A 57,671-nucleotide genomic window follows, 5' to 3' on the forward strand; every position below is an offset into this window, starting at 1 on the left:
TTTTACGCCGATCAGCGGCAATCTTTTTTTCATTTCCCCTCTTCTCAGCCAGTCGCGCCTGGATTACAAATAGCGCCGCGGGCGCTCGCCCCGATAACAACAACCTCCCTCCCTGGTCATCATGTCCGAACAGAACCCTTGCCTGACCTGCGGCGCCTGCTGCGGCTACTTTCGTGTGTCTTTCTTCTGGGGTGAATGCCAATCGGCCGGAGGCCTGGTGCCCGACGACCTGGTGGTGCAGATCAACCCGACCCGCGTCGCCATGATCGGCACCGACGCCAAGCCCTGCCGTTGTACCAGCCTGGGGGGCGAGATCGGCAAGCAGGTCGCCTGCGGCATCTACGAGAACCGCTCGAGCCCCTGCCGTGAATTCGAAGCCTCCTGGGAGCACGGCGTGCACAACCCGAGCTGCGACGACGCCCGTGCGGCCTACGGCCTGCCCCCCCTGACCCCGCCTGGCGCCAACGAGCCGCATTGGCCGGACGACGGCGCCGAGGTTGCCTGAGGCGCAAGCGAAACGCTGAAGCGGTCACATTCTGGCGATTGGCCATGACCGCTTGTCGGATGGATCCAATCGCCACTGCGCTGCAACCCGCGTAGTTCGCACTGCCTCGAAATAGTATTAACACCATTTGACCGCCCCGAACGGCGTGCTGTCCGTGCTTGAGCGGCTACACATTTCCACAAAGGAACTTGTAGCCAGGGTCAGGCGTTTCGGCCGGCGTATGTCGCGCTCTTGCATCACCGCGATACACGTATTCAAGGACTGAATGACCTGATCCACGAAGGAGCTCTCCGTGGACAGAAGTGTCGCCGCCCGTTTTCCTGCTCGTCTCTAGCAATTGTCCCTGGCCGTCAGCCTGGTCGTCGGGGGCATGGCCCTTTCCCTCAACAGTGAACAGGCGCTGGCCGCCTGTAGCGCGGCGGGGTCCATCATCACCTGCAATGGCGCGGCCAACCCGCTGGCGCCGAGCTATACCAACGGCGGCAGTAGCCTCACGGTCAACGTCAATACCGGCGCCACCCTGGGGACGCTGCTGGGCGTGGGCGGCACCTCGTTGTCGCTGGCCGGCAACAACAACACCTTGAACAACTCCGGCACCATCGACCCGACCTTGCTGGGCTTGCTGAGCATTCAGTCCAGTGCCGTGCTGATCGGCAACACCGGCACCGGCAGCACCCTCTCCATCAACAACAACGGCACGGGCGTGATCAAGGGCACGGGTGCCTTGCTTGGCGCGAGCCTGCTCAACCTCACGGGCATGGCGCTGGACGCGCGCAACGGTGCAGGTGGCACCACCACCATTACCAACGCCGGCAGCATCGGCTCCTCGGCGCTGGCCAGCCTGACCCTGGTGAGCGAGGACACCCCGGTGATCGCCGTGACTGGCGGCAGTACGGTGAACTTCACCAACACCGGCACCATCCTAGGCCGTGCAGCCTTCGAGGCCTCCGCGACAGGTAATACCTTCACCAACGCCGGCACCCTCACCGGCAGCCTGGCGATGGGCGCCAACAGCACCAACCGCTTCAACGCCATCACCGGTTCCAGTGTCGGCGCGGGGCTGGGCGTCGGCGTGGCCCTGCTGGTCACCAGCAACCCCAACCTCGCCTTCGCGGCGGCGGGCAAGATCGACGGCGGTGCCGGCGGTACCAACACCCTGGCCCTGCAAAACGCCATCGGCGGCGGCAGCGGCACCAGTGGCAGCGGCACCATCAACGCCAGCAACTACATCAACTTCAGCCGGCTGATCGTCGACAGCGGCACCTGGAGCCTGCTCGGCCAGGTGCTCAACGGCACCACCCAGACCACCCTCAACGGCGGCCAGCTCAACTTCGACAACGCCAACGCGTTCGGCAGCGGCGCCATTACCGTCAACGGCGGCGGCCTGGCAGGCACCATTGGCGGGCTGAGCCTGAGCAACGCGCTGACCCTGAACGCCGGCCTGAACGTCGGCGGCGCCACCGACATGGCCCTCAACGGGGTGGTCAGTGGCGTTGGCGGGCTGACCAAGACCGGCGCTGGCCTGCTCACCCTCGGCGGCACCAACACATACAGTGGCGGCACCACCCTGGCCGCCGGCGGCCTCAACCTGACCAGCGCCGCGGCGCTTGGCACTGGCGGGCTCACCGTCAGCGGCGCGGGCAGCCTGCAAGGCAGCGTACCGCTGGTGCTGAACAACGCCGTGGCACTCAACGCCGCCCTCAGCCTGCCTGGCAGCAACGCCCTGACCCTGGGCGGCGTGCTCAGCGGCAACGGTTCGCTGGTCAAGAGCGGCAGCGGCAACCTGACCCTCAACGGCGTCAACACCTTCACCGGCGGCACCACCCTGGCCACCGGCACCCTCACCCTGGGCAACAGCAACGCCCTGGGCACGGGAGCCCTGGGCCTCACCGGCAACGCCAGCCTGGACACCACGGCGGCGATGTCCTTGAGCAACACCATCAACCTGGGCAGCAGTGCCCTGACCTTGACGGGCAACAACGCACTCACCCTCGGCGGCGTGATCGGCGGCACCGGCAGCCTGATCAAGAACGGCACAGCCGACCTCACCCTCAACGGCGTCAACACCTACAGCGGCGGCACCAGCCTGGCCGCAGGCAAGCTTACCCTCGGCAACAGCGCCGCACTGGGCACCGGTGCCCTGGCCCTGACCGGCAACGCCAGCCTCGATGCCAGCACCGCAGTCAGCCTGGGCAACGCGATCAACCTGGGCGCCAACACCCTCAACCTGCTGGGCACCAGCGCCACCACCCTGGGCGGGGTGATCAGCGGCACCGGTGCAGTGGTCAAGAACGGCGCCGCGGACCTGGCGCTCAATGGCAACAACACCTTCAGCGGCGGCCTGACGCTGAACACCGGCAAGCTCACCGTCGGTCACAACAATGCCCTGGGCGGCGGCGCGCTGACCCTGGGCGGCAACGCCAGCCTCGATGCCAGCACCGCAGTCAGCCTGGGCAACGCCGTCAACCTCGGCGCCAACACCCTCAGCCTGCTGGGCACCAGCGCCACCACCCTGGGCGGGGTGATCAGCGGCACCGGCGCACTGGTGAAGAACGGCAGCGCCGGGCTGACCCTCAATGGCAACAACACCTTCAGCGGCGGCACCACCCTCAATGCCGGCGTTCTGACCCTTGGCAACAACAACGCCCTGGGTACCGGTGCGCTGACCTTGGGCGGCAATGCCGGACTCGACGCGGGTGTGGCGGTCAACCTGGGCAACGCCATCAACCTCGGCGCCAACACCCTGAGCCTGCTCGGCACCAGCGCCACCACCCTGGGCGGCGTGATCAGCGGCACCGGCGCACTGATCAAGAACGGCAGCAGCAACCTGACCCTGGGCGGTGCCAACACCTTCAGCGGCGGCCTGACCCTCAACGCCGGCACGCTGACCCTGGACAGCGCGGCAGCCCTGGGCACCGGCGCCCTGAGCGTCGGCGGCGCGTCGACCCTGGTCAACAGCGGCGCGATGACCCTGAACAATGCGGTCCTGCTCGGTGGCAACCTGACCCTCGCCGGTGCCAACAACCTCACCCTGGCCGGCAACCTCAGCGGCAGCGCCGGGCTGATCAAGAACGGCGCAGGCAGCCTGACCCTCAGCGGCAACAACAGCCAGAGCGGTAACACGGCGCTCAACGCCGGCACCCTGGTGGTCGGCAGCAACACCGCGCTCGGCACCGGCACGCTCAACGCTGCCGCCAACACCACCCTCGACAGCAGCGTGGCCGGGCTGAGCCTGAGCAACAACCTCAACCTGGCGGGCAACCTCAACCTGGCCGGCAGCAACGACCTCACGCTTGGCGGTGTGGTTGCCGGCGTCGGCGGCCTGACCAAGAACGGTGCCAGCACCTTGACCCTCAACGGCGCCAACACCTACATCGGCGCCACCAACCTCAACGCCGGGCGCATCGTGGTCGGCAGCAACACCGCGCTGGGCAGCGGCGCGCTCAACGCCGCCGCCGGCACCAGCCTGGATGCCAGCAGCGCGGTCACCCTCGCCAATGCCGTCAACCTGGCCGGCGCCCTGACCATCGGCGGTGGCGCCAACCTCGGCCTCGGCGGCCTGATCAGCGGTGCCGGCAGCCTGATCAAGAACGGCAGCGCGACCCTGACCCTGTCTGGCCCCAATGCCTACCTGGGCGGCACCACCCTCAACGCCGGTGGCCTGGTGCTGGGCAACGGCGCCGCCTTGGGCGTGGGCAAACTGACCGTGGCGGGTGCAGGCAGCCTCGATACCAGCGCTGCCATCAGCGTTGGCAATGCCATCACTCTGGACGCCGACCTCACCCTTGGTGGCAGCAACAACCTGGTCCTCGGCGGTCTGATCGATGGCACCGGCCAGTTGATCAAGAACGGCGCTGCCACCGTCACCCTCAACGGCCTCAACACCTACACCGGCGGCACCGTGCTCAACGCGGGCGGCCTGGTGCTGGGCAATGGCAGCGCCATCGGCAGCGGCGCCTTGACCGTGGGCGGCGCGGCCTCCCTGGACAACAGCGCCGCCATCAGCCTGGGCAACAGTGTTGCGCTCAACGCCAACCTCACCCTGGGCGGCAGCAACGCCCTGACCCTCGGCGGCGTGCTCAGCGGGGCAGGGCAGCTGATCAAGAACGGCCTTGCCACCCTGACCCTCAATGGCGTCAACACCTACACCGGTGGCACCATCCTCAATGCCGGTGGCGTGGTCATCGGCAACGGCAACGCCCTGGGCAGTGGCGCCTTGAGCGTGACCGGCGCCGCCAGCCTCGACAACAGCGCCGTGCTCAACCTCGCCAATGACATCGGCCTGGGCGCCAACCTGACCCTGGGCGGCAGCAACGACCTCACCCTGAGCGGGGTGATCAGCGGCACCGGCGGCCTGGTCAAGAATGGCCTGGCCGACCTCATACTCACGGGCAACAACACGTTCAGCGGCGCCATCGACCTGCTCGGCGGCAGCCTGACCACCGTCGGCGCAGGCGCCCTGGGCAGTGCCTCGGCGCTCAATGTCGGCGCCGGTGCCAGCCTCAACCTCGGCAACAGTGCCACCGTCGGCGGCCTGAGCGGCGCCGGCACGGTGAACGTGGCCGGTGGCGGCAACCTGAGCGTGGGCGGCAACAACCTCAACAACGTGTTCAGCGGCGTGCTGGCTGGCGCGGGCGGGCTGGTGAAGAACGGCAGCGGCAGCCTGGAGCTGTCCGGCGTCAACGTGCTGGCCGGCAACACCACGGTCAATGGCGGCCTGCTCAACGTCAGCGGTGCGCTGGCCAGCGCCAACGTGCAGGTCAACAGCGGTGCCAGCCTGGGCGGCACCGGCAGCCTGGTGGGGGCGGTGGACATCGCCAATGGCGCGCACCTGCTGGCCAACAGCGGCGCCACCCTGAATACCGGGGCGCTCACCTTGCACAGCGGCTCGATCCTCGATTTCGGCCTGGCCGGGCCCTCTACCGGCGGCACTGCGCTGGTCAACGTCAATGGCAACCTGACCCTCGATGGCACCCTCAACGTCAGCGACCTCGGTGGCTTTGGCGTGGGTATCTATCGCCTGTTCGACTACACCGGGTCGCTGGTCGACAACGGCGTGGTGTTCGGCACCATACCCGGCAGCGTACTGCCCGGCGACCTGCAGGTGCAGACCAGCATCGGCAGCCAGGTCAACCTGCTGGTCGGTGGCGCGGCCGGCGGCGTGCAGTTCTGGGATGGCAACCAGACCGTCGCCAACGGCGTGATCGACGGCGGGACAGGCACCTGGGGTGGCGGCAGCAGCAACTGGACCGACGTCAACGGCACGCTCAACAGCGCCTGGGGCGACGACTTCGCCATCTTCCAGGGTACGGCGGGGGATGTGACCGTGGTCGGTACCCAGACAGCCACCGGGCTGCAGTTCGTCACCAACGGCTACCGCCTGATCGGCAGTGGCGGCCTGAACCTGGTCAACGGCAGCAATGGCGCGTTCTCCGTGCGTGTCGACCCAGGCGCCACCGCCACCCTCAACGTAGGCCTGTCCGGCAGCGGCCTGCTGGCCAAACTGGACAGCGGCACGCTGGTGCTCAACGGTGCCAACAGCTACACCGGCGGCACCCTGCTCAACGGCGGGGCGCTGGTGGTCGGCAACAACACCGCCCTGGGCACCGGTGCGGTCAGCACCGCAGCGGGCACCAGCCTGGACAGCAACACTGCCGTCACCCTCGGCAACGCCTTCGCCCTGGGCGGTGCGCTGACCGTGGCCGGCAGCGCCGACCTGGGCCTGGCCGGCATCGTCTCGGGCAATGGCAGCCTGATCAAAAACGGCGGCGCCAACCTCACCCTGGGCAACGCCAACACCTACAGCGGTGGCACCACCCTTGGCGCAGGCACGCTGACCCTGGGTAACGCCCAGGCGCTGGGCACCGGCGGTCTTACGGTCAGCGGGGCTTCCAGCCTGACCAGCACGGGCGACTTCAGCTTGGGCAACAGCATCGCGCTGAACGCCAACCTCACCCTGCCGGGCACCAGCAACCTGACCCTCAACGGCGTCGTGGGCGGCACCGGCGGGCTGGTCAAGACCGGCAGCGGCGTGCTCACCCTCAACGGCAGCAACAATTACCAAGGCACCACCAGCCTCAACGGCGGCACCCTGGTCGTGGGCAGCAACACCGCGCTGGGCACGGGTGCGCTGAATGCCGCAGGTGGCACCACCTTGAGCAGCAATGCCAACGTGACCCTGGCCAATCTGTTCAACCTGGCCGGTAACCTGACCATTGCCGGTGCCCAGAACCTGACGTTGGGCGGCAATATCAACGGCGTCGGCGGCCTGACCAAAACCGGCAGCGGCACCCTGACCCTGAACGGTACCAACGGCAACCTGGGCAACACCAACTTCAATGCCGGCACCCTGGTGCTCGGCAGCGCCAGCGCGCTTGGCCTCGGCCAGCTCAACGCGGCCGCCGGCACCACGCTCGACAGCAACACCGCGCTGAACATCGGCAACACCGTCAACCTGGCGGGCAACCTGATCATCGCCGGCAGCAACGACCTCGGCCTGGGCGGCCTGGTCACCGGCGCCGGCAGCCTGACCAAGAACGGCGCCAGCAACCTGACCCTCAGCGGCGCCAACACCCTCACCGGTGGCGTGACCCTCAACGCCGGCACCCTGACCCTGGGCAACAACCAGGCGCTGGGCACCGGTACCCTCACCGTCGGCGCCGCCGCCAACCTGGCCACCCTCGGCGCGCTGACCGTGGCCAACCAGATGGTGCTCAACGACACCCTGAGCCTGATCGGCAACAACAACCTGGCGCTGAACGGCGTGATCAGCGGCACCGGTGGCCTGAGCAAGACCGGCAGCGGCAACCTGACCCTCGGCGCCGCCAACACCTACCAGGGCACCACCACCCTGGGCGCCGGCACCCTGACCCTGGGCAACAACACTGCGCTGGGCCAGGGCAACCTGTCGGTGACCGGCAACAGCACCCTGGCCACCAGCGGCGTGCTGCAGGTGGCCAACGCCATCGGCCTTGGCGCCGGCACCACGCTCGGTATCAACAACACCCAGGCGCTGACCCTCGATGGCGTGATCAGCGGCACCGGCGGCTTGGGCAAGCTCGGCAGCGGCCAGTTGATCCTCAACGGCAACAACACCTACAGCGGCGGCACCAGCCTGCAGGCCGGCAGCCTGCTGCTGGGCAATGCCGGCGCCCTGGGCAGCGGCGCGCTGAGCGTCGACGGCGCTGCCAGCCTCGACGCCAGCCAGGCGCTGGCGCTGGCCAACGCCATCAATCTGGCCGGGGGCAACCTCACCCTCGGCGGCAGCCAGGCGCTGACCCTCAACGGTGTGGTCAGTGGCAACAACAGCCTGGTCAAGAACGGCGCCGCCACCTTGACCCTCAACGGCAACAACACCTACAGCGGCGGTACCACGCTCAATGCCGGCACCCTGGTGGTCGGCAGCAACACCGCCCTGGGCACCGGCGCCCTGAGCACCGGCGCCAATACCAGCCTCGATGCCAGCGGCGCCGGTGCGACCCTGGCCAACGCCGTGCACCTGGGCGGCGTGCTCAATGTGCCAGGCAGCGCCAACCTCACCCTCAACGGCGTGCTCGATGGCGTGGGTGGGTTGAACAAGTCCGGCGCCGCCACCCTGACCCTCAATGGCGCCAACAACTACCTGGGAGGCACCACCCTGAACGCCGGCCAGTTGGTGGTCGGCAACGACAATGCGCTGGGGCAGGGCGGCCTGACCGTCGCCGGGGCCTCGACCCTGAGCGCCGGCAGCAGCGTCGCCCTGGCCAACAACGTCACCCTCAACGCCGGCCTGACCGTCGCCGGCGCCAACGACCTGACCCTCAACGGCGTGATCAACGGTACCGCCGGGCTGACCAAGAACGGCAGCGGCAACCTGACCCTCAACGGCAACAACGGCTACCAGGGCGGCACCCAGCTCAATGCCGGGCGCCTGACCCTGGGCAGCAGCGGCGCCCTGGGCACCGGCACCCTTGCAGTCACCGCCGATGCCTCGCTGGCCAACAGCGCGCCCATGGCCCTGGGCAACACCATCGCCCTGAGCAACAACGCCAACCTGACCTTCGCGGTCGACAATGCGATGATCCTCAGCGGTGACCTCAGTGGTACCGGCAACCTGATCAAGACCGGCGTCGATGACCTCACCCTGGTCGGCGTCAAGACCTTCACCGGCGACGTCGAAATCCAGGCCGGCTCCCTTACCACCCTGGGCAGCGGCGTGCTGGCCAACGTCGATAACCTGAATGTCGGCGCCAGCGGTCAACTCAACCTCAACGGCAACGCCAGCCTCGGCAGCCTGACCGGCAGCGGCCAGGTCGATGTCGGTATCGGCAGCGTCCTGAGCCTGGGCAGCAACAACCTCAACAGCACCTTCGCCGGCGGCATCAACGGCCTCGGCGGCCTGACCAAGGTCGGGACCGGCACCCTGACCCTGACCGGCACCAGCAACCTGGCCGACAATACCCAGGTCAACGCGGGCACCCTGAAGGTCGATGGCACCCTGGGCAGCAACCTGCTGACCGTCGCCAGCGGCGCCACCCTGACCGGCAGCGGCAGCGCCAACGCCACGGTGGTCATCAACAACGGCGGCCACCTGGCCGGGCAAAGCGGTAGCACCCTGGGCCTGGGTTCGCTGGTATTGAACAGCGGTTCGATCATCGATGCCGGGCTCGGCTCGCCCGCCACCGGTGGCACCGCACTGTTCAACGTCGGCGGCAACCTGACCCTCGACGGCACGCTCAACGTCAGCAACATCGGCGGCTTCGGCAATGGCGTGTACCGGATCTTCGACTACGCCGGCCTGCTCACCGACAACGGCCTGGATTTCGGCAACCTGCCCTTTGGCTTCGGCCTCGGCGACCTGAGCCTGCAGACCAGCCTGGCCAACCAGGTCAACCTGCTGGTCAGTGCCAGTGGCCAGAACATCCTGTTCTGGGATGGCAGCGACACCACCGCCAACGGCCAGGTCAACGGCGGCACCGGCACCTGGAACGCCGGCAGCAGCAACTGGACCGACCTCAACGGCACCACCAACAGCGCCTGGAACGGCAGCTTCGCGGTATTCCAAGGCACCCCCGGCGATGTCACCGTGGTTGGCCCGCAAGCCATCAATGGCATGCAGTTCGTCAGCAACGGCTACCGCCTGCTGGGCGGTGCCGGCGGTGTGCTGAACCTGGTTAACGGCAGCAGCGGCGACACCAGCGTGCGCGTCGACCCGGGCGCCATCGCGACCCTCGACGTGGCCCTGGCCGGCAGCGGCAAGCTGAACAAACTCGACACCGGCACCCTGGTGCTCAATGGCAGCAACAGCTATAGCGGCGGCACCACCCTCAGTGGTGGCACGCTGATCGTCGGCAGCGACAGTGCCTTGGGCAGCGGCGTGCTGAGCACCACGGCGGGTACCACCCTGGACAGCAACAAGACCGTGGCACTGGGCAACGCCATCAACCTGACCGGGCCGTTGAACATCGCCGGCAGCAACGACCTGGCGCTCAATGGCGACATCAGCGGCACCGGCGGCCTGGTCAAGGCCGGCAACGCCAACCTGCTGCTGGCCGGCAACAACAGTTACAGCGGCAACACGGCGCTCAACGCCGGTACCTTGATCGTCGGCTCCAACACGGCGCTGGGCAGCGGCGCGCTCAATGCGGCTGCCGGCACCAGCCTGCAGAGCAGCCAGGCCGTGACCCTGGCCAACAACCTCAACCTGGCCGGCCTGTTCAACGTGCTGGGCAGCAACGACCTGGCCCTCGGCGGCACCCTGGCGGGTGCCGGGCGCCTGGTCAAGAGCGGTGCCTCGGCGTTGACGCTCAGTGGCGCCAATACCTACAGCGGGGGTACCGAGCTGCAGGCGGGCACGCTGGTGGTCGGCAACAACGCAGCGCTCGGCAGTGGTGGCCTGAGCGTCACCGGCAATGCCAACCTCGACAGCAGCAGCGCGGTCACCCTGGGCAACCCGGTCGCGGTCAGCGGCACCTTGAACGTGCTGGGCAGCAACGACCTGCAACTGGCCGGCGTGCTCAGCGGCAACGGCACCCTCAACAAGAGCGGCCTGGCCGACCTGACCCTGTCGGGCAACAACACCTTCAGTGGCATCATCAACCTGCTCGCCGGCAGCCTCAGCACCATCGGCACCACGGCCCTGGGCTCGCAGAGCGAGCTCAATGTCAGCAGCGGCGCCACCCTCAACCTGGACGGCAACACCACCCTGGGCGACATCGGCGGCAGCGGCGCCATCCAGATTGCCGCGGGCAACAGCCTGGGCGTGCAGGGCGGCGTGTTCGCCGGTGACATCAGCGGTACCGGCACCCTGAACAAGCTCGGCAGCGACACCCTGACCCTCAGCGCCAGCAACAGCCACAGCGGCACCACCAACGTCCAGGCCGGTGGCCTGGTGGTCAACGGCAGCCTGGCCAGCAACACGGTCAACGTTGGCAGTGGCGCCACCCTGGGCGGCAGCGGCAGCCTTGGCGGTACGGTGAACGTGGCCAGCGGCGGTACCCTCGGCGCCGCCAGCGGCAGTACCCTGAACGTCGGCAACCTGGTGCTCGACAACAGCGCCAACTTCAACGCCGCCCTCGGTGCGCCGGTCGGCAGCGCCCCGCTGGTCAACGTGGCCAATAACCTGACCCTCGGCGGCACGCTCAACATCACCGACATCGGAGGCTTCGGCGCCGGGGTTTACCGCTTGTTCGCCTACGGCGGCAGCCTGACCAACAACGGCATGGCCATCGGCAGCACGCCGGTGCCGGCCAGCGACCTGACCGTGCAAACCGCCATCGCCAACCAGGTCAACCTGGTGGTGGGTGGGGCCAGCAACGTGCTGTTCTGGGATGGCAGCCAGTCCGTCCCCAACGGCGTGATCGACGGCGGCAGCGGCACCTGGGATGCCACCAACACCAACTGGACCGACGCCAACGGCGTGCTCAACACCCCATGGAACGACACCTTCGCGGTGTTCCAGGGCACCCCTGGCACCGTCACCGTCAACGGCAGCCAGAGCATCGGCGGCATGCAGTTCGTCAGCGACGGCTATGTACTCAATGCCAGCGCCGCCGGCGAGCTGCTGACCACCGGCACCACCAATCTGCGGGTCGATAACGGCGCAACGGCCACCCTCAACGTCGCCCTCAATGGCACCGGCAGCATCGCCAAGTACGACACCGGTACCCTGGTGCTCAACGCCGCCAACGGCTACAGCGGCGGCACCGCGCTCAACGGCGGCACCCTGGTGGTGGGCAACAACAGCGCCCTGGGCAGCGGCGTGCTGACCGCCGCCGCCGGCACCACGCTGGACAGCAACACCGCCGTCACCCTGGCCAACAACGCCGTGCTCAACGGCGCCCTGGCCATTGGCGGCAGCAACGCCCTGGAACTGGCCGGCAACCTCAGTGGCGCGGGCGGCCTGATCAAGAACGGCAGCGCCCAGCTCACCCTCAGCGGCAGCAACAGCTACACCGGCGGCACCCTGATCAACGCTGGCAGCGTGGTGGGCGACAGTGACAGCCTCAAGGGCGCCATCGTCAACAACGCCGCACTGACCTTCGAGCAGAACGCCAACGGCAGCTACACCGGCAACCTCACCGGCAGCGGCACCCTGACCAAGGCCGGCACCGGTGAGCTGCTGCTCACCGGCAACAACGGCCTCACCGGCGCCACCAACGTCAACGCCGGGCGCCTGGTGGTCAACGGCCGCCTCGACAGCGCCACGGTCACGGTCGCCACCGGTGCCAGCCTGAGCGGCAGCGGCACCCTGGCCGGTGCGGTGCAGATCCAGAACGGCGCCACCCTCGCCGCAGGCCCTGGCAGCACGCCGTTGTCGGTGGGCAGCCTGAGCCTGGCCTCGGGCAGCGCGCTGGACTTGAGCCTCGGCGCGCCGAATGCCGCCACCACGGTGGTGCAGGTGGCCGGCAACCTGACCGTCGACGGCACCCTCAACATCACCGACGCCGGCGGCTTCGGCCCTGGGGTGTACCGCCTGTTCAGCTATGGCGGCACGCTGACTGACAACGGCCTGGTGTTCGGCGCCATCCCCGGCAGCGTGGTGCTGGGCGACCTGAGCCTGCAGACCGCCATCGCCAACCAGCTCAACCTGGTGGTGCAGGGCGCCGCCGGTTCGCTGCAGTTCTGGAACGGCAGCCAGACCACCCCCAACGGCAGCATCGGTGGCGGCAGCGGTACCTGGGACTCGGCCACCAACTGGACCAACTCCACCGGCACCACCAGCGATAACTGGGGCGCGCAGTTCGCCGTGTTCGGTGGCCAGGCCGGCACCGTGACCGTGGCCGGCAACCAGGCCTTCACCGGCATGCAGTTCCTCACCAATGGCTACCAACTGGTGGCCGGCAACAATGGCAGCCTGACCGCCACCAACGGCAGCGGTGGCGCCCTTGCGGCGGTGCGTGTGGATGCCGGCGCCACGGCGTTGATCAGCGCGCCGCTGGTGGGTACCGGCGGTATCCAGAAACTCGACTCGGGCACCCTGGTACTGGCCGGCGCCAACACCTACACCGGCGGCACCACGGTCAGCGGCGGTACCCTGATGGGCAACACCACCAGCCTGCAGGGCAACATCCTCAACAACGCCAGCCTGGTGTTCGCCCAGGGCGCCAATGGCACCTTCAACGGCAACCTGACCGGTACCGGCACCACCACCAAAACCGGCGCCGGCACCTTGCTGCTGACCGGCAACCAGGCCTTCAGCGGCGCCTTCAACGTCAACCAGGGCGTGCTGGAGGTGGGCAATGCCGCCAACCCCGGTGCCAGCCTCGCGGCGCAGGTCACCGTGGCCAATGGCGCCGCGCTGACCGGCACCGGCACGGTGGCCAGCCTGGTCAACCAGGGCACCGTGATGCCGGGCAAGGGCGGTGAACTCAGTGTCACCGGCAACTTCACCAACGCCGCCAGCGGCAGCCTGCTCGTCGATGTCAGCGGCAACCCGACCAGCTACCTCGACGTCGGCGGCACCGCCAACCTCGGCGGCAGCCTGCAGGTGGTCAACCTGGCCGGCTTCAGTGGCAGTGGCCAGTACACCGTGGTCACTGCTGCTGGCGGGGTGACCGGGACCTTCGCCAACACCAACCTGAGCAACTCGGCGTTCCTCAACAGCGCCGTGGCCTATGGCGCCAACCAGGTGACCCTGTCGCTCAGCCGTAACGGTACCGGCTTCGCCGGGGTCGCGGTCACCAGCAACCAGCGCGGCGTGGGCACCGCCCTCAGCGCGCCGGGCGCACCAGCCGAGTTGACCGGCAATATCCTGCCCATGAGCGCGGCGCAGGCCCGGGCGGCGTTCGACAGCCTGTCCGGCGAGATCCACGCCAGCACTGCCAGCGTGCTGATCGAGGACTCGCGTTACGTGCGTGAAGCGGTCAACGACCGCCTGCGCCAGGCCGACTGCACCCGCCAGGACGATCCACGCCGCACCCTGGCACCCACCGCCAACCAGCAGCTCACCAGCGAAGGTTGCCAGGGCCAGGCCGTCGGCTGGATCCGCGCCCTCGGTGGTTGGGGCGACTTCGATGGCAGCAACAGCCACGCCAGTGTCGATCGCGATCTGCAGGGCTTCATGCTCGGCGTCGACCGGGCATTGGACGAGCAGTGGAAGGTCGGCGTTGCCGCCGGCTACACCAACTCCAGCATCGATGCACACCAGCGCCGTTCGGATGCTTCGGTCGACAGCTACCACCTGAGCACCTACCTGGGCTACCAGTTGGACGCTTTTGCTGCTCGCCTGGGCGTGGCCTACAGCTGGCACGACATCGACAGCAAGCGTGACGTCGAGGTGGGCGCCTACAACGACCGCCTCAAGGCCAAGTACAAGGCACGCAGCGCCCAGGTGTTCGGCGAAGTGGGCTACGCCATCGACGCCGGCGGCATTGCCCTGGAGCCTTTCGCCGGGCTGGCCTACGTCAACTACGACAGCGATACCGCCCATGAGAAGGGCGGGGCAGGGCGGCTGGAGGGCAGCGTCGATCAGGACGTGACCTATTCCACCCTGGGCGTGCGCGCCGGCAAGCGTATCGAGCTGGCCAACGGCACCGCCATCACCCCGCGCGCGTCGTTGGGCTGGCGGCATGCCTTCGGCGACACCAAGCCCGACGCCGACCTGCGCTTTATCGAAGGCGGGGCAGGCTTCAGTGCCTCGGGCGTGCCGATTGCCAAGGACGCGGCAGTGGTCGAGGCCGGGCTGGATTTGGCGGTGGGCGAGAGTGGCAAGCTGGGGATCGGGTATTCCGGGCAGCTGTCCAATGATGCCCGCGACCATGGGGTGACGGTGAGCTTCAGTATGGGGTTCTGAAACCATCGCGGGGCAAGCCCGCTCCCACGATCCTGGGCTGGTTCCAAGGGTTGGATTGATGTCCAACGTTCTGGAGCAGCCCAATCGCCGTGGGAGCGGGCTTGCCCCGCGATCAGTCTGGACTGTGTACGACATTTCCGAATCTGAAACCAAATACTTCAATCGGCCAGCGCTTGGGACCTATCCTACGCGCCTGTCGGAAGGCTCTGCATTGGCTGGGAAATACCTCGGGGGTAACGTCGCTGGGTCGTCATGAATGGCGACCGGGTGTGAGAAGCCCGCCGTGTTAATCCAATGAGCTAGCCAGTTTTGGCAGCTGTGCGCGTGCAGACTTCGGTCTGGCCGTGTGTGATTGGAGCACGGTCTTCTCACCTCGCGTACGGCTGCCACCCTTATCTGTGAGAAGGATGGAGGTGGTTGTTCACTGACAACTTTTCCAATCGGTAAGCCAATGAAAAAGATCGTCCCCGATCCACCGTACCCCATCTCCTTCATCACCATCATCAACGACCTCACTGCCGAGCAGGCGCTGGAACACGCCAACACTCTGATGGAAAGCCTGGTCGACACCGTCCACCTCTACACAATCGCCCCTCCCGAACTGCGCCCGGACATCCTGCTGTGCAACGCCTCGATCCTCTCCCAACTGGTCATCGCCCTGATCAACCACGCCAAATCCAAGAGGGCCGCCCCATGAGCGATAAAAGTGTCTACGGCCCAACCGAGGGCAGCACCACCTGCCTGGACCTGTTCTGCATCAAGCCGGGCATCCCGTTCGAACATGCCTTCGGCGAGTTGTCCGCGCTGCTTGGCTGCATCAGGCATCTGACAACTGAAGCTGAAATGGAGGGTGACCTGCTGGCCGGCAGCGCCGCGCGGATCCTGAGCGGGTTGGCCAAGGGGCTGATTGATGACATGGAGTCGGGGATGAGCCGATAGCGGTGATTGGGGCTGCTACGCAGCCCCTTTTCCGGCATCACGCGGTATCGCGGTGAACGCCTCAGCCTCCACCCCCACTAGAGACATACACCAAGGCGGGCAGAGGTACTTTCACAGGACTCATTGGCCCGAAACAGATGTGGGAGCGGGTTTACCCGCGAAGCGCCGCGCGGGCGGCGCTCGATCTGGTAGGCGCCGCAAAAGCATCGGCGGACACCTGGTGGCCCTCACCCAATATTTGCGGTTTCGGTGGTATGCCTCTGGAGACCCTGGCGTGCTACCGCGTGAGGGCGGCCAGGTGCCAGGCGAAAGCTATGCAACGCTTGAGATCGAGCTCAAAAAGCAACGCGTTATTGCTCATTGGTGCAGGATAGGTAGATTTCCCTAGCTAACAATAGGCTATCTCCGAGAGCTTGCTAAAAATGCCCAGCAGTGGAAGAAAACCATGAATATTGATGAAAAGAAAATCAAAGCTCGGAAATTCATGTAGGTTTCCTCAAAGTCTATGAAAATCAAAAAGCTTCTGTGCGTGATCAAGTTCAAGTAAAGTCCTGCGGTTGCTGTGTTGTAGATGTAGCTTGTGATAGCGGCGGCTAGTGAGTGAGGATTTTGAATTGTGTGGCGCCTCAAGATGACTGAGGCGCATATGTCTGATGCGACAAAAAGAGCAAGTGCAAAAATCATTCGCGAAAATACTCTATGAACCATTGGTGCATCGTTGCCGCGCTGACAATTCCTTCTAAAAATAAGGTGGGCTTCCCCATCATTCGGAAACCTCGCATTTTGTCAATGTTGTGGTATTCAAATAAACGCCAGGCTCCAGGTTTTAGCTCTTTTCGAAAGAACACCCCATATCCAGAGAGCCCCAGGTCGACAGTGTAATAAATTAGGGTTCCATCTCTTTCGCTATAGCCAAACTTCTTGGCTACCTGTTGATATCCTCTGCGAACGGGGCCCACAACATCGTTTCGCTGGGCGCCAATGTGGTTTCCGTTTTCATATAGATTGTTAGCGCCATGGGCGAGCAGCGGGGCTCCAAAGAATGTGCATAACATTCGGCGTTTCACGCAGGCGCCAGCACCCGTAGCGACTTGACTTATTCCACCCACAAGGCCAGCAATTGGCAGAGCAAGTTTTTCGGCTTGAATAAGCAAGCTTGCTTGTTCTGCTTTCAGGGCCTTCAAGCCCTCTTCTGGAGTCAGTCGCTGTGTGGCTACATCGTCCATGATGCGTTTGGAAAAGTATGCAACCTCCCGGTTGAACTGCATCCGATCCATGCCATGGCTCAAATGCCGTGCACTGACCGTGCAGGCGAACGCAGTCAGGCGCGTAGCGGCTTGGTTTACATCCCAATAGTCGGGCCCCAGCGGGTAGTTACCTTGACGAGCGCTCATGCGAGGTCTCGCCAGGCGGCATGGGCCGAGGTGCTGCCGGTGTGGTGGATCCAGCTGATATCGCGGTAACGGATTGCCAGGTGTTCCTGAGCCTCCTGGTCGCTTTGCAGCATGCTGTGGGGCATGTCCACGCGCTGCTCCACCAGCACCGCGCCGCCGAGCTTGAGAGTGAAGTAGCGTTCCAGAAGCCCAGCGGGGTTGGTGCGGTAGAAGTTGAGGTTGCACTCAAGGCGTTCGCCGCTGTCCAGAGCCTGGGCCAGCAGCGGGGTCGCCTTGTCGACGAACTTAGTGATCAGCACCGGTTGGTGCAGGGCACGCTGGCTGTCGTCACCGATCAGCTGATGTGCGACTGAGAGCACCATCACCTCGTCGGTGTGTCCCGCCTGGCAATGATTGCCAATCTAGGCCTCGGTGGAGCAGCCAGCGGAAATCAGGCCCTGACGGTCGCCGTTGATGGACAAGTAGCTGAGATAAGCCATAGGTTCATTTCTCTGGGTTGAAGAGAGTAAGACCCTAAGGCAGTGGCAGCGGCGAGGATGCAGGACGGCTCCGATGGCCGGATCAGAAACAGCGGCATCCTGAGCAGCTCAGGTCCTACAAGATGGCCTGACAGATAAACATCAGAGCCTGCCGAGGTGACTGATGCTGCTACTGCCTTGAGACATACACCAAGGCGGACCAGGTAATGGCACAGGAAAGACTGGCCCGAAACAGATGTGGGAGCGGGCCAATTATTCTTGTGAAGGTACCGCTGTCCGCCTTGTTTGCACGACGCGCTATCGCGGTAGGCGCCGCTGGTTTTCCAGGGTGCCAGACCAGGCCACTGTCGTTAGACTGTCATCTCCCACCACCGGACAGGAGTCCCGGCGTGCCCGACCCCCGCAGTTTCCCCAGCGACCTGAGCCTGCAAAGCCCACGCCTGCAGCTGCGCCCCATGCGCCATGGCGATGCGCAGCAATGGCTGACCATCATGGCCGACCCCGAAGTGATGCGTTACTGGTACCACGCGCCCTGGCAGACCCTGGCCGAAGCCGAGAGCGCCCTGGCCGCCGACCGTGAGGCCTATGCCGCCGGCCAGTTGCTCAAACTGGGCATGTACCGGCGCGACAACGACGAGCTGATCGGCATGGTCCAGTTGTTCAACCTCGAAGAGGGCTCGCGCCGGGGCGAGATCGGCTACTGCCTGGCCAAGTCCGTCCAGGGCCGCGGCTACATGGACGAAGCCTTGACCTGCTTCATCGACTACCTGGCCCACACCCTGCACCTGCGCCGCCTGGAGGCGGAAATCGACCCGCGCAACCTGGGTTCGGCACGTACCCTCGAGCGCCAGGGCTTCGTGCTCGAAGGCACGCTGCGCGCGCGCTGGTGCGTGGCCGGCGAACTGTCCGACTCGGGGCTTTATGGGTTGCTGCTCGAGCCGCCTGTCGCCTGACGTTCGGCAGCGCCTTTGGATAATGGATGGAGCCCGCGGTTGCCTGCTTTCTATGTGAGTTTCACGCTCGTGTTGTTCCTGCTGAGCCTGTGTTTCGACGGCCTGTCGATGGGCGTCGATGGGCATATGCCGGCCTTGCAGATACTGATCATGGGCCCCTGGGGCATCGCTTTCGGGCTCTACCAATGGTTTGCCAACCCGCTGCTGGGGCTGGCGATACTCGCCCGTCGGCGCTTTCGCCGGGTGGCGCTGGGCGCTGGGGTGATCGCCCTGGGCCTGGCGCTCAGTAGCCTGGGTATCGAGCGGTTGCCGGACAACCGTAGCTACGACTTCCTGCCGCTGACCGGCTTTGGCGCCGGGTACTACCTCTGGACCCTGGCGATTCTGCTGTTCTGCCTGGGGCAGGCTTGGTGGTGCCGCAAGGCGCGTTCGGCGCAAGGCATGCCGGTTTGGCGCTGGTTCGATGGGCTACTGATCGCGGTGCTGGTGGCGACGATCGTTGTCGCGACCAACATGCCGAGCCTGGGCGTACGGATCAGCCCATCGGCCGAGGCGACGGAACCTGCCCCGGGTTTGGAATGACAGCGAGGGCTGGGTTAAGGTCGCACTTCGTCCCGCTGCCACCAGGTGCCTTACTTGCCCGCCTTCTACCTGACCACAAGCCTGGCCCTGTACCTGCTGAGCCTGGCGTTCGACGGTGCCTTGACCGGTGCCGGGCGGCATTTGCCGGCGTTGCAGATGCTGTTGTACGGGCCGTGGGGCATTCCCTTCGGGCTGTACCAGTGGTTCGCCAACCCCTTGTTGGCCTTGGCGGTACTTGCCCATCGCCGGTTCCGGCGGTTGGCGCTGGGGTGCGGACTGCTGGCGCTGTACCTGGCGGCCAGCAGCTTTACGGTCGAACGGCTGCCGGATAACCAGAGCTATGCCTTCCACGACCTCAGCGGCTTTGGCGCTGGGTTCTACCTGTGGTTGCTGGCCATCCTGGTATTTACCCTGGGGCAGGCATGGTGGTGCTGGAAGGCGAAATCTGCAGCGCAGGTGCCGGGCTGGCGCTGGCTGGATGTGGCATTGCTGGCGGCGCTTGGGGCGACGTTCTGCTACGCCACGCAGATGCCTGAGCTGCAATTCGAACCGCACAAGGTGATCATGCCGCCCGAGCAACCGCAGGCCTTTTGAACCCATCGCGATGCGACTAGCCCGCGATTCAACGTACTGTCCCCCACTGCACCACCAGCATCCCCACCACGATCATCCCCACCCCCGCCAGGCGCAGCAGGTTGACCGGCCGTTCCGGCAACCCCATCAGGCCGAACTGGTCGATCAACAGCGACGACAGCACCTGCCCGGCCACCACGCAGACGATGAACCCGGCAGCGCCAAGGCGTGGTGTCAGCACCAGTGCAGCGGTGATGTAGAGCACCCCGGCAACCCCGCCGAACCACGCCCACCAGGGGGCCTGGGCGAGGTTCTGCAACTGCGGCAGCGGCGCACGCATCAGCAGCAGGGCGGGTACCAGCATCAGCAGGCTGACCAGCAACGACACCCCCGCCGCCCACAACGGATGCCCCAGCAAGCGCCCAAGGGCGGCGTTGCTGCCTGCCTGGAAGGGTACGGCGGCGCCGGCAAGCAGGGCGATCAGCAAGGGCAGGGCGGCAAAAAGGCTGTTGGGCATGGTGACTACTCCTGTGCGAAACACTGGTATCAGTCTGTGATATGCACTTGAATGATGGAAATTCGAATTCTGCAAAGGCTGTATTCGTGCCATGGATGATTTGCGCCGCATCGACCTCAACCTGTTGCTCACCCTGCATGCCCTGCTCAGCGAACGACATGTCTCGCGGGCGGCTCTGCGCCTGCACCGCAGCCAACCGGCGGTAAGCCACGCGCTGGCCCAGCTGCGCGAGATTTTCGCTGACCCGCTGCTGGTCCGCCGGGGCGGCGGGTTGCAACTGAGCGCCCGTGCCGAAGCCCTGCGCGAGCCTTTGCAGCAGGCGCTGCAACAGCTCGATGGCCTGCTCGGCAGCCCCGGCTTCGAGCCGGGCCGGGCGCGCCGCACCTTCCGCCTGGCGATGTCGGACTACGGCGCGCGGGTGGTGCTGCCGGCGTTGCTGCGGCTGTTGCGCGAGCAGGCGCCGGGCATCGACCTGGTGGTGTCCCAGGGCAGCCGCGAGGCGATGCTCGGGCAACTGATCGATGGCGAGACCGACCTGGCGCTGGGTGTGTTTCCCGAGTTGCCTGCCGAGGTCTGCGAGCAAGTGCTGTTCGAGGAGTCGTTCGTCTGCCTGGCCGACCGTGGCACGCTGCCGCCGCGCGGCGGGCTGGACTTTGCCCAGTGGCTGGCCCGCCCCCATGTGCTGGTGGCGGTGCGCCCGGGGATCGACAACGAAATCGACCTGGCCCTGGGCGTGCTCGGTGCGCGCCGCCGCATCGCCCTCAGCCTGCCGCACTGGGGGGCCGCCCTGGGGTTGCTCGCCGGTACCGACCTGGTGCTCACGGTGGCTCGCCGCAGCCTGGAGGGCGCCCGGCTGGACCCGGCCTTGCGCCAGTTCCCGCCACCGCTGGCGATCGCGCCATTCACGTTCTGCCAGGCCTGGCATTCGCGTCGCGAGGGGGATGCCGGGCACCGTTGGCTGCGCAGGCAACTTCAGACTTTGTGTACGGCCCCGGCGTTGGCCGAGTGCTAGGCTGTGGGCCGAACACCCGTGAAAGGACTACCCATGCTCAAGCGTTATCTGCTTGCCGGCAGCACCCTGCTGGCCATCACCGCGGCCCAGGCCGAAGATTACTCGTCCAGCTATACCCAGTGCATGGACAAGGCCTCCAGCACTTTGGCCATGGGTGCCTGCATCCAGGCCGAGACCAAATTGCAGGATGAGCGCCTGAACCGTGTCTACAAGCAATTGATGGCCAAGCTAGAAGACCAGCAGCAGAAGGACCTGCGCGAGGTGCAGCGCAGCTGGATCAAATACCGCGACGGCAACTGCGCGTTCCACGGTACCTTGAGCAGCGGCAGCCTCTACCGCATCGAAGGGGCAATGTGTGCGATGGACATGACCAAGGACCGCGCGGCGGAGCTGGAACGGGTGCTCAGCCCGGGGCAGTGATGCAGCATCAGCTTACAGATTGGTGTTGTCACAGGCGCTCCTGCGGGTTTCATCAATGCGCTTTGAGCTGTATTTTTGTACAGCCCTGGCAGGACAACGATTGCCCTGCCAGGATGGCTCATTACCTATGGGAGGGTGTCATGGCTCACAGCATCGATGTCGCCAACCACTTTCTCACGCTGGAAGGTGAGGCCGGCGAAATCTCCAATCTCAAGCTGCAGAAGCTGGTCTATTACGCCCAGGGTTTCAGCCTGGCGCTGCTGGGCAAACCACTGTTCGAGGACCGTATCGAAGCCTGGATGCATGGCCCGGTAGTGCCTGAGCTGTACCGCTGTTTCAGCCTGCATGGTTCCAACCCTATCCCCGCACCGGCCCTGTTCGAACCCACGATGTTCTCCCGCGAGCAGTCGCGGCTGATCGCGGAGGTGTTCGCAGTTTATGGGCAGTATTCCGCCTGGAAGCTTCGCCAGTTGACCCACGAGGAAGACCCTTGGCGGGACAACTACCAGGAGGGCGCATTCAGCCGGGAAATCCCTCGGCACGAGATGGAGCGGTATTTCAGGAACCACCTGGTGAATTGACCCATGGCACGCAAGCGGATCAAGGAACGAGACGCACACAGCGCCCAGATCAAAGCTCGGCAAGTCGTTACCGATGCGGATGACTCCGAGTTGAAGCCCCCGGTTTTTTCTTTGGAATACCTGCAACCGGGATGGTGCATTGAAGATTGCCAGCAACTGGAGCGCGCCAAGATGCTGCAAAGGCTGCGCCAGATCAGCCAGCGCACCTGGCGGGAAATTCGGCAGTTGCACCGGCACGGCTACGGAACCGAGACCATCGCCCATGGCAGTATCAAGGCTGCACTGCCCTCATTCCTTACCGAGGATGTTCGGCTTTTGGCGTTCAGGGCCTATGACCTGGTGGCGATGGTCGGCTATCGCAGTGGCCGGGTATTTCATGTGATCTGGATTGATCGACAGTTCAAACTCTATAACCACTGATGTCTGCGGCCTTCGCGGGGCAAGCCCGCTCCCACAGGTACCGCGCAAGCCTTGAGGTCACGCGGTCGGTGTGGGAGCCGGCTTGACGGCGAAGGGGCGCGAAGCGCCCTTAGTGCTGCCCGCGCCGGGCACGGGCCTTGAGGTACTCGCGCACCTCCCGTGCATCCCCGGCAAACTCGATCCGCCCGGCCTTGGCGTCGCGCTGATAGGCGTACATCGGGTCGTAGTATTCCTTGAGCAACCCTTCGATCCAGCCCTGGTGCAGGCTCACATCACCGCTGCGCAACTGCTCGTCGAGGGCCTGGCCAAGCAGCGCGGACAACCGCTGAAAACGCTCGCCACCCAGACGCTTGTGGATATTGGCCATGCTTTGGCGCAGGCGCTCGGCGTAAAGCTTGCGACCGTCTTCCTCACCGTGCACGGTAACGAATTCGGCGCACAGATCGGTCACGTAATCGCGCAGGATGCGCGCCACGCGGCTGTCGAAACTGTCCTCCAGCCACACCAGCGGGTAGTGCTGCATGCCTTGGTAGAGCTCCAGTGGCACCGTGCAGCTGCCAACGATGCGGCCCTCGTCTTCCAGCACGAACTGGCCGATGCCCCGGTCGCGCTTTTTCAACAGGTCGATGGCCAGTGCGTTCTCGAAGTCGATCTGCGCCGGCTGCGCGGTGGCGCGCTTGCCGAAGCTGGAGCCGCGGTGGTTGGCATGGCCTTCGAGGTCCAGCACGTTGTCCAGCTGGTGCAGCACGTCGGTCTTACCGGTGCCGGTGAGGCCGCCCAGCAGCACGAAGTCGCACTGCTCGACCGCCTGCTGGGTGGTTTCCAACAGCAGGCTGCGCATGGCTTTGTAGCCACCGACCACCTTGGGGTAATGGATGCCGGCTTCCTTGAGCCAGCCCTGGACGATCTGCGAGCGCAGCCCGCCACGGAAGCAATACAGGTAACCGTCGGGGTGGGCCTGGGCGAACGCCGCCCAGGCTTGCAGGCGTTGCGCTTTCACCGCGCCGTTGACCAACTGGTGGCCAAGGGTGATGGCGGCGGCCTGGCCCTGCTGCTTGTAGCAGGTACCGACCTTCTGCCGCTCCTGGTCGGTCATCAGCGGCAGGTTGACCACGCCGGGGAAGGCGCCTTTGTTGAATTCGACAGGGGCGCGCATGTCCATCATCGGCACGTCGTCGAGGAACAGCTGTTTCAGGTGGGTGCAGTCGGGGCGCATCAAATCACCTCGACTGCGTGGCTCTGTCGCTCCACCAGCTCACCGATCGGTGCCAGTGCGAGGTTCAGCTCGGCGGCCACGGCCAGGAACTCGGCTTCGCCTTCAGGGCTGACCGCCACCAGCAGGCCACCGCTGGTTTGCGGGTCGCACAGCAGGTGCTTCTGATCGTCGCTCAGAGCGCCGATCTTGTGCCCATAGCTTTCGTAGTTGCGCAGCGTGCCGCCGGGGATGCAGCCTTCGGCCAGGTAGTGGTCGACGCTGGGTAGGCGTGGCACGGCAGCGAACTGCAGGCGTGCGGTGAGCTTGCTGCCTTCGGCGACTTCGACCAGGTGGCCAAGCAGGCCGAAGCCGGTGACGTCGGTCATGGCTTTGACGCCGTCGAGCTTGCCGAAGCGGCTGCCTGGGGTGTTGAGGGTGCACATCCAGTCGCGGGCCAGGCCACGGTCCTGGTCACGCAGCTTGGCTTTCTTCTCGGCGGTGGTGAGGATGCCGATGCCCAGCGGCTTGGTCAGGTACAGGCGGCAACCAACGCTGGCAGTGTCGTTGCGCTTGAGGTGGCGCTTGCTCACCACGCCGGTGACGGCCAGGCCGAAGATCGGCTCGGGGGCGTCGATGGAGTGGCCGCCGGCCAGCGGGATGCCGGCTTCGGCGCACACGGCGCGGCCGCCACGAATCACTTCGCGGGCCACCTCCGGCGGCAGTAGATTGACCGGCCAGCCGAGGATGGCGATGGCCATCAGCGGGTCGCCGCCCATGGCATAGATGTCGCTGATGGCGTTGGTGGCGGCGATGCGGCCGAAGTCGTAGGGGTCGTCGACGATGGGCATGAAGAAGTCGGTGGTCGAGACCACGCCGCGTTCGTCGTCCAGGGCGTACACGGCGGCGTCGTCGCGCGAGGCGTTGCCGACCCACAGGTTGGGGTCCAGGGCCTGGGTGCCGCTCTCGGCGAGGATCACATCCAGCACCTTGGGGGAGATCTTGCAGCCACAACCGGCGCCGTGGCTGTACTGGGTCAGACGAATCGGCTCGCTCATACGCACCTCTGCACAAATAGTGGCGCGATTGTAGCAAAGCTGGCCTTTGCGCCAGCGGCTCTTATAATTCCACTGCGTCGGCCATCGCCGCACCTTCCCCGCTATTGAACCGGAGAACCCCCCATGCTCAAACGCCCTCTGGCACTCGCTGCCGGCCTCGTGCTGTCCTGCTGCGCCGTCGTTGCCCAGGCCGCCGATGTACTGCGGGTCAGCGCCATCCCCGATGAAGCGCCGACCGAACTGCTGCGCAAGTTCAAGCCGCTGGGCGAATACCTCGAGAAGCAGTTGGGGATGGAGGTCAAGTTCGTCCCGGTCGCCGACTACCCGGCGGTGGTCGAGTCGCTGGCCAGCAACCGCCTGGACCTGGCATGGCTGGGTGGCTTCACCTTCGTCCAGGTGCACCTGAAGGACCCGACCGCCACCCCGTTGGTGCAGCGTGAGCAGGACGCCCAGTTCACCAGCAAGTTCATCACCGCCAACCCCGACGTGAAGAGCCTCAAGGACCTCAAGGGCAAGACCTTCGCCTTTGGCTCGATCTCGTCCACCTCCGGCAGCCTGATGCCGCGCTACTTCATGCTCAAAGAAGACAACATCAAGCCGGAGGACTACTTCAGCCGCGTTGCCTACTCCGGTGCCCACGACGCCACCGTGGCCTGGGTGGCGGCCGGCAAGGTCGATGGCGGCGTGCTCAATGCGAGTGTGTGGCAGAAGCTGGTCGATGCCGGCAAGGTCGATACCAGCAAGGTGAAAGTGTTCGCCACCACCCCGACCTACTACGACTACAACTGGACCGTGCGCGGCAACATGGACCCGGCGCTCAAGGAAAAGATCAAGCAGGCTTTCCTCGCCCTCGACCCGGCCAAGCCTGAGCAGAAGGCGATCCTCGACCTGCAGGCCGCCAGCCGCTTCATCGAGACCAAGCCTGAGAACTACCAGGGCACCGAGCAAGCGGCGCGTGAGGCCGGCCTGCTCAAGTGAGTATCCGTCTGCAAGGGGCCGGCCTGCGCCATGGCCAGGTCCAGGCCTTGCACGCAGTCGACCTGCGTATCGAAACGGGCGAGCGGGTAGCGATCATCGGCCCGTCCGGGGCGGGCAAATCCAGCCTGCTGCACCTGATGGCCACGGCGGTGCAACCCAGCGCCGGGCGCCTGGAACTGCTGGGAACACAACCCTGGGCACTGTCGGCTGGCGCCCGTCAGCACCTGCGTGCACGGGTGGCGCTGGTGCACCAGGCGCCACCGTTGCCGCCCCGCCAGCGGGTGGTGACGGCGGTACTGGCCGGGCGCCTGGGGCAGTGGAGCAGCTTGCGTGGCCTGCTCAACCTGCTGCACCCGAGCGATGTGCCTGGCGTGCGCCAGGTGCTGGCCGAGCTGGGCCTGGCGGACAAGCTGTTCGTGCAGTGCGGGCAGTTGTCCGGTGGCCAGTTGCAGCGGGTCGGCATCGCCCGGGCGCTGTATCAGCAGCCGCAGGTACTGCTGGCCGACGAGCCGGTGTCGGCGATGGACCCGGTGCTGGCTGATCACAGCCTGGCCCTGCTCAACCGCCACGCCGTGGCCCAGGGCGTGACGCTGGTGGCCAGCCTGCATGCCGTGGAGCTGGCGTTGGCGCACTTCCCGCGGGTGGTCGGTATCCGCGAGGGCCAGGTGGCCTTCGACTGCCCGGCCACGGCGGTGACCCAGGGCCTGCTCGATGCGCTCTATGCCAACGAACAGCTTGGCTCACCTGTTGCCCCAGGCCCGACCCTGACCGTGCAGATCCCGCGATGCTGAACACTGACGCCCGCGATCCGGCGGCGCTGCCTCGCCTGCTGGTGGCGCTGCTGTGCCTGGCGTTGCTGTGGCCAGGGTTGCAGTTGAGCGAATTGAACCCCGGTGTGTTGCTGCAGGCAGATAACCGTCAGCAGATGGCCAGTTTCGTCGCGGGCTTCTGGCCGCCGGCCCATGACCGCGAATTCCTCGGCCTGCTGTGGCAGGCCACGTTGCAGACCTTGGCCGTGGCTACCGCCGGCATGACCCTGGCGCTGCTGCTGGCGCTGCCGGCCAGCTTGCTGGCGAGCCGTGCGCTGTCGCTGCGTGCGGCGTCCCGGGGCGGCAGGGCAGGCGGCTGGTCGCGCACCCTGCGGCTGCCGGTGCGGGGGCTTTTGGTGTTCCTGCGCAGCGTGCCGGAGATCGTCTGGGCGCTGTTGTTCGTGCGCGCCGTGGGCCTGGGGCCGACCGCCGGGGTGCTGGCCATCGCCATCACCTACAGCGGCATGCTCGGCAAGGTCTATGCGGAAATCTTCGAGTCGGTCGACCAGCGCCCGGCCCACGCCTTGATGCAAGCCGGCAGCGGGCGGTTGGCGGCATTCTGCTACGGCATCCTGCCCAACGCGGCGGCCGAAGTGGTGTCGTACACCGTGTACCGCTGGGAGTGCGCGGTGCGTGCCTCGGTGGTGATGGGCTTCGTCGGCGCCGGCGGCCTGGGGCAGCAGATCGACTTGTCGATGCGCATGTTCGCCGGCGCCGAGGTGGCGAGCATGCTGCTGGCGTTCCTGGCGCTGGTGACCCTGGCCGATATCCTCAGCCGCTTGCTGCGCGGGAGGCTGGCATGAACCGGGCGATCAATCTGCTGGTGCTGTTGGCGATCGTTGCCGCGGTGCTGGCCTCGTTCGCCTACCTTGAGCTGGACATGCAGGCCGTGGTCGGCAATGGCGGGCTGGCGCAGATGGGCGAGTACGCCGGGCGCTTCCTGCACCCGGACCTGTCCGCCGGGCACCTGCGCGCAGTGGGCTGGGGCGCGTTGGAAACCCTGGCCATGTCCGGGCTGGGCACCTTGCTGGCGATGGTTCTCGGCATGCTGCTGGCACTGCCCGCCGCTGGCCGATTCGGCTGGCCGTTGCAAAGTGCGACGCGGTTGCTGCTCAATGCGCTGCGGGCCATTCCTGAACTGGTCTGGGCAGCGCTGACGGTGCTGGCCGCAGGGTTGGGGCCCAATGCCGGGACCCTGGCTTTGGCGCTGCACACCGCCGGCGTGCTGGGCCGCCTGTTCGCCGAAGCGCTGGAGAACGCGCCGCCGCAACCGGCGGCGGCGATCCGCCTGCAGGGCGGCAGCCAGGTGGCGGCGTTCTGTTTCGGTACCTTGCCCAACCTGTGGCCGCAGTTGCTGGCGTACAGCCTGTACCGCTGGGAGAACAACATCCGCATGGCCAGCGTGCTGGGCTTCGTCGGCGCAGGCGGCCTGGGGCAGATGCTCTACACCACCCTGAGCCTGTTCCAGGAGGCCCAGGCCAGCACGGTGATCATCGCCATGCTGGTGCTGGTGCTGCTGGTGGATGCTTTCAGCGACCTGCTGCGCCAGCGTTACGTGCGCGCCTGAACCTCAGGCTGCGCGCGCCTGGCGTCGCGGCGCTGCTTCTACCGACTCGGCGCCGAACAGTGCCAGTTGAATCGCCTGCTGGGCCTGGAAGGCCAGCGCGGCGCGTTCCTTGTCGGCGCTGGTGACTGGCGCCAGCAAGTGGATCACCACTTCGCCACGGTCCTGGCCGAACAGGCGCATCAGGTGCGACACCAGGTCGTCCTCGCCGATGAAGGGGGCGATCGGGTCCGGCTCGCCACCGCGCAGGTACTGGATCGCCACCGGCTGCAAGGGGGTACCGTGGTCGATGGCACCGGCCAGCAGGCGACCATGGAAGGTACGCAGGCTGCGGCCATCGGTGGTGGTGCCTTCGGGGAAGATCAGCAGCGGTTGCTGCTGCTCCAGCTGGCCGCTGATCTGTTCGCGCAGGCGCTGGCCGTCGCCACCGCCACGGCGGATGAACAGGGTGCCGGCCTTCTCGGCCAGCCAGCCGGCTACCGGCCAGTGGCGCACTTCGGCCTTGGACAGGAACGACAACGGGGTGAGCATGCCCAGCAGTGGGATATCGGTCCAGGACACGTGGTTGCTGACCCACAGCATCGGCCGTTGCGGCAAGCTGCCGACCACCCGCACCTCGAAGGGCAGGGCGCCGACCAGGCGCTGCATGAACATGCGCGTCCAGCGCTGGCGGCGTTCGAGCGAAGCCTTGAACCCCAGGCGTTCGCCTACGGCGATCAGGCTGGCCATGGCCAGGCCCAGCGCCAGGACCATGCACAACCGCAGCAGGCGGGCGCAGGCCCGCAGGCGCGGCATCAGACTGCCGCCTTGAAGTGGCGGGCGTAGCGCGGGCAGAGGTCGTCGCGCTTGAGCAGGATGAACACGTCGGCGACCTGGAAATCCTCGTCCCAGCACGGCTCCCCGCAGATCTTCGCGCCCAGGCGCATGTAGGCCTTGAGCAGCGGTGGCATCTCGGTGATGACGTTGCCGGGGATATCCAGGCTGGGCAGCGGGTTCTTCGGTTCGGCGCGCAGGTGCTCGGTGCACAGGTAGCGGTCGCGCAGGCGCTGCATGATCGCATGGGCCTGCACACCGCCATCCTGCATGGGGATGCTGGCGCAGCCCATCAGGTAGCTGTAGCGGCCTTCGTTGAGCACCTCTGCCAGCTCGCCCCAGAGCACGGCGATGGTGCCGCCGTTGCGGTAGTCGGCATCGACGCAGGTGCGGCCCAGCTCCAGGATCGGGCCTTGCAGTTGCAGCAGGCCGTGCAGGCGGAACTCTTCTTCGCTGTAGAAGCGCCCCAGGCTGCTGGCGGCCTGGTGGTCGAGCAGGCGGGTGGTGGCCACCAGTTGGCCGGTGGCCAGGTCACGCACACCGATGTGGCGGCAGTGGATGTCGTAGTCGTCCATGTCCAGGCCCTGCTCGGCACCTTTGAGCTTGGCCTTGAATTCTGCGCTGAACACCTTGTAGCGCAGGGCCTGTGCTTCCTGCAGGGCTGCCTCGCCAACCAGGCGTTCGGCTTGCAGACGGCGTTCAGGGCTGTTGTCGCCAGAGCGAGCGATCCGAGTCATTGCGAGTCTCCATAAGCCAGCCAAAGGGTTGCGGCCGGTCGGCTTTGTTGTGCAAAGTCAGCCTAGGTAGGGGCGGTGTCACCCCTGTGAACCTTTGGTGATGCTTGCGTGACACCCACCCACAAGCCCTTTTCAAGGAGCGTCCGATGGCCTGGTTGCAACGACTCAACGACCCGCTGCGGCATCCGCTGGCGGCCACCCTTGGCGAGACCTACGCGGCATTGCTCGAACGCCTCGGGGTCGTCAGCCCGTTCGAGCTGGCGGTACTCGGCGGGCGGGCCATGGCCACGCCGGGGCTGGCGTTCCTGGTCGGCTACCAGGCCGCCTTGCGTGTGCTCTGGCCCAGTGCCCCGGCCAGCCTCGGCGCCTTGTGCGCCACCGAGCGGCGCAGCGTGCGCCCGGCCGACATGCACACCCGTCTGGAGGGCCTGCGCCTGACCGGCAGCAAGGATTTCGTCACCGCCGGGCTGGATGCCGAATGGCTGCTGGTGGCGGCGCGCAGCGAACTGCCCGGTGAGGCGGTACGCTTGCAGCTGGCAGTGGTCTACCCGGGGGAGCCGGGGGTGACCGTGGAGGCCTTGCCGACCTTGCCGTTGATGCCCGAGGTGGGGCATGGCCGTGTGCGCCTGGACGAGGCGGCCTGCGAGCTGCTGGCCGGGGATGGCTGGGATGCTTACGTCAAGCCGTTCCGCTCCCTCGAAGACCTCTATGTGCTCGCCGCGCTGGTGGCCTGGCTGCATGGCGTGGCCCAGGAATGCGCGTGGCCGCAGCCGTTGCGTCTGCGCTTGATCGGCTTGCTTGCCGGCTGTGCCGAAGGCAGTCGTCAGTGTGCCGACAGCGTTGCCTGTCACCTGTTGCTGGGTGGCTTGTTCGCGCAGTTCGAGAGCCTGCGCGCCGAGGTCGACAAGGCCTTTGGCAATGGGCCTGGCCACTGGGCGCAGTTGTGGCAGCGCGACCAGGGGGTGTTGGCGCTGGCCAGCGCTGCCCGGGACAAGCGCCTGAGCAAGGCCTGGAGCGCCGCAGGACTGTCATGAAAGCCTGAGAGGCTTGATTCATTTGCAAGGCCATCGCGGGGCAAGCCCGCTCCCACGCAGGGTTGGACTGCCCCCATGAAGTTGGACACCAATCCAACCTGTGGGGCCAGTCCATATCGTGGGAGCGGGCTTGCCCCGCGATAGGTCGCAAAGCAGCCGAAGGCAATCACAATGAAGGCAATACTGCTGGCCTTGGCCATGGTTATTGGCCCTGTCTGGGCCGAGGACTGGCCCACCTTGGATTGGCCGGTCGACAAAACCGCCATCGACTGGCAAGCCGTCGACACCTACGCCTTCGCGCCGCGCACCACCGACCGCAGCGGCATTCGCACCGACGCGTTGCTGATCATCCGCGATGGCCGCATCATTCATGAGCGCTACAGCGCCCCGACCCGCGCCGACACCCCGCACCTGACCTGGTCGGTGAGCAAGAGCGTGCTGGCGGCGGTAATGGGCGTAGCCTTCGGCGAAGGCCGGTTCAAGCTCGATGATCCTGCTGCCCGCCATTACCCGCCCTTGCAGCAACACCCCGAACTGCGGCTGCGCGACCTGCTGCACTGGGCCAGCGGCCTGGCCTGGCAGGAGGACTACGAATACGCGCCGTTGAAGTCGTCGGTAGTGGCCATGCTCTACACCCGTGGCCGCGCCGACATGGCGGCCTACACCGCGGCCATGCCCGCCGCCAGCGCGCCCGGCCAGCGCTTTGTCTACTCCAGCGGTGACAGCAATCTGCTGGCCGCGACCTTGCGTGGCATGCTCGACGCCGGCCAGTACGATGACTATCCCTGGCAGGCGCTGTTCACCCCGCTGGGTATCGACAGCGCGGTCTGGGAGCGCGATGACGCCGGCACCCTGGTCGGTTCCTCTTACCTGTACCTGAGCGCTCGCGACCTGGCGCGCATCGGTCTGTTGATGCAGCGCGACGGGCGTTGGGGCAAGCGGCAGTTGTTGCCCGCCGACTGGGTGGCGTTCAACCGCACCCTGTTCGCGCAGGCCGAACCGATACCCGGTGAGGCCAACCCGGGCGGCCACTGGTGGCTCAACCAGCCGCTACCCGGCCAACCCTTGCCCTGGCCCGACGCACCGGCGGGTACCTTCGCGGCCCTCGGCCACTGGGGCCAGGCCCTGTATGTGCTGCCGGCGCAGAAGCTGGTGATCGTGCGCTACGCCGATGATCGCGACGATAGTTACAGCCACAACGAACTGCTCAAGCGCGTGCTGGCCGCGCTGGCCGGGGAGGGTGCATGAAGCGGATTGCTCTGCTACTGGTAGTGGCCCTGCTGGCCTGGGCCTGGCACGAACGCCAGGCGCTGGCGGACTTCCCCGGCATCCTCTCGGCCTACTCGGCCAAGGAATACTGTTCGTGCCGTTTCGTCATGGGCTTCGACCAGGCGTACTGCCGGGGCTACGTCAAGCAGTGGCTGCCGCTGGGCCTGCTGGAAGAGGACGGCGCTGCTCGCCGGGTCAGCGCCGAAGGCCTGGGCCGGCGCAGCCTGGCGGCCTGGCAGGGCGCGCGCGAGGGCTGCCGCTTGCTGCCGTGAAACCGGGCGGGTAAGGTTGACGGCCTTGTGTAACAGGATTTCACATGTTCAAGCCGTCCCGTGTTCTGCCCTCGCTGCTGCTGCCCCTGTTCCTGGCCGCTGGCTTGCCCGCCCATGCCAACTGGCACCTGGATGGCGAGTCGTCGCGGCTGTCCTTCGTCACCGGCAAGAATGGCAACATCGCCGAAGTGAACCGTTTCCTGGTGCTGCATGGCGCGGTCGATCGTAAGGGCGCGGCCGAGGTGAGCATCGAGATGGACTCGGTCAGCAGCGGCATCCCGCTGCGCGACGAGCGCCTGCGTGACGAACTGTTCGAAGTAGAGCGCTTCGCCGACGGCAAGGTGCAGGCGCAGATCGACCTGCGCCCGATCAACGACCTGGCCAACGGTGCCCAGCTCGAGCTGCGCCTGCCGGTGAGCGTCACCGTGCATGGCCAGACCCACAACTACGACACCCTGTTGCTGGCCACGCGCCTGGACGAACGGCGCTTCCAGGTGGTGACTCTGGAACCGCTGGTGCTGCGTGCCGACCACTTCGGCCTGCTGCCGGGGCTGGACAAGCTGCGCAAGCTTGCCGGGCTCAAGTCGATCAACCCGTCGGTGCCGGTGAGTGCGGTGCTGATCTTCAACGCCCGCTGACATGCCGGGGCCGGTCTTCCCCTGGCGGGATGGCAACCAGTTCGAATTGTTGATCGACGGCCCCGAATTCTTTCCGCGCATGCTGCTGGCCATCGTGCGCGCCGAGTTCCAGGTTGACCTGGAGCTGTACCTGGTCGAAGGCGGCGCCTGCGCCGAGGCGGTGGTGGATGCCCTCGAGCAGGCCGCCCGACGTGGCGTGCGGGTGCGCTGCCTGTTCGATGACTACGGCTCGCTGGCTTTCCCCACGGCCCTGCGCCAAAGGTTGCTGGCGGCCGGCGTCTACCTGCGCTGGTACAACCGCCTGCGCTGGCGCCGGGGCTTGCGCAACCTGTACCGCGATCATCGCAAGCTGCTGCTGGTGGACGAGCGCTGGGCGGTGGTCGGCGGCACTGGTGTGACCGACGAGTTCTGGCAGCCCGGCGAACCCACCAGCGATTGGCACGAAGTGATGGTGGGCATCCAGGGGCCGTTGGTCGGCGACTGGCAACTGCTGTTCGACCGTCAATGGGCCGCCAACCAGCGGCGTACCGCCTGGCGTCCACCCGAAGGCTTTGGCCTGCCGCGCTTGCCGCAGGTGCCGGCGCAGGGGCAGGGCATGGGCCGGGTGGCCTATGCCGATGCCCGCCAGCACAAGGACATCCTGCATGCGCTGGTGCGCGCGTTGAACAGCGGCCAGCAGCGTATCTGGCTGGCCACCCCGTACTTTTTGCCCACGTTCAGCGTGCGCCGCTCGTTGCGCCGCGCCGCGCAGAAGGGCGTCGATGTGCGCCTGCTGCTCACCGGGCCGCGCACCGACCACCCGGCGGTGCGCTACGCCGGCCACCGTTATTACCCCCGGTTGCTGCGCGCCGGGGTGCGGATCTTCGAATACCAGCCGTGCTTCCTGCACCTGAAGATGGTGCTGGTGGACGACTGGGTCAGCGTCGGTTCGTGCAACTTCGACCACTGGAACCTGCGCTTCAACCTCGAAGCCAACGTCGAAGCACTCGACCCGCCGCTGACCGCTGCCGTGGCCGCCAGCTTCGAGCGTGATTTCGCCCAGAGCCAGGAGGTCGACCTGGCCCGCTGGCATGCCCGCCCGTTGTGGCGGCGGGTGCAGCAGCGGCTGTGGGGCTGGCTGGACCGGTTGGTAGCCAACCTGCTCAATCGACGCGACTAGCGGCTTATATCGCTGGCCGGCAAAGCGGACTATCGTGCTGGGATTGTTCCCATGCAACGGAAGGAGTGGATGCGATGACGGCGAAGAAGATTCTCATGCTGGTCGGTGACTACGTCGAAGACTACGAGGTGATGGTGCCGTTCCAGGCCCTGGCCATGGTGGGCCATACCGTCCATGCGGTATGCCCGGAGAAGATCGCGGGGCAAACGGTACGCACGGCGATCCACGACTTCGAGGGCGAGCAGACCTACAGCGAGAAGCCCGGGCACAACTTCGCCCTGAACTACGACTTCGTCCAGGTGCGGGCCGAAAGCTATGACGCGCTGCTGATCCCTGGCGGACGAGCACCGGAGTACCTGCGCCTGAACGAGAAAGTGCTGGAGCTGGTGAGGGCGTTCGACCAGGCGGGCAAGCCGATTGCCGCGGTGTGCCATGGCGCGCAGTTGCTGGCGGCGGCCGGGGTGCTGGAAGGCCGCGAGTGCAGCGCCTACCCGGCCTGCGCGCCGGAAGTGAGGCTGGCGGGCGGCAAGTTCATCGATATCGCGGTGGATCAGGCGCATGTGGATGGCAACCTGGTGACGGCGCCGGCGTGGCCTGCGCATCCGGCTTGGCTGGCGGCGTTTCTCAAGGTGCTGGGGACGAGGATCGCCTGACCTTCTGCCACAGAACTGCACATGAGTGGTTGATTTAGCAGGGGCCTGTGGGAACGGCTTTAGCCGCGAACACCGGCGAAGCCGGTGCCATGTACCGCGTCGCTTGCTTCGCGGGTAAACCCGCTCCCACAGGGTACGCGACATGCTTGCCAGGCCCCGCTGATCTTTCAGCCCACCTGCTCGACCCAGTCATTGAGGTTGTAGTAGTTGCTCACCCGGGCAATCTTGCCGCAGTGAATGTAGAAGAACGCCCCTGCCGCCAGCACATACTTCTGCCCACTGGCCGGCGGCAAGCCTTCATCGTCGGCCAGGTACTCGCCATGCACGGTGAACTCCGCCGCCGCGCGATTGCCTTCGGCGTTCTGCATCACCACCAGATCGGCCAGCCGCTCGCGGTAGCAGCGGTTCATCTTGTCCATGAACGCGGCAAACCTGGCCTTGCCCATCTGCCGCTCGCCCTGGTTGATGTCATGGATCACGTCCTCGCTGAGCAGGGCGAGAAAGGCTGGCATGTCGCCGGCGTTGAAGGCGTTGTAGTAGGCGGTGACGAGTTCGGTAGCGGTCATGGAGAAATACCTGTCGCGCAGGGGAAAGGGAATGGCCTGGGCCCGATGATAGGGTTTCCCCTCAGGCCCGGCTTAGCCGAGCGCGTCATCCACATCGACAAAACGACCGCCCCCCATGGAAATTCGCCTGCTCCATGGCGCCGCCATCGCGCCTTACATCGATGACCTCGCTCGCCTGCGCCTGACGGTGTTCCGCGAGTTTCCCTACCTCTACCAAGGCACTGAAGCCTATGAAGCCGATTACCTGGCCACCTATGCCCGGTCCGGGCGCAGCCTGGCAGTGCTGGCGCTGGACGGCGGCCAAGTGGTCGGCGCTTCAACCGGCCTGCCGCTGGTGGACGAGACGCCCGAGTTCCAGCAGCCGTTCCTGGCCCAGGGCCGTGACCCGGCCTCGGTCTACTACTTCGGTGAGTCGGTGCTGCTGCCGGCCTACCGTGGCCAGGGCCTGGGCGTGCGCTTTTTCATCGAGCGCGAGTCCTATGCCCACAAGCTGGCCGAGTTCGACTATTGCGCCTTCTGCGCGGTGGAGCGCCCGGCCGGGCATCCGCGCCGGCCTTCGGACTACAAACCCTTGCATGGTTTCTGGCGCAACCGTGGCTTCCTGCATGAGCCCTCGCTGCGCACTACCTACAGCTGGCGCGATCTCGACGAGCAGGAGCAGTCGAGCAAGATCATGTCGTTCTGGCTCAAGGCGTTGCCGGCATGATCCGCCTCGCCGCCTGCCAGTACGCCATCGAGCTGTTCGAAACCTGGGAGGCTTACGCAGCGCATCTTGAACGGCTGTGCGCCGAGGCAGCCGAACAGGGGGCGCAACTGCTGCTGTTGCCGGAATACGCCGGGATGGTACTCAGCGGGCAGTTGCCCGCCGATCAGCGCAGCGACCTGAAAGGCTCGATCGCCGGGATTCAGCCGTTGATCGAGCCCTGGCTGGACCTGTGCGAAGCCATCGCCCGCCGCTGGCGCGTCTATCTGCAGCCCGGCAGCACACCGGTACTGGACAGCGATGGCCGCTACCGCAACCGCGCCTGGTTGTTCGGCCCCGAGGGGCGGCTGGGCCACCAGGACAAGCTGATGATGACGCGCTTCGAGCGCGAGCAGTGGGACATCGCCCCCGGGCGGGGGCTGCGGGTGTTCGACACGGCGCTGGGGCGCTTGGGCATCCTGATCTGCTACGACAACGAGTTCCCCCTGCTTGCCAGGCACCTGGCCGAGGCCGGTGCCGACCTGATTCTGGCGCCCAGCTGCACCGACACCGAGGCCGGTTACCACCGCGTGCGCATCGGCGCCCAGGCCCGGGCGCTGGAGAGCCAGATCGCCGTGTTGCAGAGCCCGAGCGTGGGGCAGGCGAGCTGGTCGCCGGCGCTGGACGTGAATGTGGGCCGCGCCGGGTTGTTCGTGCCGCCGGATCATGGCATGCCGGCGGATGGCGTGATCGCACTGAGCGCCGAGCTTGATCCGCCTGGCAGCCAATGGTTGTGGTGCGACCTTGATCTTGGGCTGCTTCGTCGGGTGAGGCGGGAGGGGCAGGTCCTCACCCGACGGGACTGGCCGGAACAGTTCTCTGCGTGCGTCGCTCAACCAGGGTGATAGAGCTGGCTCTTGGCAACCGAGTAGGGCTTGTCGGCAAAAGCTGGGACATGGCCGTTGAGCCGGCGCCAGGCCCTGCTTGCCAATGATGGCTTGTAGACAGGTATGTTGTTGATGCCTCCGGTCCAGAGCGGTTCGTATTTTCGAGGCATCTGCAGGGCGGCGGCCCCTCGCAGGAAAATCTTCTGGTTGTAGGCTTCCACGGGCCGGCGCAGCTCATTGGCGATCTTCTGCGCCGCACCGCTCTTGCCGCCCCAGCACGCCAGTAACACGATCTTCTGGTCGGCCGGGTAGCCCATCTCGGCCAGGCGTGGTGCGATCAGGTTCCTGGCGATGTTCGCGGCATCGTCGGCCTGGCCCTGGGCATTCATCAGCATGCCCAGCGGGTGGCCGTGAGTCATGAATGCCGCGGTGTTCTCTGCATACAAGTTGGGGATGAAGGCCACATCGCTACCGTCCTTGGTGGTGCCGAACAGCACCGTGGCGGGGCGCTGGCCGCCACCCGGGCCAACTCTGTAAGGCTTGAAGTGTGCCAGCTTGCTGGCCGCGCGACCCGAGCAGCTCGAAAGCCCGGCAGCCCATTTGGCCGCCGCAGGCGCCATGCCCGTCACCGCGCTGGCAATGCCGGTGCCCAGGGCGATCCAGCCAAGCACGCTGGCGGCCTTGCTGTCGGCATCGCTGGCTTGCAGGGCGGCACCAGCGGCCCCGGTGCCGAGGGAGATGGCACTGAGGGCGGCGGTGCTGATTGCCAGGGCACTGTTGGCGCTGAGGGCGCCCAGGCCGCCGGCGAGGACGGTGGCGACGGCCGGGGCGGCGGTGCCCAGGCTGCCCAGGGTGGCCGCGGCGCCCATGGCCAGGCCGATGCCGACCACGGTCCAGCTCATCCAGCTGTGGCCATCCGGGTCGATGCAGTTGACCGGGTCGCCGCCGCAGTAGGCGTAGGCATTGATGCCACCACGACCGAACGGGCTTTCGCTGTCGGGGGCGAGGAAAGTCATCAGCAGCGGATCGTAGGGGCGATAGCCGCCAGGGATCAGCCAACTGGTCAGCGGTTCCTGGCGTTCCCCGGCAAAGCCGAACCGGGACACGGCCGAATCGTTCGGCCCGCTGCCGTGAGCGGTGTAGCGGTATTCGCGAACATCGTCGCCCGCTTCCAGGCGTACGCTGCCCTGGCCGTCGCAGCCAAGCAGGGTGGTATTGGCGCCTGGGTGGTTGATCGCGAACAACGAGGCGCCAACACCCACCAGGCCGTGGTGTTGACCAGACTGCTGTGTGTGGGTCAGTTGATCGGCGCTGAAGAAACTGCGCGCGAGCTGGCCATCGAGCACCCGGTCGCACAGGTGGCCGCTGGCGTCGTAGCGGTACTCGCAGGTTCTGCCATCGAGCTGCACCCGTGCCAAGCGCTCATGTGCGTCCCAGTTCAGCTGACGGCCCAGGCTGTCAGCGATCAGGCGACCGCACGCATCGTAGGTGAGGTCGATCCGTTCGGGCCAGGACGGGTGGGTATGGGTGATCGAGACAACCTGGGTGGGGTCGTTTTCGGCGTAGCTGAACCGAGCCTCGTCAAGGGTGCCATCGGCAAAGTTACTGACCATCCGGGTATGGCCGTCCAGGGCGTTGAAGCTCAAACGCTGTTCGACGACCCGGTTACCGAAGGGGTCTTGCGGCGCGGCGTGCAGGTCGGCCCGGTAGTGCACCAGGCGTCCACGCAAGTCGTAGGCGAAGGTCTCTTCGCCCTGCTGCTCGCCGTCATGCCAGGTGCGTGAGATGAGTTGGTCGAGGCCCGAGTAGGCGAGGGTCTGGGTGAAGGTCCGGGTGTTGCCGTCCTTGAGCACGGTGAAGGTGTTGCGATGTTCGCGGCCCATGCTGTCGTAAGTCATTTTTCGCGTGAGTCGGCGGTCAGCGACGGGGTCCTGGGTGGTCACGGCTTCAAGGCGGGAGAAGGCGTCGTAGGCAAAAGTGGTCGTCACGTCGCCGACCTTGAGCACGCTGAGCCGGCCGAGCCCATCGTGGTGACGCTGGTGCTCCACTGCGCTGCTGTCGGTGAAGCCCAGCAGCAGGCCATTGAGCGAGTGGCGCCATTGGGTGCTGTGTTCCTCGCCATCGACCTGCCAGGTATCACGCAGCGGCAGGCCCGCTGCGTCGAAGCTCCAATGCTGGCTGCCCAGCTCGCCGCTGGCGGCGCACGGCAGGCCAAGCGTGGGGTGGTAGTCGATGCGTTGCTGTGTGGCGCCGTCGGCGTGGCTGCCAAGCAATGCATTGCCCAGCTGTGGCGCGTAGGTGAAGGCCACGCGCTTGCCATCGGCCAAGGTGTTGGCGCTGGGCGGCAACTGCCCGGCCCGGTAGTGATAGAGGGTGGTGCGCCCGGCGACTACCACCGAGCGCTGGCGGCCGAGGCCGTCGAAGGTCTGGCGACCGAGAATCATGCTGTCGGTGGTCATGCGGGGGCCTGCGCTTGTGCGGGAGTGATGGCAATGGTTTCCACGTGCTGGTCGTCGCTGTGGGCGGCGAAGGTCCAGGCCAGGCGGGTGCCGTCGGGCAGCTGTTGCTCGACTAGCCGCGAGTAGTGGTCGTAGCGCTTGCGGTTGACGATGTCGGTCGAGCCTGGGACGGTGAGGCGCTCTTCGATGACCCGGTCCAGGCCATCGCGAGTGAGCTTCAAGGTGCGCACCAGCTGGCCGTCGCTGTCGAAATGCTGTTGTCGGGCAGGGCTGCCGGCCGCATTCAGCTCGATGACCTGTCGCGGGCCGTTGCGCCCTGCGCCAACCTGCCAGTGCTCGGTACGCTGGCGAATCGGGTCATGGCGAACATGCTGCTCGATGCCCTCGGGGCTGATGCGCAGCGAGGCCTGACCCCAGTCATCGTAGGCGGTGGTGGTGGTCAGGCGCAGTGGTGCAATGCCTTCGCCGAGCCAGTCCATGGCCGTCTCGCTGACCGGACGGCCCATCGCGTCGAACCTTGTGCATGAGACGGTTCTGAAGGTGCCCGGTGCCTGCTGGATATCTTCCAGCTCCACCCTGACCGTTCGCCCATCCCCATCGAGCCACTGCCGTTGGCGGCGACCACTGACCTCGACCTGTTCGACCATCACGGGGTTGGGCGCCTCGCCGTTGGCGGCTTGCCTGGCGATGGTGTCGCCCAGGTGGTAGCTGGCCTGGCGCTCGGCCTGGTAGGGGCTGCCGGCGGCCGTGATGGTGCGCACGATCCGGCCGAGCGGGTCATGGGCGTAGGTGGTGAGTGCCCCTGCCTCGTCACGCTCCCAGGTGGTCAAGCCGCTCAGCAGCGAGCGGGCATCGCTGCGGGTCGAGCGGTTCTCGGCGTCGTTCTCGAAGCCGATGAGCGTGGTCTGCGTGACCAGTTCATCGTGTTCGGTGCGGTAGTGGTATTCGGTCGTGGTGGTCTTGCCGTTCAAGGTCGTGGCGCTGCCGGCCAGCCGACCGTAGCCGGGGCCTGGTGTGGTGCAGTAGGCCTGGCGGGTGGTTTCCAGCAGGCATTGCTCGCCCTCATCCCAACCTTGTTCGCGAGCCACCACTGTGTGGGCAGGTTCGCCCTCGAGCAGCGATGGCAGAGCCTGATACGTATATAGGGTGCCTAGTGTGGGTGCCTGGCCGTCAGCCGGTGCTGGCGTCACGGTCTTGTTCCTGAGCCAGCGTACCCGGCCCAGGGCATCGGCCGGGCAACCGTCGGCGCCGGTCGCCGGGTAGTAGCTGTTGTGTTCCTCGACACCGCTGGGGTAGCGCACGTGCAGGATGTTGCCGGCCTCATCGTACCGGTAGGTGGTGGTCTCGCTGCGGTTGGCGCCATCGCGGGCATGATCGATATAGGTCATGCAGACCTGCTGGGGCAACTGGCACCAGGCCGGCTGCTGTTCCCAGGTGAGGCTCGGGTCCACGCCATGGGTGGTGGTCCTGCGTGTTTCACACAGGCCTTTGCGCGTCACTTCGCTGACCAGCAGGTGATGGCGGTCCCAGGTGAAGTGATGGCTGCCAAGGGCCCGGCCGTCGCCGTCGCTCAGGGTTTCGATGACTTCATAGCGATAGTCGCCTTCGACCTGGTACAGGTTGTCTCGGCCGGTGTGCCACACGAAGGCCTGGTCGCTGCCGAAGCCCAGAAAGTTGTGTTCGCCGAGCCAGGTGTAGCTGCGGTTGAGTTCGGTGCCGTTGTGGCCGGTGGCATGGGTCCAGGCCGCCACCCGAGGCAGGTAGGGGAAGGGGGCTCCCGGCGGCAGGCGATGGCCATCGCTGTCGCTGGCCCAGTGCACGAAGTCCTCGGCACCCAGCGGGCTGCGGATGTAGCTGGGCAGCAGCAAGGTCGTCGCGTCGGCAAGGTCGATGGGCTCGTAGTCGATGCTGAACGGTTCGGCGACGCCAGGTAGATGGACCTCGGTCAGCCAGTCATTGCTGAGCAGCGCGCGCAAGCTGGCGGGCTGCTGGCTGTGCGGGTTCAGGATGAAGTGCAGCTCGCCCTGGCGGTCCTCGAGGACCAGCAGGGGGCGTTGTTCGTCGCGGATCTGCTGGAGCCTGAAATCGCCCTCGGCGAACGGCAGCCAGTCGAAGAACAGCCTGCGACCTTCCGGGGAGCGCAGCTCGGCCAGCAGGTAGCGGCCGCTGTCGCTGTGCTGGCGCCTGAGAATCTCGCTTTCCCCGGACTTGTGGTCGACGCGCAGGCTGCCATCGGCCTGCCAGGTCACCAGGAAAGTGGTCAGTTTCTGATCGTGCAACGCCAGTCGACCATTGACGGTGAACTGGGAAGCACCTAGGTCGACGGCGAACTGCTCGCCCGAACTCAGGCGCAGTCTTGGTGCGTTCTGGTCCAGATCGATTTCCGACAGGCCCAGGGCCCAACCTTGGCCATAACCGCGATCGAGCGCGGAGTTCAGCAAGTTGAAGCTGAGCGTCAGGCTCAGGGCGGGGCCGCAGAGCTGGTTGGCCGGTGGCAGGGGCAGGGCGATGGCCAGGGTGAACTGGCCGGTGCGAGGGTCTACGCCGGTCTTCAGGAAGTCCAGGAAGTTGCCGGCTTGAGTGTGCAGTGTGGACATGCAGGTTTCCTCGGTTGAACCAGAAACGCCAGGCACCCTTTCTCGGGGCGCCGGGCCTGTGTATCAGGCGTTGCCCTGGATCACCTGGAAGTCGATGGCGTGGCCGTTCTTCTTGCTGAGGAATTCGATGCGATGTTCGTTGCCGTTACGGTCGATGACTTTCCACAGGCTCTGTTCTTCATTGAGCGCGTTGTAGTGGCGTGCATAGAAGCGTCGGTGGTAGCGGTGCAGCGTCATCTGCTGGGGACGATGGGTCAGGCGGCCCCGTGAACCGGGTACATCCAGGGAGAAGGCCTGACCCACACCATGGACGCTCACTTCGGCGTGCTGGCTGTAGTCGTTGGTCAGCTCGAAGGAAAACTGCGCATGGTCCCAGTTGTGGCGTTCGTAGAAGGCGTGGCCACCGGGTGTTGCCTGGGAGCGGCTTTCCACGATGAAGTTGTTGGGGTCGCTGAGGCCGAAGTAACCGACCTGGTGCTCGACTTCGTCATCCCAGTAACGCCCGGCGGGCTCCTTGTAGGCGATCGTGTCTTGCATCTTTAGCTCGAAGGCCGACTCGGGGATCCGTTGGGGCGAGATGGACTCGATGATTACCGATGACTTGAACGGGGCGACGTTGGTTTCGAAATGGCTCTGCTCGTCCTTCCAGATCCCGGCATACAGGGTGCTCAGCGTGCCGCCGGGCAGTGTCGAGGTCACGTAGAAGCGGCGGCGGATGGTACGGGGCGAGGACTCCATCAAGGGGCTTGGTACAACGCCGGAGGCTGCATGATAGGCAAAGCGCGGGTCGCGCTCGTGGTGGGCTTGCAGCTCGGTATTAAGGATGTGGAATTGCCCCTCGTCATCGATCTGCAGCAGTTCTAGCGTGGCCAGGCTTTGTTCCGAAATGGTCTGGCCATCGCGCGGCTCCAGGGTCACGGTGATTTCGACCTGCTGGCGACCGTTGGCGTAGACGCGGTTGGAGTTGGAGGTCACATCGACGCGGAATCGACGAAGCCATTGATTGGCGGATTGCGTGTGGGCCATGAGCCTTTCCTTTGTGGGAGAAGAGGGCTCATTTAAGTGGGAGAAGGGGCGCGGCGAGCGGTATTTATATATCGCTCGGGCGCCGCTGTCAGACCTGATCAATATTTTCTAGTGAGCTTAATTGGACTGCCCGGTATGTAAAATTCCGTGACCAATGGTAAGGGCGGTGATGTACATTGACTGATCGTTGATTTAGTCGGACTGGCTAATATTCACATAGGGCACATTTACCCACATTAGTTTATTTCCAAATGTTCCGGTCTCGTTCGCGACCCATAGCTTATGCCCGTTACCATTTTGATCGTAATAGGCTATCTGAAAGCCAAGATCTTTCTTGGGGGGGCCGATTAGAGGGCCTATCCTGAAGCGTGAGCCGTACGCATGGCCGGGTACATCATTTATTGTCGCAAAATAAAAAAAGGAAAGGCTTACTCTAACCTCGCGGGGGCGGTCAAGTTTGTAATGTAGTTGCTCGTACTGTATGTCATCTGTGGTGTTTTGATAGTGCAGGTTGTCGCCGCCCGACGAGTAGCGGAGCTGGTATTGGCTGTCATGGACCCAAAGATGATAAACGTCGACATCTGTATTGCTGCTGTTTGAGTAGTTTTTGTAGCCATATCTGAAATGTTGTGGGCCTAGATCGTAGTTCCGAGGGTGAGGCACGATAGTGGCTGAGCTGTTGGACTTGCCCGCGACCGTAACACCGCCGACCGGCAGGTCTTTCTGATAGGTGTGGTAAGTAACACCGCCGAGCACGAGGCGCGCAGCAACCTGCAAGTTCGTGGTGGTGTTGGTCGTCAACCAGAAGCGTATGGCCTGATCATTCTGGCTGGGTGCCAAACTGTTCTGCGTCGGTGTGCCAGGATAAAAGTCGAACAGGTCATAGGGCGAGCGACGTGTGGCAGCGATATACGTGGTATAGCCGCTGCCGAGCGCTGCACCTGTATCGTAACGCAGCAACTGAATGCTGTTCAGTTCAGCAGCCGTCAGTTGGACAGGCTGCTGTTTTTCGTCGAGCGCTCGGATCACGATATCGATGTAGGTGGATTGGTACGTGTTGTTGTAGAGCGGGCAGCTTGTATTGTTGTTCGCCGAACCGATCCCTTTCACCTGAAAGAACGCAATATTGGCGACACGTAACGGTGTGGTCTGTTCGTCCAGGGCGCTTGTGTTGACCACCGTGAGCTTGGTGCGACGAGCCAACGGGTCCGTCTGCGTAGGGTCGAAGGCAATGGACAAGCGATGACGGTTGCCATGCCGATCGTAGGCGGAGAGTCGGCAAGGGCCCTGGCGATCGGTGCCTGCGGTGTAGTAAGGGATCTGGTTGTCACCTTGCAGTAGCACGACGACGGCGCTGGTGTTGTCAGTTCTGACCTCTTTGACCTGACGCACAGGGAAGTAGGCACCCAGACGGATGCCGGTGTCGTAGTGCACCGTCTTGTTACCAGGCAACGCGATGCCGACGTGTGATGCGAAGGTCTGGTCCGGCTGATGATCCTGCCAGCGGATCATGCCTTTGGTATCCCCTGTCTCGAATACCGCGTAGGAAAAGGGCACGTTATTGGGGGTCAAACGGTGCTCGTGAATAAAGCGTGAACCGCCGACGGTGTCGCCTTCATCTCGGGTTTGTGCCCATTGGTAGTCTTGAGGGAAAACGTAACTTGGAGCCGGATGGGCGTAGAGGTCAATGGAACTTTCATAGATATCGTCAGAGTAATAGTCTTCGCCCTTTCCGCCACCTTCGGCATCTCGGGTGATGGCCACTCGCAGGGTCACTTTGCTGCCAGCCGGCGCTCGACTATGAATATAAAGCTGCTTGAAGCGGCTGTTGTTGTCATTTAGCCAGTAGGATACGTCATCCCCACGGATCAATACCATTGCGTCGAGTTCCGCAGGTATCGGCGGTTCGGGGAGCGCGGGTGGCGTCAAGCTGGGGAAGTAGTCGAATCGTTCGTCGTGTTGGTTGCTATAGAACCAGGGCGCAGAGGCATGATTCTCCGGAAGGGGGTCGTAAATACCGATGACCTTCTGGCTGACAATGCGCAATGAAGCATATTCTGTTTCGGAGATGGTCTGCCCATCTTGTGGTTTCGCCAGGATGACGACTTCCACTTGTTGGCGGCTGTTGTTGTAAACGGAGGTGCTGGCGGATGAAAGAACAATTTCAAATCTGCTGAGCCAGTCACTGATCGTGCGTTTCCGTTTAGTTGTCATGATGGCCTGACCTGACTGTTGACGTTCAGGTGGTATTCTATTCAGGCGGCGAGCGGTTGAAACCTGGCAAAAATATCAGGTAGCGAGGTCGGAAGTGCCCCGCTCGCAGGCGTCGAAAAAGGGCGCTAGTCAGAAACCAAATAATTAAATCGAATAAAAACGCCCGGCATTGGCCGGGCGTTTCATATCGCGTGGGCGATGATTACTTCACTTCAACCGCCAGGCTTTCGGCGATCTTGCTCTGCCACAGCGCAGGGCCGGTGATGTGTACCGACTCACCCTTGCTGTCCACCGCAACGGTGACTGGCATGTCTTTCACTTCGAACTCGTAGATCGCTTCCATGCCCAGCTCGGCGAAGGCCAGGACCTTCGACTTGCGGATGGCCTGGGCCACCAGGTAGGCGGCGCCGCCGACGGCCATCAGGTACACGGCCTTGTTGTCCTTGATCGCTTCGATGGCGGTCGGGCCACGTTCGGACTTGCCGATCATGCCCAAGAGGCCGGTCTGCTCGAGGATCTGGCGGGTGAACTTGTCCATGCGGGTGGCGGTGGTCGGGCCGGCAGGGCCTACCACTTCGTCACCGACCGGGTCGACCGGGCCGACGTAATAAATGAAGCGGCCTTTGAGGTCGACCGGCAGCTCTTCGCCGCGGTTGAGCATCTCGACCATGCGCTTGTGCGCGGCGTCGCGGCCGGTGAGCATCTTGCCGTTGAGCAGGATGGTCTCGCCTGGCTGCCAGCTGGCGACTTCTTCCGGGGTGATCTCGTCGAGGTTGACGCGACGGGCGCTTGGGCCGGCTTCCCAGACGATTTCCGGGTAGGCGTCCAGCGACGGCGCTTCCAGTTCGGCAGGGCCGGAGCCGTCGAGCACGAAGTGGGCGTGACGGGTAGCGGCGCAGTTGGGGATCATGCACACCGGCAGGGAGGCGGCGTGGGTCGGGTAGTCCATGATCTTGACGTCGAGCACGGTGGTCAGGCCGCCCAGGCCCTGGGCGCCGATGCCCAGCTGGTTGACCTTGTCGAACAGCTCCAGGCGGATCTCTTCGATGCGATTCTGCGGGCCACGGGCCTTGAGCTCATGAATGTCGATGGACTCCATCAACACTTCCTTGGCCATTACCGCGGCTTTCTCGGCGGTACCGCCGATGCCGATGCCCAGCATGCCTGGCGGGCACCAGCCGGCGCCCATGGTCGGGACGGTCTTGAGCACCCAGTCGACGATCGAGTCGGACGGGTTGAGCATGGCCATCTTCGACTTGTTTTCCGAGCCGCCGCCCTTGGCTGCGACATCGACCTCTACCTTGTCGCCGGGGACGATGGAGTAGTGGATGACGGCCGGGGTGTTGTCCTTGGTGTTCTTGCGGGCCCCGGCCGGGTCGGCCAGGATCGAGGCGCGCAGGACGTTCTCGGGCAGGTTGTAGGCGCGGCGCACACCTTCGTTGATCATGTCGTCGACGCTCAGGGTAGCGTCCCAGCGTACGTCCATGCCCACGCGCACGAACACGGTGACGATACCGGTGTCCTGGCAGATCGGGCGGTGGCCGGTGGCGCACATGCGCGAGTTGATCAGGATCTGGGCGATCGAGTCACGCGCGGCGGGCGACTCTTCACGCAGGTAGGCCTCGTGCATCGCCTGGATGAAGTCGACGGGGTGGTAGTACGAGATGAATTGCAGGGCGTCGGCAACGCTCTGAATCAGGTCGTCTTGCTTGATCACGGTCATGCAGCGCGCTCCTCTTAAAGACGGGAACATTCAAATAGGCACACCGACAACGCACACCGGTATGTCGGCAGTGCCTGGCAAGGCTCCGGCTGGTCGGGCCGGGGCAAAAAGGCGCGGCAGTATACCGCGCCCCGCCGCGGGAAACACCTGCGGGTGGTCTGGACCTTGGTCGGCTGCGGGGCGGGCATCGTTTTTGCTGATGACGTGGGTAGTGTGATGCTGTTCAATGGTTTAACGGGTGTCATCGACTGGGGCTGCTGCGCAGCCCTTCGCGGGTGAACCCGCTCCCGCAGGTACGGCGCAAAGTTCAAGGCATGCGCAAATCCTGTGGGAGCGGGTTCACCCGCGAAGGGCCGCCAAGCGGCCCCATTGCTTGATCATCAGGCGAGTATTTGGAGATGAATGACATGGCCGAACTGACTGTGGATGAGCGCCGATGGGCGGTGCCTTTGGGCAGCAATCTTCTGGATGCGCTCAACGACGCCGGTTGCGCCGTGCCCTACAGCTGCCGCGCCGGCAGTTGCCACGCCTGCCTGGTGCGCTGCCTGGACGGCCTGCCCGTCGATGCCAAACCCGAGGCACTGAGCGCCGACAAGCGCGACGAGGGCTGGCGACTGGCCTGCCAGTGCACGGTGGCCGGTGACCTGCGGGTGGCGGTGTTCGACCCGCAGCGTGATGGCTTGCCGGCCAGGGTCAGCGGCCTGGACTGGTTCGGCGATGTGCTGCGCCTGCGGCTCGAACCGCAAAGGCCGCTGCGCTACCGGGCCGGGCAACATCTGGTTCTGTGGTGTGGCGATGTCGCCCGTCCCTATTCGCTGGCGAGCTTGCCGGGTGAGGACGATTGCCTGGAGTTTCATATCGATTGCAGCCGCCCCGGTGCTTTCTGCGACCGGGCCCGGCAGTTGAGCGCGGGTGATGAAGTCAGGCTCGGTGAGCTGCGCGGCGGCGCCCTGCATTACGACCCGGACTGGCAGGCGCGGCCGCTGTGGTTGTTGGCAGCGGGCACCGGGTTGGCGCCATTGTGGGGCATCTTGCGCGAGGCGTTGCGCCAGGGGCATCGGGGGGAGATCAAGGTGCTGCATGTGGCACACACCGCTGAGGGGCACTATCTGGCGCAGTCGTTACAGGCGCTGGATGGCGTGACGGTCGAATTGCTGTTGGCGGCGCAGTTGGATGAAGCTTTGGCTGGGTTGAAGCTGATGTCGCGTCAGACCATGGCGCTGGCGTGCGGGTCGCCGGCGAGTGTGGAGCGGTTCGCCCGGCGGCTGTTCATTGCCGGGGTGCCGCGCAATCAGGTGTTTGCGGACGTATTTACCGAGCATGTTTGAGGGTTGAAAAGCATCGCGGGGCAAGCCCGCTCCCACGCCAATGTCGGCGCTGTGGGAGCGGGCTTGCCCCGCGATAGGTACCGCGTGCGGATCAGCCGACCAGCGGATCACCGACATGCAGGATCTTCATGCCGTTGGTGCCACCGATGGTGTGGTAGCTATCGCCCTTGGTGAGGATGACCCAGTCACCTTGCTCGACCAGACCACGCTTGAGCAACTCGTCGACCGCCGCCTGGCTGACCTTGTCGGCCGGCAGCGAAGCCGGGTCGAAGGCGATCGGGTAGACGCCACGGAACATGTTGGCGCGTGCCTGGGTGGCACGGTGCGGCGACAGCGCGAAGATCGGCACATGCGAACGCAGGCGCGACATGATCAGCGGGGTGTAGCCACTTTCGGTGAGGGCGATGATCGCCTTGACGCCGGGGAAGTGGTTGGCGGTGTACATCGCCGCGAGGGCGATGGACTCGTCGCAGCGCTCGAAGGTGGTGTGCAGGCGGTGGCTGGACTTCTGGCTGGTCGGATGCTTTTCGGCGCCCGAGCAGATACGGGCCATGGCCTGGACGGCTTCGATCGGGTAGCTGCCAGCGGCGCTTTCGGCCGACAGCATCACCGCGTCGGTGTTGTCCAGCACGGCGTTGGCCACGTCGGACACTTCGGCGCGGGTTGGCATCGGGTTCTGGATCATCGACTCCATCATCTGGGTCGCGACGATCACCGCCTTGTTGTTGCGGCGAGCGTGCTGGATGATCTTCTTCTGGATGGCGATCAGCTCGGCGTCGCCGATTTCCACGCCCAGGTCGCCACGCGCAACCATCACTGCGTCGGAGGCGAGGATCAGTTGGTCGAGGGTCTCGTCGTCGGCCACCGCTTCGGCGCGTTCGATCTTGGCCACCAGCCAGGCGCTGCCGCCGGCTTCGTCACGCAGCTTGCGGGCGTATTCCATGTCGCTGGCGTCACGCGGGAAGGAGACGGCCAGGTAGTCCAGGTCCATTTCCGCGGCCAGCTTGATGTCGGCTTTGTCTTTTTCGGTCAGGGCTGGCGCGGTCAGGCCGCCACCCTTGCGGTTGATGCCTTTGTGGTCGGACAGCGGGCCACCGATGATCACCACGCAATGCAGGGCATCGCTCGTGGCGGTCTCGACGCGCATGACCACGCGGCCGTCGTCGAGCAGCAGTTCGTCACCGACGCCGCAATCCTTGACCAGGTCGGGGTAATCGATGCCGACGATGTCCTGGTTGCCTTCGGTGAGCGGGTGGGCGGTGGAGAAGGTGAACTTGTCACCGACTTTCAGTTCGATGCGCTTGTTGCTGAATTTGGCGATGCGGATCTTCGGACCCTGCAGGTCGCCCAGCAGCGCGACGTGGCGGCCGTTCTTGGCGGCGATGTCGCGGATCAGGCGGGCGCGGGCCTTGTGCTCGTCCGGGGTGCCGTGGGAGAAGTTCAGGCGTGCCACGTCCAGGCCGGCGAGGATCAGTTGTTCGATCACTTCCGGCGAGTTGCTGGCGGGGCCAAGGGTGGCGACGATTTTGGTACGACGGATGGTCATGCACAGACTCCTATAGTGAAGCGCAGCGAGAGGCTACTCCTCAATTGAGCTGTAGTCATTGTTCCGTTGCACTACCGGGAGGCAGAATCAACGGTCGCTTGCACGCTTGGAGCCGCAAGCTACAAGCGGCAGGCTACAAGCAGATGGATGAGCGGCTGATTCATGCATTTCGCCACTTGTAACTTGATGCTGGAGAATTTCACACAGGCGCCGATACACTTGGCATCCAAGGAGAGTTCCCATGCGCACCCTGATCGTTTTGACCATGGCGGCCAGTGTCGTCGGCTGCACCCGCTGGTCCATGGACCACCATTTGAACAATGCCTACCGCGCCTATGACCGTGGCGACTGCTCGCGGGTCATGCTGGAGCTGTCACAGGTCGACCGCACCAGCCGCGCCCGGCCGTTCATCCATCCGGAAGTGTCGATGCTGCGTGGCCAGTGCCTGGAGCGGCAGAAACTTTACGTGGATGCAGCGCAGACCTATCAGTACCTGATCCAGCAGTACCCGCGCAATGAGTACGCCTATCGCGCCCAGGCCCGTCTGCAGACCCTGGAGAAGCTGGGCTATCTGCGGGGTGAAGCGGCAGTGGCCAGCCCGGTAAAAGGTACACCTTGGCGTTAATCCCAAGGTGTCGCCGATTTCATGGTAATGGCCCATCGGGCTGGGCTAATCTGTTAAACAAGTTGTAACGATCACTGCCAGTACCTTGTCTTCCTGGCTCCGGGTACAGGAATACACAGCCGCCATGTTTATCGAACGTCATATACAACGCCACCAACTGTCCTGCGTACTCAAGGTCTACAACCGCTTTACCGACCAGCAGATCGGTTACCTGGGCAATGCCTCCGAGGACGGCCTGATGCTGATCAGTCAATTGCCGGTGTTGGTGGGGCCAGACTTCGAGCTGCAACTGCGCGTGCCGCAGGCCGGCGGCGGGCAGCAACTGATCAACCTCACCGCCAGTTGCCTGTGGTGCCGCGAAGACGAGACGCCGGGGCATTACGATGCCGGCTTCATGCTGCTGCAGGCACCCCAGGAATACGACGATTTCGTGCGCTCGCTGCGCGACTACTTCAGTTTTCGACCGCTCAACGCCTCTGCCTGAACGCTGGCCCTGGCGCCACTACGCCCGCTAGACTCTGGTCGACCTTGTTACAGGAAGACCCCGTGAGCTCCAGCATCTTCTGGCACGACTACGAAACCACCGGCATCAACCCACGCAACGACCGCCCGTTGCAGGTGGCCGGTGTACGCACCGACCTTGACCTCAACGAGATCGAGGCGCCGATCAGCCTCTATTGCCGTCCCTCCGATGACATCCTGCCGCACCCCGCCGCGTGCCTGGTGACCGGTATCACGCCGCAGCAGTTGGCCAGCCAGGGCTTGTGCGAAGCCGAGTTCATGACCCGCATCCATGAGCAGTTGGCCCGCCCAGGCACCTGCGGTGCCGGCTACAACACCCTGCGCTTCGATGACGAAGTCACTCGCTACAGCCTTTACCGCAACTTTTTCGACCCCTACGCCCGCGAATGGCAGGGCGGCAACAGCCGTTGGGATCTGATCGACGTGGTGCGCACTGCGTATGCCCTGCGCCCTGAAGGGATTGTCTGGCCGCAGCAGGAGGGGCGTACCAGCCTGCGCCTGGAGCTGCTCAGCAAGGCCAATGGCATCGACCATGGCCACGCCCATGAAGCGCTGTCCGACGTACGGGCAACCATTGCGCTGGCGCGACTGATCCGCGAGAAACAACCGAAACTCTATGACTGGTTGTTCCAGTTACGCAGCAAACACAAAGTGATGGAGCAGATTCGTCTGCTGCAGCCATTGGTACATGTATCAGGGCGTTTCTCTGCCCAGCGTAATTACATCGGCGTGGTGCTGCCATTGGCCTGGCATCCGCGTAATCGCAACGCCCTGATTGTCTGTGACCTGGGGCAGGAAACTTCACCGCTGCTGCAGGAAAGTGCCGAGGTGCTGCGCCAGCGGTTGTACACTCGGCGCGAAGCATTGGTTGAAGGCGAACTACCGGTGCCGTTGAAGTTGGTGCATGTCAATCGTTGCCCGGTGCTGGCACCCTTGTCGGTAGTGCGCCCCGCCGATCAACAACGGTTGGGCCTGGATATGGCGCAATTGCAAAAGCACGCTGAGCAGCTGGCCAGCCAGCAGGCCCATTGGCGTGACAAACTCGAGATTATTTACGGGGAAGAAGACTTTGCTCCGTGTGAGGATCCGGAACAGCAGTTGTACGACGGATTCATCGGTGATCGAGACAGACGCTTGTGTGAACAAGTACGTACCACAGACCCGGCGCAATTGGCTAAGGGCCACTGGATGTTCGATGATTCGCGCTTGCCCGAGCTGTTGTTCCGTTATCGTGCACGCAACTTTGCCGACACCCTCAATGCACAAGAGCAGGCGCGTTGGCAGGCATTCTGCCAGCAGCGCTTAAGCGACCCTGCCATGGGCGCACCGAACACCCTGGGTGACTTTGAGAAGGCGTTGCAGAGCAGTTGGGCTGAGGCTGACGAGGCGGGGAGAGCGGTATTGAAGGCCTGGCAGGCGCATGCCGGGCAATTGAAAATGCAGTTCCAGATTTGAACGCAAGCAGTAAAAAAAACGCCGGCAGCTGCCGGCGTTTTTCAAGTTGTAACTGATTGCGTGATACGCGGATCAGTCCAGCAGGGTGGCCCAGCCTTCAACGACGTCGCCGCCCCATTTGGCTTTCCACTCTTTCAGGGTCTTGTGGTTGCCACCCTTGGTTTCAATAACCTCGCCGTTGTGCGGGTTCTTGTACTGCTTGACCTTGCGTGCGCGTTTGGTGGCGGTGACTTTGGTCGCGCCGCGCGGGGCCTTGCTCAGTTTGCTTTCCGGGTCGAGCAGGGCAATCACGTCACGCAGCGACTTGGAGTATTCGCCCATCAGGGTGCGCAGTTTGCCTTCGAACTCCAGTTCTTTCTTCAGCTTGTCATCCTGGGACAGGTTGGCCAGGCGGGCCTGAAGTTCTTTGATGGCTTCTTCGGTGGCGCGGTATTCGTTGATCAGCGACATGGCGTGTTCCTTAATGCATATTCAGGGAGACAGTGCGGGCAATAATAGACAGGCGATACTCGCAAGTAAACAATTAAAAAGTCACGAATCAATTAATAGCAGTGAATGGCCAGATCGCTGTTTGGTTAAAAAAAATTTACATAAATGACAGGTTAATCGCCATACCCCTTTGCGAAGAAGGGAGATGACGCGTGCGAATTTTCCCTGTCGTCGGCGCTGCGATGCCTGTCGATCAATACTGCGTTTTTCCTCCCGGGCCGCTAGAATATGCGCCTTTGCGAAGTTCTGGAGCCCCTCTCATGCGCACCTATCGACTGGTGATTGCCTGCCCCGACCGTGTCGGCATCGTGGCAAAAGTCAGTAATTTCCTGGCCCTCTATAATGGCTGGATCAACGAGGCCAGCCACCACTCCGATGAACAGAGTGGCTGGTTCTTCATGCGCCATGAAATCCGCGCCGAATCCCTGCCGTTCGGCATCGAAGCATTCCGCGAGGCGTTTGCGCCGATCGCCGAAGAGTTCTCCATGACCTGGCGGATCACCGACTCGGCGCAGAAGAAGCGCGTGGTGCTGATGGCCAGCCGTGAATCCCACTGCCTGGCCGACTTGCTGCACCGCTGGCACACCGATGAACTGGATTGCGAGATCCCCTGTGTGATCTCCAACCATGACGACCTGCGCAGCATGGTCGAGTGGCATGGGATTCCGTTCTTCCATGTGCCGGTCGACCCGAAGGACAAGGCTCCGGCCTTCGCCGAAGTCTCGCGCCTGGTCCAGGAGCACGGTGCCGACGTGGTGGTGCTGGCGCGCTACATGCAGATTCTTCCGCCACAGCTGTGCCGCGACTACGCGGAAAAGGTCATCAACATCCACCACAGCTTCCTGCCGTCGTTCGTCGGTGCCAAGCCCTACCACCAGGCTTCCCTGCGCGGGGTGAAGCTGATCGGCGCGACCTGCCACTACGTCACCGAAGAGCTGGATGCCGGCCCGATCATCGAGCAGGACGTGGTGCGTGTCAGCCACGCCGACAGCATCGAGGACATGGTGCGTTTCGGCCGTGACGTGGAGAAGATGGTGCTGGCCCGTGGCCTGCGCTATCACCTCGAAGACCGCGTGCTGGTGCACGGCAACAAGACCGTGGTCTTCGACTGACCATGGCAGGCCCTCGCGACAAGGCCGGCGCCTGCGCGCCCCCAACCTTGGGCGAAGGCTGCCTGGCGCGTTTCGACCCCGAAGCGCTGCGCGACGAGGACGGCACCGAGTTCCCCGGTGCCGCCGCGTTGTGGCAAGCGCTCAACCCCTCTGAGGCCGCCAGCGCCCCAGCAGCGCACGCGCAAGCAGGCGCACACACGCTGCTCCTTCCGGCCGACCAAGAGTAATAGCGGTAACCGCAGGTCAGCTCAGGATCGCCGCGGCAGCCGTCGAACTTCACACCCAGGCCAGTCTGTGCGTTTCATGCAGTGAGCTGGCGATCAAGCCAGGCGCATTTGGTCAGGGGTTCGCGGCCTTCGGCCAACAACTGATGCAGGGTGTCCAGCCAGTAGTGACGGGAGGCTGGATGGCGCATGTCGATTGGGTGCAAACCCAGGCGCAGCGTATCGGCCTGCTGCCAGTGTCGGTACTGCCAGTCGTTCACCAGCTTCGACAGGCTGCGGCGCCAGGCGCTGCGCGCACTCCACACCAGGCCAGGGGCGTTGAATGCGGTGAAGTCCGGCAGGCGATACAGGTATCGGGCAGTGCTGGTGTAGCGCAGCGGCAGTTGGCGCAAGGCCTGCCGGGTGCCTTCGCTCATCAGCCATGCGGGGGCGACGAAGCCGGCGACGGGCCAGCCTTGCTGACCGAACAGCGCCAACCCGGCTTGCAGGCGCTGCAAGGCCGCCATTTGGTCGAGCCCGTAGAACTCACCTTCATGGGTGTAGACACGGCGCATGAAGTACTCGCCAGGCCCACGGGGCGGCGGCCCGTCGTCGGCATGGTAGTAACCGTGCAGGGCCAACTCGTCACCCAGTGCCAGGCGCCGCTCGAGCAGGCGGCAGAAGGTCGGTGAGCGGGCCAGGTAGTTGCGATGGTGGAAGTCCGGGACCACCAGCCAGGTCATCGGCACGCCGCCGAGTGTGTCGATGGCCTGCACGAAAGGCTGATAGTCGGGCCAGGTTTGCGGCGCGACATCGTGCAGCACCAGCATAAGGCTACGTGCGGCGCCGTCGGGCTCAGCCATGGGCACGTACCTGCGGCTGGTGGCCGAGTACCGCCTGGTAGTGCAGCAGCAGGCCGTTGACCACCTGGTCCCAGCTATAGTGCTGCTCTGCATGCAAGCGGGCCTGGGCACCAAGGCGGCCCACGCCGTCCTCGAACGCTTCGCGCACCTCGTCGGCCATGGCCTGGCTGTCGTTGGGGCGACACAGGCGGCCACACCGCTCGTTGACGATTTCCCTGAACGCGCCTGCACGTACGGCGACCACCGCAGTGGCGCTGGCCATGGCTTCGAGAATCACCAGGCCAAAGGTTTCCTGATCGCCGGCATGCAGCAGCAGGTCGGCACTGGCCAGTAACCGGGCAACCTCCTGCGCAGGGCAGAAATGGTCGATCACGCTGACGTTGTCCGGCACGCTGGCCGGCATGTTCGAACCGAGCAGCAGCAGGTGGTAGCGGTGGCCCAGCAGGCGCATGCAGTCGAGCAGTAGCGGCAGGTTCTTTTCCCGCGAGCCGCGCCCGGCAAACACCAGCAGGCGGCTGGTTTCAGCGATGCCCAGCTCGGCGCGCAGGCCGGGGTCGTTCCGGGCCGGGTTGAACAGTGCCAGGTCAACGCCCAGGTGCTGCACGTGCACATCCCTGATCCCCAGCCGGCGCAGTTTGTCGGCCATCACCTGGCTTGGCGCCAGCACCCGGTCGAAGTTGCCGTACAGCTTGCTCACATAGGCCTCGACATTGGGCGTGCACCAGTGGCCCATGCGGTTGCTTGCCAGCAGCGGCAGGTCGGAGTGATAGAAGCCGATCACCGGTACACCGAGCTTGCGCCGTGCCTCCAGCGCGGCCCAGGCGGTGAGGTAGGGATCGCCGACTTCGATCAGGTCGGGCTGCAGGCGGCGCAGCATGTTGCACCAGGGTGCCAGGCGCAGCGGGAAACGGTAGCCGTTGCCGAATGGCAGGGGTGGGGCGGGGACGTGATGGATGCCATCGGCGTGGCTGGCACTGGGGCCGGGGATCAACAAACTGTGGCGTACGCCGGGCATGGCGCCGAGGCGGCGGTGTTTGGCATCGAGGTACGTCCGCACACCCCCGCTGGCCGGCGCGTAGAACATGGTGATGTCGGCGATGTGCACGATCAGCCTCCCTCCGCGATCGACTTCAGGATCGTCGTCGGGCGTGATACGCCGACGATGATTCGCCTGAAGGTTGACCTTACAGAAGGATAGTTTGTTCGATCGGGCTGAGGGGCCGGCAGGGGGAGCGGCGCTGGCTTCTTCGCGGGTGAACCCGCTCCCACAACGATCGCGGCAGTTTCAGGCGCTGCGCAGATCCTGTGGGAGCAACTGTCTTATGTTGTCAGTGCTGGCCTCATCGCTGGCAAGCCAGCTCCCACAGGTACGATGCTTGCCTCGAGGTTAGCGCGGTCCATGTGGGAGCGGGTTCACCCGCGAAGCAGGCAACTCGGTCAGAAGGTCAGATGCGGAAGCTGCCGACCAGGTGCTTCAGGCGGCCGGCCTGCTGCTCGAGGTCCGAGCAGGCGCGCAGGGTGGCCTGCAGGTTCTCGACGCCTTCCTGGTTGAGCATGTTGATTTCGTTGATGTCCATGTTGATCGAGTCGACCACGGCGGTCTGCTCTTCGGTGGCGGTGGCCACCGACTGGTTCATGCCGTCGATTTCGCCGATGCGCTGGGTCACGCTGCCCAGGCGTTCGCCGGCCTGGTTGGCGATCTCCATGCTGTCCTGGCTGTGGCGCTGGCTCTGGCCCATGGTGTCGACCGACTCGCGGGCGCCGATTTGCAGCTCCTCGATCATGGTCTGCACCTGCTGCGCCGACTCCTGGGTGCGGTGGGCCAGGTTGCGCACTTCATCGGCGACCACGGCAAAGCCACGCCCGGCTTCACCGGCACGCGCAGCCTCGATGGCGGCGTTGAGCGCCAGCAGGTTGGTCTGCTGCGAGATGCTGGTGATCACCTCGAGAATCTGGCCGATGTTGACGGTCTTGTTGTTGAGCGTCTCGATGTGCGAGCTGGAGGTGACGATCAGGTCCGACAGGCGGTTCATCGCATCGATGTTGCGCTGCACCACGTGTTGGCCTTCCTCGGCCAGCAGGCGTGCGGAGCTTGCGTGCTGCGACGCCTGGGCGGCGTTGCCGGCGATCTCCTGGGCGGCGGCGCCCAGTTGGTTGATGGCGGCAGCGACGCTGTTGGTGCGGTTGGACTGCTCGTCGGAGTTGCTCATCGACGAGTTGGAGGCGCTGATCACCCGCAGGGCCACTTCGTTGACCTGCTCGGTGGCCGAGGACACTTCGCGGATCGAGGTGTGGATGCGTTCGACGAAGCGGTTGAACGCCGTGCCGAGAATGCCGAACTCGTCGTGGTTGTCGATCTGCAGGCGGCGGGTCAGGTCGCCTTCACCTTCGGCAATGTTCTCCATGGCGCGGGTCATGGTGTGCAGCGGCTGCAGCAGCACACGGATCAGCAGGCCTAGCAGGGCGATGATGATCACCACCGCCACCAGGGTGGCGATGACCGCCGAGGTGCGGAAGTTGCTGAGCATGGTGAAGGCTTTGTCTTTGTCTA

47 protein-coding genes and 1 pseudogene (1 of these 48 running past the window's edge) are annotated in these 57,671 nt (G+C 64.9%); 29 read left to right on the forward strand and 19 right to left on the reverse strand.

The genetic code is table 11. The features are described 5' to 3' along the window. Positions 1-121 precede the first annotated feature (121 nt). The 4 genes from DM373_RS18090 to DM373_RS18105 all read left to right on the forward strand — a co-directional run bounded on the left by DM373_RS18090 (position 122) and on the right by DM373_RS18105 (position 15,716). Complete coding sequence (locus DM373_RS18090) at positions 122-505, forward strand: YkgJ family cysteine cluster protein (protein ID WP_110994885.1); 384 nt, start codon at positions 122-124, stop codon at positions 503-505. 370 nt (positions 506-875) lie between these two features. Next, entirely contained in the window at positions 876-14,777 is a 13,902-nt protein-coding gene (locus tag DM373_RS18095; RefSeq protein WP_110994933.1) for an autotransporter-associated beta strand repeat-containing protein, read from the forward strand. 451 nt (positions 14,778-15,228) lie between these two features. Continuing rightward, positions 15,229-15,474: a hypothetical protein gene (locus tag DM373_RS18100; RefSeq protein WP_110994886.1), complete on the forward strand. Its 246-nt coding sequence runs from the start codon at positions 15,229-15,231 to the stop codon at positions 15,472-15,474. Beyond that, positions 15,471-15,716 carry a DUF3077 domain-containing protein gene (locus tag DM373_RS18105; RefSeq protein WP_110994887.1) on the forward strand — a complete coding sequence of 82 codons (246 nt, stop codon included), beginning with the start codon at positions 15,471-15,473 and terminating at the stop codon, positions 15,714-15,716. Before DM373_RS18100 ends, DM373_RS18105 begins: the two co-directional genes overlap by 4 nt. A 680-nt stretch (positions 15,717-16,396) precedes the next feature. On the opposite strand, the gene DM373_RS18115 is transcribed toward DM373_RS18105, so the two are convergent. Beyond that, positions 16,397-17,110, reverse strand: coding sequence for a DUF4225 domain-containing protein (locus DM373_RS18115; RefSeq protein ID WP_110994888.1), 714 nt, complete (start codon positions 17,108-17,110; stop codon positions 16,397-16,399). Then, a complete protein-coding gene (locus DM373_RS18120; RefSeq protein ID WP_341866394.1) occupies positions 17,107-17,511 on the reverse strand; it encodes an Hcp family type VI secretion system effector in 405 nt (134 codons plus the stop codon). The genes DM373_RS18115 and DM373_RS18120 overlap by 4 nt, the downstream gene beginning before the upstream one ends. Before the next feature lie 467 nt (positions 17,512-17,978). Between DM373_RS18120 and DM373_RS18125 the strand changes: the two genes are divergently transcribed. From DM373_RS18125 to DM373_RS18135, 3 genes are read left to right on the forward strand one after another with little or no spacing between them, the layout of a single operon-like run. Beyond that, positions 17,979-18,542 carry a GNAT family N-acetyltransferase gene (locus DM373_RS18125; protein WP_110994889.1) on the forward strand — a complete coding sequence of 188 codons (564 nt, stop codon included), beginning with the start codon at positions 17,979-17,981 and terminating at the stop codon, positions 18,540-18,542. A gap of 39 nt (positions 18,543-18,581) precedes the next feature. Next, on the forward strand, positions 18,582-19,124 hold the full coding sequence (locus DM373_RS18130; protein ID WP_110994890.1) for a hypothetical protein: 543 nt from the start codon (positions 18,582-18,584) through the stop codon (positions 19,122-19,124). 54 nt (positions 19,125-19,178) lie between these two features. After that, positions 19,179-19,718 (forward strand): hypothetical protein, encoded by a 540-nt coding sequence (locus DM373_RS18135; RefSeq protein WP_110994891.1) that lies wholly within the window; start codon positions 19,179-19,181, stop codon positions 19,716-19,718. Between the two features lie 28 nt (positions 19,719-19,746). Here DM373_RS18135 and DM373_RS18140 read toward each other — a convergent pair whose 3' ends face one another. Continuing rightward, complete coding sequence (locus DM373_RS18140; RefSeq protein WP_110994892.1) at positions 19,747-20,214, reverse strand: DMT family transporter; 468 nt, start codon at positions 20,212-20,214, stop codon at positions 19,747-19,749. Positions 20,215-20,305: 91 nt separating this feature from the next. On the opposite strand from DM373_RS18140, the gene DM373_RS18145 reads away from it, so the two are divergent. From DM373_RS18145 to DM373_RS18160, 4 genes are all read left to right on the forward strand, one after another. Beyond that, on the forward strand, positions 20,306-21,226 hold the full coding sequence (locus DM373_RS18145) for a LysR family transcriptional regulator (protein WP_110994893.1): 921 nt from the start codon (positions 20,306-20,308) through the stop codon (positions 21,224-21,226). 33 nt (positions 21,227-21,259) lie between these two features. Then, on the forward strand, positions 21,260-21,646 hold the full coding sequence (locus tag DM373_RS18150) for a lysozyme inhibitor LprI family protein (protein WP_110994894.1): 387 nt from the start codon (positions 21,260-21,262) through the stop codon (positions 21,644-21,646). A gap of 140 nt (positions 21,647-21,786) precedes the next feature. Then, positions 21,787-22,227 carry a Panacea domain-containing protein gene (locus DM373_RS18155; protein ID WP_244215095.1) on the forward strand — a complete coding sequence of 147 codons (441 nt, stop codon included), beginning with the start codon at positions 21,787-21,789 and terminating at the stop codon, positions 22,225-22,227. Between the two features lie 3 nt (positions 22,228-22,230). Beyond that, on the forward strand, positions 22,231-22,647 hold the full coding sequence (locus DM373_RS18160; protein ID WP_110994896.1) for a hypothetical protein: 417 nt from the start codon (positions 22,231-22,233) through the stop codon (positions 22,645-22,647). A gap of 109 nt (positions 22,648-22,756) precedes the next feature. On the opposite strand, the gene mnmH is transcribed toward DM373_RS18160, so the two are convergent. Both mnmH and selD read right to left on the reverse strand, forming a co-directional pair. Then, on the reverse strand, positions 22,757-23,863 hold the full coding sequence (gene mnmH, locus DM373_RS18165; protein WP_110994897.1) for a tRNA 2-selenouridine(34) synthase MnmH: 1,107 nt from the start codon (positions 23,861-23,863) through the stop codon (positions 22,757-22,759). Beyond that, on the reverse strand, positions 23,863-24,897 hold the full coding sequence (gene selD / locus DM373_RS18170) for a selenide, water dikinase SelD (protein WP_110994898.1): 1,035 nt from the start codon (positions 24,895-24,897) through the stop codon (positions 23,863-23,865). The genes mnmH and selD overlap by 1 nt, the downstream gene beginning before the upstream one ends. 123 nt (positions 24,898-25,020) lie before the next feature. Between selD and DM373_RS18175 the strand changes: the two genes are divergently transcribed. Genes DM373_RS18175 through phnE form a run of 4 tightly spaced genes read left to right on the forward strand, consistent with a single transcriptional unit; the run spans position 25,021 to position 28,251 of the window. Then, positions 25,021-25,875 (forward strand): putative selenate ABC transporter substrate-binding protein, encoded by an 855-nt coding sequence (locus DM373_RS18175; RefSeq protein WP_110994899.1) that lies wholly within the window; start codon positions 25,021-25,023, stop codon positions 25,873-25,875. Then, on the forward strand, positions 25,872-26,666 hold the full coding sequence (locus DM373_RS18180; protein ID WP_110994900.1) for a phosphonate ABC transporter ATP-binding protein: 795 nt from the start codon (positions 25,872-25,874) through the stop codon (positions 26,664-26,666). The genes DM373_RS18175 and DM373_RS18180 overlap by 4 nt, the downstream gene beginning before the upstream one ends. After that, positions 26,660-27,487 carry a PhnE/PtxC family ABC transporter permease gene (locus tag DM373_RS18185; RefSeq protein WP_110994901.1) on the forward strand — a complete coding sequence of 276 codons (828 nt, stop codon included), beginning with the start codon at positions 26,660-26,662 and terminating at the stop codon, positions 27,485-27,487. The genes DM373_RS18180 and DM373_RS18185 overlap by 7 nt, the downstream gene beginning before the upstream one ends. After that, positions 27,484-28,251, forward strand: a complete 768-nt coding sequence (gene phnE, locus DM373_RS18190) for a phosphonate ABC transporter, permease protein PhnE (protein ID WP_110994902.1) — start codon at positions 27,484-27,486, stop codon at positions 28,249-28,251. The genes DM373_RS18185 and phnE overlap by 4 nt, the downstream gene beginning before the upstream one ends. 3 nt (positions 28,252-28,254) lie before the next feature. Here phnE and DM373_RS18195 read toward each other — a convergent pair whose 3' ends face one another. Together DM373_RS18195 and olsB are read right to left on the reverse strand one after the other, a co-directional pair. After that, entirely contained in the window at positions 28,255-29,043 is a 789-nt protein-coding gene (locus DM373_RS18195) for a lysophospholipid acyltransferase family protein (RefSeq protein ID WP_110994903.1), read from the reverse strand. Continuing rightward, a complete protein-coding gene (gene olsB / locus DM373_RS18200) occupies positions 29,043-29,798 on the reverse strand; it encodes an L-ornithine N(alpha)-acyltransferase (RefSeq protein ID WP_110994904.1) in 756 nt (251 codons plus the stop codon). The genes DM373_RS18195 and olsB overlap by 1 nt, the downstream gene beginning before the upstream one ends. A 146-nt stretch (positions 29,799-29,944) precedes the next feature. On the opposite strand from olsB, the gene DM373_RS18205 reads away from it, so the two are divergent. The 6 genes from DM373_RS18205 to DM373_RS18230 all read left to right on the forward strand — a co-directional run bounded on the left by DM373_RS18205 (position 29,945) and on the right by DM373_RS18230 (position 34,823). Continuing rightward, entirely contained in the window at positions 29,945-30,832 is an 888-nt protein-coding gene (locus DM373_RS18205) for an acyl-CoA dehydrogenase middle domain-containing protein (RefSeq protein WP_110994905.1), read from the forward strand. Between the two features lie 171 nt (positions 30,833-31,003). Next, positions 31,004-32,080: a serine hydrolase domain-containing protein gene (locus DM373_RS18210; RefSeq protein ID WP_110994906.1), complete on the forward strand. Its 1,077-nt coding sequence runs from the start codon at positions 31,004-31,006 to the stop codon at positions 32,078-32,080. Beyond that, positions 32,077-32,373 (forward strand): amidase, encoded by a 297-nt coding sequence (locus DM373_RS18215; RefSeq protein WP_110994907.1) that lies wholly within the window; start codon positions 32,077-32,079, stop codon positions 32,371-32,373. Before DM373_RS18210 ends, DM373_RS18215 begins: the two co-directional genes overlap by 4 nt. Positions 32,374-32,417: 44 nt before the next feature. Further along, a complete protein-coding gene (locus DM373_RS18220) occupies positions 32,418-33,011 on the forward strand; it encodes a YceI family protein (protein WP_110994908.1) in 594 nt (197 codons plus the stop codon). Position 33,012: 1 nt separating this feature from the next. Then, positions 33,013-34,170, forward strand: coding sequence for a phospholipase D-like domain-containing protein (locus tag DM373_RS18225; RefSeq protein WP_110994909.1), 1,158 nt, complete (start codon positions 33,013-33,015; stop codon positions 34,168-34,170). Between the two features lie 74 nt (positions 34,171-34,244). Then, on the forward strand, positions 34,245-34,823 hold the full coding sequence (locus tag DM373_RS18230; protein WP_110994910.1) for a DJ-1/PfpI family protein: 579 nt from the start codon (positions 34,245-34,247) through the stop codon (positions 34,821-34,823). Between the two features lie 167 nt (positions 34,824-34,990). On the opposite strand, the gene DM373_RS18240 is transcribed toward DM373_RS18230, so the two are convergent. Then, on the reverse strand, positions 34,991-35,389 hold the full coding sequence (locus tag DM373_RS18240; protein WP_110994911.1) for a nuclear transport factor 2 family protein: 399 nt from the start codon (positions 35,387-35,389) through the stop codon (positions 34,991-34,993). Between the two features lie 115 nt (positions 35,390-35,504). Here DM373_RS18240 and DM373_RS18245 point away from each other — a divergent pair, with 115 nt between their 5' ends. Then, entirely contained in the window at positions 35,505-36,095 is a 591-nt protein-coding gene (locus tag DM373_RS18245; protein ID WP_110994912.1) for a GNAT family acetyltransferase, read from the forward strand. Beyond that, positions 36,092-36,976, forward strand: a complete 885-nt coding sequence (locus DM373_RS18250; protein ID WP_110994913.1) for a carbon-nitrogen hydrolase family protein — start codon at positions 36,092-36,094, stop codon at positions 36,974-36,976. The genes DM373_RS18245 and DM373_RS18250 overlap by 4 nt, the downstream gene beginning before the upstream one ends. On the opposite strand, the gene DM373_RS18255 is transcribed toward DM373_RS18250, so the two are convergent. From DM373_RS18255 to DM373_RS18275, 5 genes are all read right to left on the reverse strand, one after another. Next, a complete protein-coding gene (locus tag DM373_RS18255; RefSeq protein WP_110994914.1) occupies positions 36,964-39,417 on the reverse strand; it encodes an RHS repeat domain-containing protein in 2,454 nt (817 codons plus the stop codon). The genes DM373_RS18250 and DM373_RS18255 overlap by 13 nt on opposite strands. Further along, positions 39,414-42,014: an RHS repeat domain-containing protein gene (locus DM373_RS18260; protein WP_110994915.1), complete on the reverse strand. Its 2,601-nt coding sequence runs from the start codon at positions 42,012-42,014 to the stop codon at positions 39,414-39,416. Before DM373_RS18260 ends, DM373_RS18255 begins: the two co-directional genes overlap by 4 nt. A gap of 63 nt (positions 42,015-42,077) precedes the next feature. After that, positions 42,078-43,040 (reverse strand): hypothetical protein, encoded by a 963-nt coding sequence (locus DM373_RS18265; protein WP_110994916.1) that lies wholly within the window; start codon positions 43,038-43,040, stop codon positions 42,078-42,080. 192 nt (positions 43,041-43,232) lie between these two features. After that, positions 43,233-45,254 carry a hypothetical protein gene (locus DM373_RS18270; RefSeq protein WP_110994917.1) on the reverse strand — a complete coding sequence of 674 codons (2,022 nt, stop codon included), beginning with the start codon at positions 45,252-45,254 and terminating at the stop codon, positions 43,233-43,235. A 202-nt stretch (positions 45,255-45,456) separates the two neighbouring features. Next, on the reverse strand, positions 45,457-46,977 hold the full coding sequence (locus DM373_RS18275) for a fumarate hydratase (protein WP_110994918.1): 1,521 nt from the start codon (positions 46,975-46,977) through the stop codon (positions 45,457-45,459). Between the two features lie 407 nt (positions 46,978-47,384). Between DM373_RS18275 and DM373_RS18285 the strand changes: the two genes are divergently transcribed. Beyond that, the gene (locus DM373_RS18285; protein WP_110994934.1) at positions 47,385-48,305 is read left to right on the forward strand and encodes an iron-sulfur-binding ferredoxin reductase; all 921 of its coding nucleotides are present in this window, start codon (positions 47,385-47,387) and stop codon (positions 48,303-48,305) included. Between the two features lie 91 nt (positions 48,306-48,396). Here DM373_RS18285 and pyk read toward each other — a convergent pair whose 3' ends face one another. After that, the gene (gene pyk / locus DM373_RS18290) at positions 48,397-49,851 is read right to left on the reverse strand and encodes a pyruvate kinase (protein ID WP_110994919.1); all 1,455 of its coding nucleotides are present in this window, start codon (positions 49,849-49,851) and stop codon (positions 48,397-48,399) included. Positions 49,852-50,092: 241 nt separating this feature from the next. Between pyk and DM373_RS18295 the strand changes: the two genes are divergently transcribed. The 3 genes from DM373_RS18295 (at position 50,093) to sbcB (ending at position 52,453) form a co-directional block, all read left to right on the forward strand. Beyond that, the gene (locus DM373_RS18295; RefSeq protein WP_110994920.1) at positions 50,093-50,476 is read left to right on the forward strand and encodes a tol-pal system YbgF family protein; all 384 of its coding nucleotides are present in this window, start codon (positions 50,093-50,095) and stop codon (positions 50,474-50,476) included. A 124-nt stretch (positions 50,477-50,600) separates the two neighbouring features. Continuing rightward, a complete protein-coding gene (locus tag DM373_RS18300; protein ID WP_110994921.1) occupies positions 50,601-50,960 on the forward strand; it encodes a PilZ domain-containing protein in 360 nt (119 codons plus the stop codon). A gap of 62 nt (positions 50,961-51,022) precedes the next feature. Then, entirely contained in the window at positions 51,023-52,453 is a 1,431-nt protein-coding gene (gene sbcB, locus DM373_RS18305; RefSeq protein ID WP_110994922.1) for an exodeoxyribonuclease I, read from the forward strand. A 72-nt stretch (positions 52,454-52,525) separates the two neighbouring features. Here sbcB and mvaT read toward each other — a convergent pair whose 3' ends face one another. Beyond that, complete coding sequence (mvaT, locus tag DM373_RS18310) at positions 52,526-52,903, reverse strand: histone-like nucleoid-structuring protein MvaT (protein ID WP_110994923.1); 378 nt, start codon at positions 52,901-52,903, stop codon at positions 52,526-52,528. Positions 52,904-53,202: 299 nt separating this feature from the next. On the opposite strand from mvaT, the gene purU reads away from it, so the two are divergent. Both purU and DM373_RS18320 read left to right on the forward strand, forming a co-directional pair. Next, a complete protein-coding gene (purU, locus tag DM373_RS18315) occupies positions 53,203-54,054 on the forward strand; it encodes a formyltetrahydrofolate deformylase (RefSeq protein WP_110994924.1) in 852 nt (283 codons plus the stop codon). Between the two features lie 2 nt (positions 54,055-54,056). After that, positions 54,057-54,281 carry a hypothetical protein gene (locus DM373_RS18320; protein WP_110994925.1) on the forward strand — a complete coding sequence of 75 codons (225 nt, stop codon included), beginning with the start codon at positions 54,057-54,059 and terminating at the stop codon, positions 54,279-54,281. Between the two features lie 74 nt (positions 54,282-54,355). On the opposite strand, the gene gpgD is transcribed toward DM373_RS18320, so the two are convergent. The 4 genes and pseudogenes from gpgD to DM373_RS29775 form a co-directional block, all read right to left on the reverse strand. After that, entirely contained in the window at positions 54,356-55,120 is a 765-nt protein-coding gene (gpgD, locus tag DM373_RS18325; protein ID WP_110994926.1) for an N-acetylglucosaminyl phosphatidylglycerol deacetylase, read from the reverse strand. Next, complete coding sequence (gene gpgS, locus DM373_RS18330; protein WP_482822401.1) at positions 55,113-56,231, reverse strand: N-acetylglucosaminyl phosphatidylglycerol synthase; 1,119 nt, start codon at positions 56,229-56,231, stop codon at positions 55,113-55,115. The genes gpgD and gpgS overlap by 8 nt, the downstream gene beginning before the upstream one ends. 334 nt (positions 56,232-56,565) lie before the next feature. Further along, positions 56,566-57,330 carry a methyl-accepting chemotaxis protein gene (locus tag DM373_RS29770; RefSeq protein WP_425272599.1) on the reverse strand — a complete coding sequence of 255 codons (765 nt, stop codon included), beginning with the start codon at positions 57,328-57,330 and terminating at the stop codon, positions 56,566-56,568. A 93-nt stretch (positions 57,331-57,423) separates the two neighbouring features. Continuing rightward, positions 57,424-57,671 (reverse strand): annotated as a pseudogene (locus DM373_RS29775) (HAMP domain-containing protein); its annotated part runs 769 nt beyond the window's last position; the annotation flags it as partial.

Origin of the sequence: Pseudomonas sichuanensis (assembly GCF_003231305.1) — a bacterium.
GTDB lineage: Bacteria > Pseudomonadota > Gammaproteobacteria > Pseudomonadales > Pseudomonadaceae > Aquipseudomonas > Aquipseudomonas sichuanensis.

Bases quoted from the DNA above. Each gene is read 5' to 3' on its own strand.
- DM373_RS18090 (WP_110994885.1), top strand. From the start codon at position 122: ATGTCCGAACAGAACCCTTGCCTGACCTGCGGCGCCTGCTGCGGCTAC.
- DM373_RS18095 (WP_110994933.1), top strand. From the start codon at position 876: ATGGCCCTTTCCCTCAACAGTGAACAGGCGCTGGCCGCCTGTAGCGCG.
- DM373_RS18100 (WP_110994886.1), top strand. From the start codon at position 15,229: ATGAAAAAGATCGTCCCCGATCCACCGTACCCCATCTCCTTCATCACC.
- DM373_RS18105 (WP_110994887.1), top strand. From the start codon at position 15,471: ATGAGCGATAAAAGTGTCTACGGCCCAACCGAGGGCAGCACCACCTGC.
- DM373_RS18115 (WP_110994888.1), bottom strand. From the start codon at position 17,110: ATGAGCGCTCGTCAAGGTAACTACCCGCTGGGGCCCGACTATTGGGAT.
- DM373_RS18140 (WP_110994892.1), bottom strand. From the start codon at position 20,214: ATGCCCAACAGCCTTTTTGCCGCCCTGCCCTTGCTGATCGCCCTGCTT.
- DM373_RS18145 (WP_110994893.1), top strand. From the start codon at position 20,306: ATGGATGATTTGCGCCGCATCGACCTCAACCTGTTGCTCACCCTGCAT.
- DM373_RS18150 (WP_110994894.1), top strand. From the start codon at position 21,260: ATGCTCAAGCGTTATCTGCTTGCCGGCAGCACCCTGCTGGCCATCACC.
- DM373_RS18155 (WP_244215095.1), top strand. From the start codon at position 21,787: ATGGCTCACAGCATCGATGTCGCCAACCACTTTCTCACGCTGGAAGGT.
- DM373_RS18160 (WP_110994896.1), top strand. From the start codon at position 22,231: ATGGCACGCAAGCGGATCAAGGAACGAGACGCACACAGCGCCCAGATC.
- mnmH (WP_110994897.1), bottom strand. From the start codon at position 23,863: ATGCGCCCCGACTGCACCCACCTGAAACAGCTGTTCCTCGACGACGTG.
- selD (WP_110994898.1), bottom strand. From the start codon at position 24,897: ATGAGCGAGCCGATTCGTCTGACCCAGTACAGCCACGGCGCCGGTTGT.
- DM373_RS18175 (WP_110994899.1), top strand. From the start codon at position 25,021: ATGCTCAAACGCCCTCTGGCACTCGCTGCCGGCCTCGTGCTGTCCTGC.
- DM373_RS18185 (WP_110994901.1), top strand. From the start codon at position 26,660: ATGCTGAACACTGACGCCCGCGATCCGGCGGCGCTGCCTCGCCTGCTG.
- phnE (WP_110994902.1), top strand. From the start codon at position 27,484: ATGAACCGGGCGATCAATCTGCTGGTGCTGTTGGCGATCGTTGCCGCG.
- DM373_RS18195 (WP_110994903.1), bottom strand. From the start codon at position 29,043: ATGCCGCGCCTGCGGGCCTGCGCCCGCCTGCTGCGGTTGTGCATGGTC.
- olsB (WP_110994904.1), bottom strand. From the start codon at position 29,798: ATGACTCGGATCGCTCGCTCTGGCGACAACAGCCCTGAACGCCGTCTG.
- DM373_RS18205 (WP_110994905.1), top strand. From the start codon at position 29,945: ATGGCCTGGTTGCAACGACTCAACGACCCGCTGCGGCATCCGCTGGCG.
- DM373_RS18210 (WP_110994906.1), top strand. From the start codon at position 31,004: ATGAAGGCAATACTGCTGGCCTTGGCCATGGTTATTGGCCCTGTCTGG.
- DM373_RS18215 (WP_110994907.1), top strand. From the start codon at position 32,077: ATGAAGCGGATTGCTCTGCTACTGGTAGTGGCCCTGCTGGCCTGGGCC.
- DM373_RS18220 (WP_110994908.1), top strand. From the start codon at position 32,418: ATGTTCAAGCCGTCCCGTGTTCTGCCCTCGCTGCTGCTGCCCCTGTTC.
- DM373_RS18225 (WP_110994909.1), top strand. From the start codon at position 33,013: ATGCCGGGGCCGGTCTTCCCCTGGCGGGATGGCAACCAGTTCGAATTG.
- DM373_RS18230 (WP_110994910.1), top strand. From the start codon at position 34,245: ATGACGGCGAAGAAGATTCTCATGCTGGTCGGTGACTACGTCGAAGAC.
- DM373_RS18240 (WP_110994911.1), bottom strand. From the start codon at position 35,389: ATGACCGCTACCGAACTCGTCACCGCCTACTACAACGCCTTCAACGCC.
- DM373_RS18245 (WP_110994912.1), top strand. From the start codon at position 35,505: ATGGAAATTCGCCTGCTCCATGGCGCCGCCATCGCGCCTTACATCGAT.
- DM373_RS18250 (WP_110994913.1), top strand. From the start codon at position 36,092: ATGATCCGCCTCGCCGCCTGCCAGTACGCCATCGAGCTGTTCGAAACC.
- DM373_RS18255 (WP_110994914.1), bottom strand. From the start codon at position 39,417: ATGACCACCGACAGCATGATTCTCGGTCGCCAGACCTTCGACGGCCTC.
- DM373_RS18260 (WP_110994915.1), bottom strand. From the start codon at position 42,014: ATGTCCACACTGCACACTCAAGCCGGCAACTTCCTGGACTTCCTGAAG.
- DM373_RS18265 (WP_110994916.1), bottom strand. From the start codon at position 43,040: ATGGCCCACACGCAATCCGCCAATCAATGGCTTCGTCGATTCCGCGTC.
- DM373_RS18270 (WP_110994917.1), bottom strand. From the start codon at position 45,254: ATGACAACTAAACGGAAACGCACGATCAGTGACTGGCTCAGCAGATTT.
- DM373_RS18275 (WP_110994918.1), bottom strand. From the start codon at position 46,977: ATGACCGTGATCAAGCAAGACGACCTGATTCAGAGCGTTGCCGACGCC.
- DM373_RS18285 (WP_110994934.1), top strand. From the start codon at position 47,385: ATGGCCGAACTGACTGTGGATGAGCGCCGATGGGCGGTGCCTTTGGGC.
- pyk (WP_110994919.1), bottom strand. From the start codon at position 49,851: ATGACCATCCGTCGTACCAAAATCGTCGCCACCCTTGGCCCCGCCAGC.
- DM373_RS18295 (WP_110994920.1), top strand. From the start codon at position 50,093: ATGCGCACCCTGATCGTTTTGACCATGGCGGCCAGTGTCGTCGGCTGC.
- DM373_RS18300 (WP_110994921.1), top strand. From the start codon at position 50,601: ATGTTTATCGAACGTCATATACAACGCCACCAACTGTCCTGCGTACTC.
- mvaT (WP_110994923.1), bottom strand. From the start codon at position 52,903: ATGTCGCTGATCAACGAATACCGCGCCACCGAAGAAGCCATCAAAGAA.
- purU (WP_110994924.1), top strand. From the start codon at position 53,203: ATGCGCACCTATCGACTGGTGATTGCCTGCCCCGACCGTGTCGGCATC.
- DM373_RS18320 (WP_110994925.1), top strand. From the start codon at position 54,057: ATGGCAGGCCCTCGCGACAAGGCCGGCGCCTGCGCGCCCCCAACCTTG.
- gpgD (WP_110994926.1), bottom strand. From the start codon at position 55,120: ATGGCTGAGCCCGACGGCGCCGCACGTAGCCTTATGCTGGTGCTGCAC.
- DM373_RS29770 (WP_425272599.1), bottom strand. From the start codon at position 57,330: ATGAGCAACTCCGACGAGCAGTCCAACCGCACCAACAGCGTCGCTGCC.